Source organism: Streptacidiphilus jiangxiensis (assembly GCF_900109465.1).
Classification (GTDB): Bacteria; Actinomycetota; Actinomycetes; order Streptomycetales; family Streptomycetaceae; genus Streptacidiphilus; species Streptacidiphilus jiangxiensis.
Genome location: NZ_FOAZ01000033.1, coordinates 1 through 57003, shown reverse-complemented (window position 1 = coordinate 57003; position 57003 = coordinate 1). Strand labels below are relative to the sequence as shown.

The 57003-nt window shown below is 72.0% G+C and carries 51 protein-coding genes and 2 pseudogenes (1 of these 53 only partly in view); 16 read left to right on the top strand and 37 right to left on the bottom strand.

What is annotated here, in order from left to right; all coding sequences use genetic code 11:
• The 15 genes from BMY61_RS38840 to arc all read right to left on the bottom strand — a co-directional run.
• Positions 1–2001 carry the 5' portion of a DEAD/DEAH box helicase gene (locus BMY61_RS38840; protein WP_042449986.1) on the bottom strand. The gene continues 891 nt to the left of window position 1, outside the view, so 2001 of the gene's 2892 nt are visible here — the first part of the coding sequence; it begins with the start codon at positions 1999–2001; the stop codon falls past the left edge of the window.
• A 72-nt stretch (positions 2002–2073) separates the two neighbouring features.
• Entirely contained in the window at positions 2074–2982 is a 909-nt protein-coding gene (gene tatC, locus BMY61_RS38835) for a twin-arginine translocase subunit TatC (RefSeq protein WP_042449987.1), read from the bottom strand.
• Between the two features lie 104 nt (positions 2983–3086).
• Complete coding sequence (tatA, locus tag BMY61_RS38830; protein ID WP_042449988.1) at positions 3087–3380, bottom strand: Sec-independent protein translocase subunit TatA; 294 nt, start codon at positions 3378–3380, stop codon at positions 3087–3089.
• Positions 3381–3495: 115 nt separating this feature from the next.
• Positions 3496–3723 carry a hypothetical protein gene (locus tag BMY61_RS38825; protein ID WP_052438846.1) on the bottom strand — a complete coding sequence of 76 codons (228 nt, stop codon included), beginning with the start codon at positions 3721–3723 and terminating at the stop codon, positions 3496–3498.
• A 187-nt stretch (positions 3724–3910) separates the two neighbouring features.
• Positions 3911–4150 carry a hypothetical protein gene (locus tag BMY61_RS38820; RefSeq protein WP_042449990.1) on the bottom strand — a complete coding sequence of 80 codons (240 nt, stop codon included), beginning with the start codon at positions 4148–4150 and terminating at the stop codon, positions 3911–3913.
• A complete protein-coding gene (locus tag BMY61_RS38815; protein ID WP_042449991.1) occupies positions 4147–5094 on the bottom strand; it encodes a helix-turn-helix transcriptional regulator in 948 nt (315 codons plus the stop codon). Before BMY61_RS38815 ends, BMY61_RS38820 begins: the two co-directional genes overlap by 4 nt.
• Before the next feature lie 130 nt (positions 5095–5224).
• On the bottom strand, positions 5225–6232 hold the full coding sequence (locus tag BMY61_RS38810; protein WP_042449992.1) for a helix-turn-helix transcriptional regulator: 1008 nt from the start codon (positions 6230–6232) through the stop codon (positions 5225–5227).
• Between the two features lie 180 nt (positions 6233–6412).
• A complete protein-coding gene (locus BMY61_RS38805) occupies positions 6413–6784 on the bottom strand; it encodes an FKBP-type peptidyl-prolyl cis-trans isomerase (protein ID WP_042449993.1) in 372 nt (123 codons plus the stop codon).
• 64 nt (positions 6785–6848) lie between these two features.
• On the bottom strand, positions 6849–7853 hold the full coding sequence (locus BMY61_RS38800) for an FKBP-type peptidyl-prolyl cis-trans isomerase (protein WP_042449994.1): 1005 nt from the start codon (positions 7851–7853) through the stop codon (positions 6849–6851).
• A 149-nt stretch (positions 7854–8002) separates the two neighbouring features.
• Positions 8003–9364: a Pup--protein ligase gene (gene pafA, locus BMY61_RS38795; protein WP_042449996.1), complete on the bottom strand. Its 1362-nt coding sequence runs from the start codon at positions 9362–9364 to the stop codon at positions 8003–8005.
• A gap of 87 nt (positions 9365–9451) precedes the next feature.
• On the bottom strand, positions 9452–10219 hold the full coding sequence (gene prcA / locus BMY61_RS38790; protein ID WP_042449997.1) for a proteasome subunit alpha: 768 nt from the start codon (positions 10217–10219) through the stop codon (positions 9452–9454).
• Between the two features lie 49 nt (positions 10220–10268).
• The gene (prcB, locus tag BMY61_RS38785; RefSeq protein ID WP_042449999.1) at positions 10269–11114 is read right to left on the bottom strand and encodes a proteasome subunit beta; all 846 of its coding nucleotides are present in this window, start codon (positions 11112–11114) and stop codon (positions 10269–10271) included.
• Between the two features lie 39 nt (positions 11115–11153).
• On the bottom strand, positions 11154–11372 hold the full coding sequence (locus BMY61_RS38780; RefSeq protein ID WP_042450000.1) for a ubiquitin-like protein Pup: 219 nt from the start codon (positions 11370–11372) through the stop codon (positions 11154–11156).
• A gap of 184 nt (positions 11373–11556) precedes the next feature.
• Positions 11557–13068 (bottom strand): depupylase/deamidase Dop, encoded by a 1512-nt coding sequence (dop, locus tag BMY61_RS38775; protein WP_042450001.1) that lies wholly within the window; start codon positions 13066–13068, stop codon positions 11557–11559.
• Positions 13069–13232: 164 nt separating this feature from the next.
• The gene (arc, locus tag BMY61_RS38770) at positions 13233–14999 is read right to left on the bottom strand and encodes a proteasome ATPase (protein ID WP_042450002.1); all 1767 of its coding nucleotides are present in this window, start codon (positions 14997–14999) and stop codon (positions 13233–13235) included.
• 219 nt (positions 15000–15218) lie between these two features.
• On the opposite strand from arc, the gene BMY61_RS38765 reads away from it, so the two are divergent.
• On the top strand, positions 15219–15521 hold the full coding sequence (locus BMY61_RS38765) for a ferredoxin (protein ID WP_042450003.1): 303 nt from the start codon (positions 15219–15221) through the stop codon (positions 15519–15521).
• Positions 15522–15605: 84 nt separating this feature from the next.
• Here the strand turns inward: BMY61_RS38765 and BMY61_RS38760 are convergent, their stop codons facing one another.
• The 3 genes from BMY61_RS38760 to BMY61_RS38750 form a co-directional block, all read right to left on the bottom strand.
• Complete coding sequence (locus tag BMY61_RS38760; protein WP_052438847.1) at positions 15606–16226, bottom strand: hypothetical protein; 621 nt, start codon at positions 16224–16226, stop codon at positions 15606–15608.
• A gap of 154 nt (positions 16227–16380) precedes the next feature.
• Positions 16381–17358: a tRNA (adenine-N1)-methyltransferase gene (locus BMY61_RS38755; RefSeq protein ID WP_143094737.1), complete on the bottom strand. Its 978-nt coding sequence runs from the start codon at positions 17356–17358 to the stop codon at positions 16381–16383.
• A gap of 60 nt (positions 17359–17418) precedes the next feature.
• A complete protein-coding gene (locus BMY61_RS38750; RefSeq protein WP_236656077.1) occupies positions 17419–18648 on the bottom strand; it encodes a site-2 protease family protein in 1230 nt (409 codons plus the stop codon).
• A gap of 176 nt (positions 18649–18824) precedes the next feature.
• On the opposite strand from BMY61_RS38750, the gene BMY61_RS38745 reads away from it, so the two are divergent.
• Entirely contained in the window at positions 18825–19790 is a 966-nt protein-coding gene (locus BMY61_RS38745) for a RecB family exonuclease (protein ID WP_082015129.1), read from the top strand.
• Positions 19791–19865: 75 nt separating this feature from the next.
• The gene (locus BMY61_RS38740) at positions 19866–20537 is read left to right on the top strand and encodes a response regulator (RefSeq protein WP_042450100.1); all 672 of its coding nucleotides are present in this window, start codon (positions 19866–19868) and stop codon (positions 20535–20537) included.
• 92 nt (positions 20538–20629) lie between these two features.
• Here the strand turns inward: BMY61_RS38740 and BMY61_RS38735 are convergent, their stop codons facing one another.
• From BMY61_RS38735 to metH, 3 genes are all read right to left on the bottom strand, one after another.
• Positions 20630–22258, bottom strand: coding sequence for an ABC transporter substrate-binding protein (locus BMY61_RS38735; RefSeq protein ID WP_042450005.1), 1629 nt, complete (start codon positions 22256–22258; stop codon positions 20630–20632).
• A 251-nt stretch (positions 22259–22509) separates the two neighbouring features.
• A complete protein-coding gene (locus tag BMY61_RS38730; protein WP_342342553.1) occupies positions 22510–23187 on the bottom strand; it encodes an HAD family hydrolase in 678 nt (225 codons plus the stop codon).
• Positions 23188–23285: 98 nt separating this feature from the next.
• Positions 23286–26777, bottom strand: a complete 3492-nt coding sequence (gene metH / locus BMY61_RS38725) for a methionine synthase (RefSeq protein WP_042450006.1) — start codon at positions 26775–26777, stop codon at positions 23286–23288.
• 234 nt (positions 26778–27011) lie between these two features.
• On the opposite strand from metH, the pseudogene BMY61_RS38720 reads away from it, so the two are divergent.
• From BMY61_RS38720 to BMY61_RS38705, 4 genes and pseudogenes are all read left to right on the top strand, one after another.
• Positions 27012–27860: pseudogene (locus BMY61_RS38720) on the top strand (PAC2 family protein); the annotation flags it as partial.
• A gap of 260 nt (positions 27861–28120) precedes the next feature.
• Positions 28121–28600: a DUF6643 family protein gene (locus BMY61_RS38715; RefSeq protein ID WP_042450008.1), complete on the top strand. Its 480-nt coding sequence runs from the start codon at positions 28121–28123 to the stop codon at positions 28598–28600.
• Positions 28601–28767: 167 nt separating this feature from the next.
• Positions 28768–29607 (top strand): MOSC domain-containing protein, encoded by an 840-nt coding sequence (locus BMY61_RS38710; RefSeq protein WP_042450009.1) that lies wholly within the window; start codon positions 28768–28770, stop codon positions 29605–29607.
• Between the two features lie 154 nt (positions 29608–29761).
• Positions 29762–32185, top strand: coding sequence for a right-handed parallel beta-helix repeat-containing protein (locus BMY61_RS38705; protein ID WP_042450010.1), 2424 nt, complete (start codon positions 29762–29764; stop codon positions 32183–32185).
• On the opposite strand, the gene BMY61_RS38700 is transcribed toward BMY61_RS38705, so the two are convergent.
• Together BMY61_RS38700 and BMY61_RS38695 are read right to left on the bottom strand one after the other, a co-directional pair.
• Positions 32182–33075: a DUF3592 domain-containing protein gene (locus tag BMY61_RS38700; protein WP_042450011.1), complete on the bottom strand. Its 894-nt coding sequence runs from the start codon at positions 33073–33075 to the stop codon at positions 32182–32184. The genes BMY61_RS38705 and BMY61_RS38700 overlap by 4 nt on opposite strands.
• A gap of 47 nt (positions 33076–33122) precedes the next feature.
• Positions 33123–35531 carry a hypothetical protein gene (locus BMY61_RS38695; RefSeq protein ID WP_082015130.1) on the bottom strand — a complete coding sequence of 803 codons (2409 nt, stop codon included), beginning with the start codon at positions 35529–35531 and terminating at the stop codon, positions 33123–33125.
• A gap of 166 nt (positions 35532–35697) precedes the next feature.
• On the opposite strand from BMY61_RS38695, the gene BMY61_RS38690 reads away from it, so the two are divergent.
• The 4 genes and pseudogenes from BMY61_RS38690 (at position 35698) to BMY61_RS38675 (ending at position 38235) form a co-directional block, all read left to right on the top strand.
• Positions 35698–36504 carry a DeoR/GlpR family DNA-binding transcription regulator gene (locus BMY61_RS38690; RefSeq protein WP_042450012.1) on the top strand — a complete coding sequence of 269 codons (807 nt, stop codon included), beginning with the start codon at positions 35698–35700 and terminating at the stop codon, positions 36502–36504.
• A 101-nt stretch (positions 36505–36605) separates the two neighbouring features.
• On the top strand, positions 36606–37100 hold the full coding sequence (locus tag BMY61_RS47245) for an SRPBCC family protein (protein WP_042450013.1): 495 nt from the start codon (positions 36606–36608) through the stop codon (positions 37098–37100).
• Positions 37100–37471: pseudogene (locus BMY61_RS38680) on the top strand (GNAT family N-acetyltransferase); the annotation flags it as partial. The gene BMY61_RS47245 and the pseudogene BMY61_RS38680, both read left to right, overlap by 1 nt.
• Positions 37472–37572: 101 nt before the next feature.
• Positions 37573–38235: an NADPH-dependent F420 reductase gene (locus BMY61_RS38675; protein ID WP_042450014.1), complete on the top strand. Its 663-nt coding sequence runs from the start codon at positions 37573–37575 to the stop codon at positions 38233–38235.
• Between the two features lie 11 nt (positions 38236–38246).
• On the opposite strand, the gene BMY61_RS38670 is transcribed toward BMY61_RS38675, so the two are convergent.
• The gene (locus tag BMY61_RS38670) at positions 38247–39347 is read right to left on the bottom strand and encodes a PLP-dependent cysteine synthase family protein (RefSeq protein WP_042450015.1); all 1101 of its coding nucleotides are present in this window, start codon (positions 39345–39347) and stop codon (positions 38247–38249) included.
• Positions 39348–39633: 286 nt separating this feature from the next.
• Here BMY61_RS38670 and BMY61_RS38665 point away from each other — a divergent pair, with 286 nt between their 5' ends.
• Positions 39634–40107, top strand: coding sequence for an ATP-binding protein (locus tag BMY61_RS38665; RefSeq protein WP_063773276.1), 474 nt, complete (start codon positions 39634–39636; stop codon positions 40105–40107).
• Between the two features lie 193 nt (positions 40108–40300).
• Here BMY61_RS38665 and BMY61_RS38660 read toward each other — a convergent pair whose 3' ends face one another.
• Together BMY61_RS38660 and BMY61_RS38655 are read right to left on the bottom strand one after the other, a co-directional pair.
• Positions 40301–40609, bottom strand: coding sequence for an SHOCT domain-containing protein (locus tag BMY61_RS38660; RefSeq protein ID WP_042450017.1), 309 nt, complete (start codon positions 40607–40609; stop codon positions 40301–40303).
• 108 nt (positions 40610–40717) lie between these two features.
• On the bottom strand, positions 40718–41932 hold the full coding sequence (locus BMY61_RS38655; RefSeq protein WP_143094734.1) for an ROK family protein: 1215 nt from the start codon (positions 41930–41932) through the stop codon (positions 40718–40720).
• Between the two features lie 35 nt (positions 41933–41967).
• Here BMY61_RS38655 and BMY61_RS38650 point away from each other — a divergent pair, with 35 nt between their 5' ends.
• Complete coding sequence (locus tag BMY61_RS38650) at positions 41968–43152, top strand: MFS transporter (RefSeq protein ID WP_063773277.1); 1185 nt, start codon at positions 41968–41970, stop codon at positions 43150–43152.
• 27 nt (positions 43153–43179) lie between these two features.
• Here the strand turns inward: BMY61_RS38650 and BMY61_RS38645 are convergent, their stop codons facing one another.
• The 5 genes from BMY61_RS38645 to BMY61_RS38625 form a co-directional block, all read right to left on the bottom strand.
• Positions 43180–43908: a hypothetical protein gene (locus tag BMY61_RS38645; protein WP_143094733.1), complete on the bottom strand. Its 729-nt coding sequence runs from the start codon at positions 43906–43908 to the stop codon at positions 43180–43182.
• Positions 43909–44003: 95 nt separating this feature from the next.
• Positions 44004–44789 (bottom strand): acyltransferase, encoded by a 786-nt coding sequence (locus BMY61_RS38640; RefSeq protein ID WP_042450022.1) that lies wholly within the window; start codon positions 44787–44789, stop codon positions 44004–44006.
• Between the two features lie 69 nt (positions 44790–44858).
• The gene (locus tag BMY61_RS38635) at positions 44859–45629 is read right to left on the bottom strand and encodes an enoyl-CoA hydratase family protein (RefSeq protein WP_042450024.1); all 771 of its coding nucleotides are present in this window, start codon (positions 45627–45629) and stop codon (positions 44859–44861) included.
• A 259-nt stretch (positions 45630–45888) separates the two neighbouring features.
• Positions 45889–47499 carry an ABC transporter permease gene (locus BMY61_RS38630; protein ID WP_075004229.1) on the bottom strand — a complete coding sequence of 537 codons (1611 nt, stop codon included), beginning with the start codon at positions 47497–47499 and terminating at the stop codon, positions 45889–45891.
• Positions 47496–48410, bottom strand: coding sequence for an ABC transporter ATP-binding protein (locus BMY61_RS38625; protein WP_042450027.1), 915 nt, complete (start codon positions 48408–48410; stop codon positions 47496–47498). Before BMY61_RS38625 ends, BMY61_RS38630 begins: the two co-directional genes overlap by 4 nt.
• 78 nt (positions 48411–48488) lie before the next feature.
• On the opposite strand from BMY61_RS38625, the gene BMY61_RS38620 reads away from it, so the two are divergent.
• Positions 48489–49025, top strand: coding sequence for a GbsR/MarR family transcriptional regulator (locus BMY61_RS38620; RefSeq protein ID WP_042450028.1), 537 nt, complete (start codon positions 48489–48491; stop codon positions 49023–49025).
• On the opposite strand, the gene BMY61_RS38615 is transcribed toward BMY61_RS38620, so the two are convergent.
• Together BMY61_RS38615 and BMY61_RS38610 are read right to left on the bottom strand one after the other, a co-directional pair.
• Complete coding sequence (locus BMY61_RS38615; protein ID WP_042450029.1) at positions 48986–49651, bottom strand: response regulator transcription factor; 666 nt, start codon at positions 49649–49651, stop codon at positions 48986–48988. The genes BMY61_RS38620 and BMY61_RS38615 overlap by 40 nt on opposite strands.
• Positions 49652–49662: 11 nt before the next feature.
• Positions 49663–50850: a sensor histidine kinase gene (locus tag BMY61_RS38610; protein WP_042450030.1), complete on the bottom strand. Its 1188-nt coding sequence runs from the start codon at positions 50848–50850 to the stop codon at positions 49663–49665.
• 170 nt (positions 50851–51020) lie between these two features.
• Here BMY61_RS38610 and BMY61_RS38605 point away from each other — a divergent pair, with 170 nt between their 5' ends.
• Entirely contained in the window at positions 51021–51794 is a 774-nt protein-coding gene (locus BMY61_RS38605; protein WP_042450032.1) for an SDR family oxidoreductase, read from the top strand.
• A gap of 203 nt (positions 51795–51997) precedes the next feature.
• Here BMY61_RS38605 and BMY61_RS38600 read toward each other — a convergent pair whose 3' ends face one another.
• Both BMY61_RS38600 and BMY61_RS38595 read right to left on the bottom strand, forming a co-directional pair.
• A complete protein-coding gene (locus tag BMY61_RS38600) occupies positions 51998–53203 on the bottom strand; it encodes a geranylgeranyl reductase family protein (protein WP_042450107.1) in 1206 nt (401 codons plus the stop codon).
• Positions 53204–53228: 25 nt separating this feature from the next.
• Positions 53229–54062: a DUF4184 family protein gene (locus BMY61_RS38595; protein WP_042450109.1), complete on the bottom strand. Its 834-nt coding sequence runs from the start codon at positions 54060–54062 to the stop codon at positions 53229–53231.
• 110 nt (positions 54063–54172) lie between these two features.
• Here BMY61_RS38595 and pip point away from each other — a divergent pair, with 110 nt between their 5' ends.
• Positions 54173–55132, top strand: a complete 960-nt coding sequence (pip, locus tag BMY61_RS38590) for a prolyl aminopeptidase (protein ID WP_042450033.1) — start codon at positions 54173–54175, stop codon at positions 55130–55132.
• A 77-nt stretch (positions 55133–55209) separates the two neighbouring features.
• Here the strand turns inward: pip and BMY61_RS38585 are convergent, their stop codons facing one another.
• A complete protein-coding gene (locus tag BMY61_RS38585) occupies positions 55210–56232 on the bottom strand; it encodes an NUDIX hydrolase (RefSeq protein WP_042450034.1) in 1023 nt (340 codons plus the stop codon).
• A gap of 103 nt (positions 56233–56335) precedes the next feature.
• The coding region (locus tag BMY61_RS38580; protein ID WP_075004109.1) for an electron transfer flavoprotein subunit alpha/FixB family protein at positions 56336–57003 on the bottom strand (668 nt) is incomplete at its 5' end.

Genomic DNA, 57003 nt, shown 5'->3' with positions numbered 1-57003 from the left:
CTCGACCGGCACCGGGAAGTCGATCATCGCCAGGCGCTTGACCTGCCGCTCGGCGGTGAGCACGACCGGGCGCGGGCCGTCCTGGTACTCCTGGCCGCGGCCGTTGCCGTAGCCGCGGGTGCCGTGCCGGGAGACCGGCGGCAGGCCCGGGTCCAGCACCAGCGCGAGCCCGGCGAACCGGCCGCTCGGCACGTGGATGACGTCGCCCGGGCGCAGCCGCTCCAGCGAGTCGGCGGCACTGGCGCGGCGCTGCGCCTGCCCCTCGCGGGCCAGCAGCGTCTCGCGGTCCTTCAGGGCCCGGCGCAGGCCCATGTACTCCTCGAAGTCCCCGAGGTGGCAGTTGACGGCCTCGCGGTAGCCGGCCAAACCCTCCTCGTTGCGCTGCACCTGCCGGGCGATGCCGACGACGGAGCGGTCCGCCTGGAACTGTGCGAAGGAGGTCTCCAGCAGCTCACGGGCGGTGTGCCGGCCGAACTGGGAGACGAGGTTGACGGCCATGTTGTACGAGGGCTTGAACGAGGAGCGCAGCGGGTACGTACGCGTGCCCGCGAGGCCCGCGAGCGCGGACGGGTCCAGGTTCGGCTGCCACAGCACGACGGCGTGGCCCTCGATGTCGATGCCGCGCCGCCCGGCGCGGCCGGTCAGCTGGGTGTACTCGCCCGGCGTGACGTCGGCGTGGGTCTCGCCGTTCCACTTGACCAGCTTCTCCATGACGACGGAGCGGGCCGGCATGTTGATACCCAGGGCGAGGGTCTCGGTCGCGAAGACCGCCTTGCACAGGCCGCGCTGGAACAGCTCCTCGACGACCTCCTTGAAGGTCGGCAGCATGCCGGCGTGGTGGGCGGCGATGCCGCGCTCCAGCGCGTCGAGCCACTCGAAGTAGCCGAGCACGTGCAGGTCCTCGGCGGGGATATTCTCCGTCCGCGCCTCGACCAGGGCGCGGACCTCGGCCCGCTCGGCGTCGTTGTTGAGCCGCAGGCCCGCGTGCAGGCACTGCTGGACCGCGGCCTCGCAGCCGGCCCGGCTGAAGATGAAGGTGATCGCGGGCAGCAGACCCTCGGCGTCCAGGCGGTCGATGACCTCGACCCGACTCGGCGTCCAGGCCCGGCCCGGCCGCCCGTTCGGCATCGAGCGGCCCCGGCCGCGGTTGTCGAACCGGCCGCGCCCGGCGCCGCGCCGGTCCTGCTCGGCGCGCGCCAGCCGCACCAGCTCCGGGTTGACGTCCGCCTCTCCACCACGCCCGGCGCCGCCCTCGCGCTTGCGCCCCGAGGCGCGCTCCTCGGCGACGCGGGAGGTGAACAGGTCGTACATCCGGGGCCCGGCCAGCACGTGCTGCCACAGCGGCACCGGACGGTGCTCGGAGACGATGACCTTGGTCCCGCCGCGCACGGTGTCCAGCCAGTCGCCGAACTCCTCGGCGTTGGAGACCGTCGCGGAGAGCGAGACCAGGGTGACCGACTCGGGCAGGTGGATGATGACCTCCTCCCACACCGCGCCGCGGAAGCGGTCGGCGAGGTAGTGCACCTCGTCCATGACCACGTAGCCGAGGCCGCCCAGCGTGGAGGAGCTCGCGTAGAGCATGTTGCGCAGCACCTCCGTCGTCATGACGACGACGGGGGCATCGCTGTTGATGGTGTTGTCACCGGTCAGCAGGCCGACACGGTCGGGGCCGTAGCGCTTGACCAGGTCCTGGAACTTCTGGTTCGACAGCGCCTTGATGGGTGTCGTGTAGAAGCACTTGCGGCCCTGGTTCAGCGCCAGGTGCACGGCGAACTCGCCGACGATGGTCTTGCCGGAGCCGGTCGGTGCGGCCACCAGCACACCCTCGCCGCCCTCCAGGGCCTGACAGGCCTCCACCTGGAACTGGTCCAGGGGGAAGTCGTACAGCTGCCGGAAGGCGTGCAGCGCGCTTGCCTCCTCCTTGGCGCGGAGCCGCGCGGCGGCGTAGCGCTCGGAGGGGCTGAGGTTCTCGTCAGCGGAGGACAGGTTCTGGTCAGTCATCTCGCCTAGGAGCGTACCCGTCCGGGGTGACACTCCACCTCAAGATTCTTTACCGAACCCTCGGCTGCCCGGTCAGGTGACGTCGTCCGGGTGGTAGCTCATCGGCTCACCGGCGGCCAGCTCGGTCGCGTTGACCGGCTCCGGGATCGGCAGGTCCTGCGCGCCGAGCGCGGAGGGCCGCAGGTCCAGCTGGGAGGCCTCGTCGTCGTCGAGCTGGTGGTCCGGGTTCTCGGCGTCGCGCCGGGCCCTGGCCTTGTCGTGCAGGGTGGCCACGCCGCAGGCGGCGAAGTAGAGCAGGCAGATCGGCACGGCGAGCACGGTCATGGTGACCGGGTCGCCGGTCGGCACGGCGATCGCGGAGAAGACGAAGATCCCGAAGACCGCTCCGCGCCACCAGCCGCGCAGCCGGGCGGCGCTCACCACGCCGATGAAGTTCAGCATCACCAGCAGCAGCGGGATCTCGAAGGAGAGCCCGAAGACCAGCACCATCCGGATGAAGAAGTCCAGGAACTCGGCGCCGGAGAAGGCCAGCGAGAAGTTGGCGGGGTTGAAGCTCGCCAGGATGCTCAGGGCCTTGGGGAAGATCGTGTAGGCGAGGAAGGCGCCGCCCGCGAAGAGGGGAACGGCGGCGGCCACGAAGCCCAGGCCGTACTTCTTCTCCTTCTTGTACAGACCCGGCGCGACGAACGCCCACAGCTGGTACGACCACACCGGCGCGGCCAGGATGAAGCCGATCATCATCGAGATCTTGAAGGTGAAGGTCAGCGGCGAGAGCACGCCGTTGTTCACCAGCAGACCGTTGGGACAGGCCTTGGTCTTCTGCCCGTAGCCGTTGACACCGGTGATGTGACAGGCCGGCGAGACCAGCTGGTTGATCGCCCAGTCGTGCACGAGCCAGCCGACGACCGTGGTCACCAGCACGGCGAGTACGCAGACGATCAGCCGGTAGCGCAGCTCGCGGAGGTGCTCCGCGAGAGGCATCCGGCCTTCGTCGTTCTTCGGAGGCCTCTGCCTCGACGTGGTGTCGCTCACCGTGCGGCTGTGTCCTAAGCGGATAAGGAGAAGGTGTCGGAGGAGGGTGCGGCTCAGACCTGCGTCGTGGGCTGCTTGTCCTCGACCGGGCGAGCGGAGGCGACGTCGCCGGGAGCGGACTGGATCGTCTTCGGAGCGGCGGCCTCGGCCTGCTGCTCGGAGGAGGTCTGCACGTTGGAGACGGCGGCGTCCTTCTTGCCGTCGTCCTTCATGGCGCCGACCTCGGACTTGAGGATGCGCAGCGACTTGCCGAGGGCACGCGCGGAGTCCGGGAGCCGCTTGGCCCCGAAGAGCAGCAGCACGATGACCGCAATGATGATGATTTCCAGTGCGCGGTTTTCGAGCATCGGGGTTCCCTCTTCGTCGTCGTGTCTGCGCCGATGATACGCACCGCGGTGTCACGGGCGTCCAGAGCGTCGCAGCAGATCTTGCCGCTTCGACGCATCTTCGATACTACGCGGATCAGTTTGTGCCTTGAACAGACGGTGAGACGGCAGTGAACGCGAACTCCCCACCGTGTCGCGCGAGTGCGTCGGCGGCGCGTTCGACTTCCGCACCCGCCCTCGCCACGCGCTCCGCGCTGCGGGTCAGTGCCCTCCCGAGCAGAACCACCTCACGGTAGGCGAGCACGGCGAAGAAGCCCAGTACCAGGAGGCCCGCAGTGGTCAGGCCGACGATCATCCAGATCACCGCGCCAGTCTAGTGAGCCCCCGGGGCAGCTCACGCAGAAGTGCGACGCGATGTCGCCTCGTGGCATGGTCGCGCTGCCGGAGTGGGTCTTCGCCGCGGCCCGGGAGGTGCTCCGGTGCTGTGGGCGTGGCGGTCCGGGCTGCTGGTGCCGAGGCACAGCCACGACCCGGACGCGCGCACACTGCTGCTAACGGGCCCCGACGTGGAGCCGCATCGTCGGGACGCCCGCGCCGGTCAGGGCGTCGATGATGCGCTCGCCGGCGGGCTTGCGGACCGCCACGCCGCACGCCGGGCAGGTGAAGGAGTAGAAGGTGCGTTCCTTCGTGCGCCCCAGCGCCAGGCGGAAGGCGCGAGCCTCCAGCTCAGCCGTGGCCCGGCAGTCCGGGCAGGATGCCCGGAAGCGGGTCGGGGAGGCGAGCGCGCTCATCCGTCGTACCGGGCCAGCGCCGCGACCGCGGCCTCGCGGGCCTGGGCGGCGAGGGAGGACGGCTCCAGGACGCGGCCGTCGGGGCCGAGCCGGAGGACCAGGCGCAGCAGGGAGGAGGGGTCCGGAGTGCGCAGCACGATCCGCAGGCCGCCGTCGGGGAGCTCCTCGGCCGACTCGTGCGGGTAGTACTCGGCGACCCAGCGACCGCCCGGGGCGACCTCCAGGACCACCTGCGGGTCCTCGCCGGAGGGGTGGACCAGGCCCTCGGAGAGGTCCCGCAGCTCCAGCGGCGGCGGGTCGGAGGGGGTGTCCAGCACCTTGATCTCGGCGATCCGGTCCAGCCGGAACATCCGGCGGTCCTCGGAGAGACGGCACCACGCCTCGAGGTAGGTGTGGCCCTCGCTGATCAGGCGGATCGGGTCGACCTCGCGCTCGGTGAGCTCGCCACGCCCGGACGACCAGTAGTTCAGCCACAGGCGCTTGCGCTCCGCGAAGGCCCGGTCGATCTCGGCGAAGACGTCGCCCTCGGCCTCGAAGGTCACGCCGACGCGGGTGCTTCCCTCGGCGACGTCACCCGCCGCAGCCTCCAGCTTGGCGACGGCGCGGGTCAGCGCCTGGCGGTCGCGCTCGCGCAGGCCGGGCAGACCCGCCACGGCGCGGGCGGCGACCAGCAGGGAGGTCGCCTCGTCGGCGGCGAGCCGCAGCGGCTGGGCCACGTCGTCAGGATTGTGCCACCAGATCTGCTCGCCGTCGGTGTCGATGTCGAGCAGGTCGCCGCCGCGGAAGCTGGTGCCGCACATCGGCAGCACGCTGAGGTCGCGGATCAGCTCGCGCTCGGTGACGCCGAACGCGCGAGCGACCTCGCTGACCCGGGCGCCGGGGCGCTCACGCAGGTAGGTGACGAGCGAGAGCATCCGACGGGTCTGGTCGATGGCGCTGCTCATACCGACTCCTGTCGCACGTCGTCCCGGCTCCGCTCCGGCCGGGTCCCCACTCCGCTCACGCCGCGGAGCCGCATGGTGTCCCGTCCTCGCTCCGTGGGCCCCCACCCTGCGCTGCACCTCGACTGCGTGCTCATGCGCCCACCTCACTCTCGTTCGAAGCGTCACTCGAAGAACCGGCCACCGCGCGCAGGCGCGCGATGATGTCCGCGCGCAACTCGGCGGGCTCCAGAACGACCACGTTCGGGCCGTACTCCACCAGGTCCGAGGCGAGCCCCAGGCCGTAGGGGAGCTCCAGCTCGTCCCACTCGGCGTCGACCGGCTCCACGGAGGTCGCCTTGGCGCGCAGCGGGAAGCCCGCCTTGCGGCGGACCTGGACCCGGGCCCGCTCGGTCGCGCCCTCGCCGGCGAAGCGGGCGACGGCCTGGCGGACGTCGACGTGGTCGGGGACCTCGGCGACGAAACGGGCACCCTTGCTGCGCACCTTGCCGACGATCCGGCTGAGCCGGAAGACGCGCACGTCCTCCCGGTCGCGGTCCCAGCCCGCCAGGTACCAGTGGCCGTGCCAGAACTCCAGCGCCCACGGCTCGACGGTCCGGGCCTCGGCCACGGCGGAGCCGCTCTTGCGGTAGTCGAAGCCGACCGGACGGCGGTCGCGGGCGGCGACCAGCAGCGGCTCGAACGCGGCCTCGCGGGCGGGGATGCGCGGCTGGAGCGCGGTACGGCCCTCGGCGTCGTCCTCGGCGAGCGAGCCGGCCGCGCGCAGCTTCTGCAGGGCGCCGCTGGCGGCGCCGGCCAGGCGGGCCTGCTCCCAGACTCCGGCCGCGAGGCTGAGCGCGGCGGCCTCCTCGGCGTCCAGGTGGACCTCCGGCAGCCGGTTGACGTCACGTCGGGCCAGGTAGCCGAGCTCGCCGTCGAGGGGGTTCTCCACGACGTCGATGAGCAGGCCGAGTTCGCGCAGATCGTCCTTGTCCCGCTCGAACATGCGGTTGAAGGCGTCCTCGCTGGCCTGTTCCCCCGCCGTCCCCGCCTCGCGGTAGGCCTCGATGGACTCCCGCAACTCCCGCTTGCTCAGCGGGCGCTTGGTGTTCATCAGGCACAGCGCGAGGTTCATCAGGCGCTCGGACTTGGCGATGGGCATCGCTCACCCTTCTCTGGACACGGCACCGGCCGCGGCGGGCCGCTCGGACCACGCATCAACTGACCGTACCGGTAGGGCTCGGCGCCACAAAGCGCACCCCCGCCCGAACGCCGCCTGTGGTAGCGCGGCGCCTCGGACGGGGGTGCGAGGGTCGAACCTCAGTCAGCGGTTCCGGGGGTGTCAGACACCCATCAGGTCGCAGACGAAGATCAGCGTCTCGCCCGGGGCGATCGCGCTGCCGGCGCCGCGGTCACCGTAGGCGAGGTGGGCCGGGATGATCAGCTCGCGACGGCCGCCGACCTTCATGCCCTTGACGCCCTGGTCCCAGCCGGCGATGACCTGGCCGACGCCCAGCTTGAACTGGAGCGGGGTGCCACGGTTCCAGCTGGCGTCGAACTCCTCGCCCGAGCTGAAGGCCACGCCCACGTAGTGGACCTTGACCATGTCGCCGGCCTTCGCCTCGGCGCCGTCGCCCACCCAGATGTCGCGGATCTGCAGCGTGGTGGGGGCCTCGCCACCCGGGAAGTCGATCTCCGGCTTCTCGATGTTCAAGGTAGTGCTCTCCTCGGATACGGACGTAACGACGCAGCCCTGGTCGGACTGGTCAGGCCCTACGTTACGCGGCTCCGAGGATGTCCACGACGAAGACCAGGTTGGCGTTGGGCGGAATGCCCTGGTTGCCCTGGGCGCCGTAGGCCTCGGCGGACGGGATGGAGAGGATCACCCGCGAGCCGACGGTCTGGCCGACCAGGCCCTTGTCCCAGCCGGGGATGACCTGGCCGGCACCGATGACGAAGCTGCTGGCGCCGCCGTACTTCCAGGAGAAGTCGAAGACCTTGCCGTCCTTGAGCGTCGCGCCGGTGTACTGGGCGATGAGGTTCTGGCCGGGCTTGACCACCGGACCCTTGCCCTTGATCAGCACGCCCACGCCGAGGTTCTTCGGGTCGCGCTGCGCGTCGGTGATGGTGAACGTCGCCGGGCCGCCGGCCTTGACGTCGACCTTGGGCAGATCGGCCGAGACGGGCAGGGTCGCGCCCTGCGCCATGGCGTCGGACGGCACGGCCTCGGTGATGTCGAAGACCAGGGCCAGGGTGTCGTGGCAGCTGATGCCGAGCTTGGGGTAGCCCGCGTTGCCGAAGCCCGCTCCCGGAGGAGCCACCACCTCCACCCGGCTGCCGACCTTGTGGCCGACCATGGCCTGCGTGAACATCGGCACCATCGGGGTGGTGTGCAGGTTGTCGACGGTGGCCCCGCCGCCCTGCTCGTAGCTGTTGATGAAGGACTTGCCCGCCCAGTTCTGCCCGGCGAAGGAGAAGGCGACGACGTCGTCCTTGGTGACCGTCGCGCCGGTGCCCTCGGAGAGGGTCTTCACCACGAACTTGCCGTCCGGGGTGCCCTTGGCCGGGGTGATCTTGATGCTCTGGCCGAAGGTGCCGGAGACGGCGGGGAGCGCCGCGTCGTCGTTGACCACGGCGGGCGTGGGCATGGGCGCGGCCGCGGCGCTGCCGGACGGGCAGGGCGTGGCTGCCGCGTCGGCCGAGGACTGCTGCTTGGTGCTGCTGCCACAGCCGGTGAGCAGCAGCGCGGGCGCGAGAAGCAGCGCGGCGGCGAGTCGGCGCACGGTGATCCTTAGGGTGGTCGCGAATCCGATGGTCCGCGCCACTCTATGGCCTTGCGCCGACTCCGCGCTGAGACCGAGAGCACAACTTCGGTCACATTTCCGGCACGTACATGCCCACCTCCGGGCCCACCGAAAGGCGGGCCCGGGGCTCACATCCCGGCGATGAGCTTCTCGACCCGTTCGTCCACGGACCGGAACGGGTCCTTGCACAGCACGGTGCGCTGCGCCTGGTCGTTGAGCTTCAGGTGCACCCAGTCGACGGTGAAGTCGCGGCGCTGCTCCTGGGCCCGCCGGATGAAGTCCCCGCGCAGACGCGCCCGGGTGGTCTGCGGGGGCACCGACTTGGCCTCGAAGATCTTGAGGTCGTCGCTGACCCGCTCGGCCTGGCCGCGGTTCTGCAGCAGGTAGTACAGGCCGCGGCGGCGGTGGATGTCGTGGTACGCGAGGTCGATCTGGGCGACCCGCGGGTGCGACATCGAGATGCCGTTCTTGGCCCGGTAGCGCTCGATCAGCTGGTACTTCATGACCCAGTCGATCTCGCGGTCCACCTTGGAGTAGTCCTCGGTGCGCACCGCCTCCAGGGTGCGGCCCCACAGGTCCAGCACCCGGGCGATGGTGCCGGTGCGGATGCCGCGGTTGTCGGCGAAGTCGGAGGCCTTGTTGAAGTACTCCTGCTGGATCTCCAGCGCGCTGGCCTCGCGGCCGTTGGCGAGCCGGACCAGGCGGGAGCCGGTCAGGTCGTGGGAGACCTCGCGGATGGCCCGGATCGGGTTCTCCAGGGTGAGGTCCCGCAGCACCGTGCCGGCCTCGATCATCCGCAGCACCAGATCGGTCGCGCCGACCTTGAGCAGCGTGGTGGTCTCCGACATGTTGGAGTCGCCCACGATGACGTGCAGGCGCCGGTAGCGCTCGGCGTCGGCGTGCGGCTCGTCGCGGGTGTTGATGATCGGGCGGGAGCGGGTGGTGGCGGAGCTGACGCCCTCCCAGATGTGCTCCGCGCGCTGGCTGACGCAGTAGACCGCGCCGCGCGGGGTCTGCAGCACCTTGCCCGCGCCGCAGATCAGCTGGCGGGTGACCAGGAACGGGATCAGTATGTCGGCGAGGCGCGAGAACTCGCCGTGGCGGGCGACCAGGTAGTTCTCGTGGCAGCCGTAGGAGTTGCCGGCGGAGTCGGTGTTGTTCTTGAACAGGTAGACGTCCCCGGCGATGCCCTCCTCGTGCAGGCGCCGCTCGGCGTCCACGAGCAGGCCCTCCAGGATCCGCTCCCCCGCCTTGTCGTGCGTCACCAGCTCGGCGACGTCGTCGCACTCGGGGGTGGCGTACTCGGGGTGGGAGCCCACGTCCAGGTAGAGGCGGGCGCCGTTGCGCAGGAAGACGTTGCTGCTGCGGCCCCATGACACGACACGGCGGAAGAGGTAGCGGGCCACCTCGTCCGGTGACAGTCGTCGCTGCCCCCGGAACGTGCAGGTGACGCCGTATTCGTTCTCGAGCCCGAAGATTCGGCGGTCCATGCCTAGTTGTTCACCTTCCCGCCCAGTGCGAAACCGTGGGAAAAGCAGGCCCTGCCACGCCGCTGGACGGGCAGGGCCTCGAAGGGGCTACTCCCCCTCGGGGGCGCCGTCCGCCGCAGGCGGGGTGGCGTCGTCGTCCGTGGCGGCGCTGGCGTCGCCCTCCAGGAGCCGGGCCAGCTGGGTGCCGAGCAGACGCTTGAACTTGCGCTGCTGCCAACGGCCGCGGTCCAGCACCGCGACCTCCAGCTGATCGGGCGTCATCGTGCGGGCGGTGCCGCCGTTCGGGTCCCGCGCCAGGCTGTCGACGGCCAGCTTGAGCGCCTCCGGCAGGGTCAGGCCCTCCTCGTGGCGCTGGTCGAGGTAGTTGGCGATCGACTCGGCGTTGCCGCCGACGGCGACGCTGCCGTGCTCGTCGACCACCGAGCCGTCCGGGGTGAGCCGGTAGATCTGGTCGTCGCCGGGGTTCTTGCCGACCTCGGCCACGATCAGCTCGACCTCGTAGGGCTTCTCGCCGGTGGACGAGAAGATCGTGCCGAGGGTCTGGGCGTAGACGTTGGCCAGACCGCGCGCGTTGACGTCGGCCCGGTCGTAGGAGTACCCGCGCAGGTCGGCGTAGCGGACGCCGCCGATGCGCAGGTTCTCGAACTCGTTGTAGCGGCCGACGGCGGCGAAGGCGATCCGGTCGTAGATCTCCGAGACCTTGTGCAGCGCGCGGGAGGTGTTCTCCGCGACGAAGACGATGCCGTCGGCGTAGGTGAGCACGACCACCGACCGGCCCCGCGCGATGCCCTTGCGGGCGTACTCGGCGCGGTCGGCCATGGCCTGCTGGGGTGAGACGTAGAACGGCGTCGACACCGGTCGCCCCTTCTTGTCGAACGGTCAGGTGAGGTGGGGTCAGCGATCCCTAGAGCATCGGTGCCTGCGGGCCGTCCGGCTGCTCCAGACGGTGCCCCAGCACGGCCTCGGCGAGCTCGCCGACCTCGGCGTCGCCCAGGCGGCGGAAGCCCTCCTCGGTGATGACCGAGACGATCGGGAAGATGCGGCGGGTGAGGTCGGGGCCGCCGGTGGCGGAGTCGTCGTCGGCGGCGTCGTACAGCGCCTGGATGACGACGGTGGCCGCGCTCTCGGCGGTCAGGTCGGAGCGGTAGAGCTTCTTGAGCGAGCCCTTGGCGAAGAGCGAGCCGGAGCCCGTCGCCGCGAAGCCCGTCTCCTCGGAGCGGCCACCGGTGACGTCGTAGGTGAAGATCCGGCCCCGGCCGAGCTCCAGGTCGTAACCGGCGAACATGGGGACCACGGCCAGGCCCTGCATGGCCATGCCGAGGTTGCCGCGGATCATCGTGGTGAGCCGGTTGGCCTTGCCCTCGAGGGAGAGCGAGGTGCCCTCGATCTTCTCGTAGTGCTCCAGCTCCAGCTGGAACAGGCGGACCATCTCGACCGCGAGACCGGCGGTGCCGGCGATGCCGACCGCGGAGTACTCGTCGGCCGGGAAGACCTTCTCGATGTCGCGCTGCGCGATGATGTTGCCCATGGTGGCCCGGCGGTCACCGGCGAGCAGCACGCCGCCGTCGAAGGTGGCGGCGACGATCGTGGTGCCGTGCGGCGCCTCGAGCGGCTGCACCCCGGCCGGCAGGTTACGCCGACCGGGCAGCAGCTCGGGCTGGTGAGCGGCCAGGAAGTCCAGGAACGAGGACGAGCCCGGCGTCAGGAAGGCAGCCGGCAGACGCCCGGTGCCTGAGAATGAGGCTTCCACAGCTTTCCTTCCAGTGAGTGAGTCGATCAAGGAGAGAATCTACTCTCCGCCCTTCTGGACGAAGCCGCGAACGAAATCCTCGGCGTTCGACTCGAGCACCTCGTCGATCTCGTCCAGGACCGCGTCGACGTCGTCGTCGAGCTTCTCCTTGCGCTCCTTGAGGTCCGAGGCCTCGTTGGCCTCGGCCTGGGTCTCCTCGACCTCCTCGGAGGAACGGTTCGCATGCTGCTGACCGCCGCCGGTGTCCTTGGTCGCCATTGCCCTCACCCCGCTCTTGAGTGCACTTGAGTGCTCTGAGTGGATCAGCTGATCTCTGACCCTAAGGCTTGTAGTCGATGAACGTCGATCGTTGCCCGGATGATGCCCATCGGCGTGCAGTTCACCCATGGTGAACGCCCGCCCCCGCACGGTTACGCTCTGCGCGTACAGGTGTTCAATCCGCTCACCCGCCGCTCAGGACGCGCACCAGTTCCTCCGCCGTCCGGCACCGGTCCAGCAGCGCCTTGACGTGGTTCCTGGTGCCGCGCAGCGGCTCCAGGGTGGGCACGCGCTGGAGCGAGTCGCGGCCCGGGATGTCGAAGATCACCGAATCCCAGGAGGCCGCGGCGACGTGGTCGGCGTACTGCTCCAGGCAGCGGCCGCGGAAGTAGGCCCGAGTGTCCTCGGGGGGCTGGTGGGCGGCCCGCAGCACCTCCGCCTCGTCCAGCAGGCGGTCGATCCGGCCGCGGGCGACCAGGCGGTTGTAGAGGCCCTTCTCGGCCCGTACGTCCGCGTACTGCAGGTCGACCAGGTGCAGCCGGGCGTCGTCCCACTCGAGGTTGTCGCGGCGGCGGTAGCCCTCCAGGATCTCCTTCTTGGCCACCCAGTCCAGCTGGCGCGAGAGCGACATCGGATCGCGCTCCAGCTTGCCGAGCACGTCCTCCCAGCGGTCCAGCACGTCGCGGGTCTGCTCGTCGGCGTCCTGGCCGTAGCGGTCCTCGACGTACTTGCGGGCCAGCTCGCAGTACTCCATCTGGAGCTGCACGGCAGTGAGCTTGCGGCCGCTGCGCAGCTGGATCAGGTATTCCAGCGAAGGGTCGTGGGAGACCCGGTGCAGGGTGCGGACGGGCTGGTCCACGGCGAGGTCGACGGTGATGAAGCCGTCCTCGATCATGGACAGGACCAGGGCCGTGGTACCGAGCTTGAGGTAGGTGGAGATCTCGGACAGGTTGGCGTCACCGATGATCACGTGGAGCCGGCGGTACTTCTCGGCGTCGGCGTGCGGCTCGTCGCGGGTGTTGATGATGGGCCGCTTGAGCGTCGTCTCCAGGCCCACCTCGACCTCGAAGTAGTCCGCGCGCTGGCTCAGCTGGAAGCCGTTGGCCGAGCCGTCCTGGTGCAGGCCGACGCGGCCGGCCCCGGTGACCACCTGGCGGGAGACGAAGAACGGGGTGAGGTGCTTGACGATGTCGGCGAACGGCGTGGCCCGCTTCATCAGGTAGTTCTCGTGGGTGCCGTAGGAGGCACCCTTGTTGTCGGTGTTGTTCTTGTACAGGTGGATCGGCTGCGCGCCGGGCAGCTGCAGGGCGCGGCTGGCCGCCTCCTCCATGATCCGCTCGCCGGCCTTGTCCCAGAGCACCGCGTCGCGCGGGTTGGTGACCTCGGGCGAGGAGTACTCGGGGTGGGCGTGGTCGACGTAGAACCGCGCTCCGTTGGTCAGGATGATGTTGGCGAGACCGATGTCCTCGTCGGTCAGCTGGCTGGAGTCGGCCGCGTCGCGGGCCAGGTCGAAGCCGCGCGCGTCGCGCAGCGGGTTCTCCTCCTCGAAGTCCCAGCGGGCCCGGCGGGCCCGGTGCATCGCCGCCGCGTAGGCGTTGACGATCTGGGACGAGGTGAGCATGGCATTGGCGTTGGGGTGACCGGGAACGGAGATCCCGTACTCCGTCTCGATACCCATGACGCGCCGTACAGACATGCGGCCCTCCTTCGCGCTACCGCGGACGATCGCGAGCGGTAACCCGAGACTAGATCTGCCGACTGACAACCGGGAGCTCAAGTGACGACGAACGTCCGACTGCGAGGGCCCACGGGCTCCCGCAGCCGGACGTCTGTGGTGGTGCTCGGGTGGTGCGTGCGGTGTTACAGGTACTGACCCGTGTTGGCCACGGTGTCGATGGAGCGGCCGGACTCGGCGCCCTGCTTGCCGGTGACGAGCGTGCGGATGAAGACGATCCGCTCGCCCTTCTTGCCGGAGATGCGGGCCCAGTCGTCCGGGTTGGTGGTGTTGGGCAGGTCCTCGTTCTCCTTGAACTCGTCCACACAGGCGGCGAGCAGGTGGGAGACGCGCAGACCGCGCTGGCCGTGGTCGAGGAAGTCCTTGATGGCCATCTTCTTGGACCGGTCCACGATGTTCTGGATCATGGCGCCGGAGTTGAAGTCCTTGAAGTACAGGACCTCCTTGTCACCGTTGGCGTAGGTGACCTCCAGGAAGCGGTTCTCCTCGGACTCGGTGTACATCCGCTCCACGACCGCCTGGATCATGGCGCCGACGGCCGCGTCGACCGAGTCGCCGTGTTCCTTGACGTCGTCCGGGTGCAGCGGCAGCGAGGCCTTGAGGTACTTGGAGAAGATGTCCTTCGCGCCCTCGGCGTCCGGCCGCTCGATCTTGATCTTGACGTCCAGGCGGCCGGGCCGCAGGATCGCCGGGTCGATCATGTCCTCGCGGTTGGAGGCGCCGATGACGATGACGTTCTCCAGGCCCTCCACGCCGTCGATCTCGGCCAGCAGCTGCGGGACGATGGTGTTCTCCACGTCCGAGCTGACACCCGAGCCGCGGGTGCGGAAGAGCGACTCCATCTCGTCGAAGAAGACGATGACGGGCGTGCCCTCGCTCGCCTTCTCCCTGGCCCGCTGGAAGACCAGGCGGATCTGCCGCTCGGTCTCGCCGACGTACTTGTTGAGCAGCTCCGGGCCCTTGATGTTGAGGAAGTAGCTCTTCCCCTGGGGCTGTCCGGTGACCTCGGCGACCTTCTTGGCCAGCGAGTTCGCGACCGCCTTGGCGATCATCGTCTTGCCGCAGCCGGGCGGGCCGTAGAGCAGGACGCCCTTGGGCGGCCGCAGCTCGAACTCGCGGAACAGGTCCGCGTGCAGGTACGGCAGCTCGACCGCGTCGCGGATCTGCTCGATCTGCTGGCCCAGGCCACCGATCTTGGAGTAGTCCGTGTCCGGGACCTCCTCCAGGACCAGCTCCTCGACCTCGCTCTTCGGCACGACCTCGTAGACGTAGCCGGAGCGCGGCTCCATGAGCAGCGCGTCACCGGGCCGCAGCACGATGTCGCGCAGCGGCTCGGCGAGCCGGACCACCTTCTCCTCGTCGGTGTGGCCGGTGACGAGCGCACGCTCGCCGTCCTCCAGCACCTCCTTGAGGGTGACGATGTCACCGATGCTCTCGAACTCGAGCGCCAGGACGATGTTCAGCGCCTCGTTGAGCATGACCTCCTGACCACGGCGCATCTCCTCGAGCGGCACGCTCGGGCTGACGTTCACCCGGAGCTTTCTGCCGCCGGTGAAGATGTCCGCGGTGCCGTCCTCGTTGGCGCTGAGGAAGGTGCCGAAGCCGGCGGGCGGCTGGGCCAGCCGGTCGACCTCCTCCTTCAGGGCCACGATCTGGTCCCGCGCCTCGCGCAGGGTAGAGGCGAGCCGCTCGTTCTGGGCGGTGACCCCGTTCAGGTTGGTCTGCAGCTCGACGATCCGCTCTTCCAGGATCCTCGTGTGCCGCGTGGGCTCGGCGATCTTACGGCGCAGGACTGCGATCTCCTGCTCGAGCATCGAGATCTGTGCCTGTGCATCTTCAGAACCCCGTGCGGGCCTGCCGCCTCGGGCGTAGTCGTCATCGTGGGCTGCCACGGTCCTCACCTCCTCCGGGGGGAGCTGACGCTTCCAGACCCTACCTGCGCCTGGGAGTGTTGAAACCCCTTGATCGAAAGTCCGAAGGGGTGTGTCCGATCTTCACCCTTGCGCACGTCCCCTCTGGTAAGGCACATACCCACCTCTGCATTGGTCGAAAGCGGGCGGGGGTAGGCTGACGAGGTCAGGCACCATCGAGAAGCGGAACGGGCGGCACGGATGTCCACCAGCACCGAGACAGCGGTCGACGAGGCCCTGGAAGTCTGGATCGACCAGGACCTGTGCACCGGGGACGGCATCTGCGTCCAGTACGCCCCCGAGGTGTTCGAGCTCGACATCGACGGCCTCGCCTACGTGAAGGGCGAGGACGAGGAGCTGCGGACCGAGCCGGGCGCCTGTGTGCCGGTCCCCTTGACGCTGCTTCAGGACGTGGTGGATTCGGCCAAGGACTGCCCTGGCGACTGCATCCACGTGCGCCGGGTGCGGGACGCGGTCGAGGTCCACGGACCTGACGCGGAGTAATCCCGCGGAGAGGCAAACACCCCCCGTCGGTGACGAAGATCACATGACGGGGGGTGAGCTGTCTCCGGGTCAGGCCGGACGGGGTCAGACCTGCGCGGCGTTGCCCGTGACCACCGGGGCGGCCCAGGCGCCGTCGGCGCCGAGCGACCAGTCCAGCGTCTCGGTCAGGTCCGGGCAGCAGTCCGGGACGCTGGTCGAGGAGTAGCCGATGACGGTCGCGTGGATCGAGCCGTCGCCGCGCATCGCCATGGTGCGCACGGTGAAGCGCTTGGCCGGGTCCAGCAGCTGGATCGGGGCGGTGCGGCCCGCCTCCAGCGCGTAGAGCCCGTCCGGCGGGGAGCCGGCGCCGGCGTCGCAGCGGGCGGCGACGACGGTGACCGGGGTGCCGGCGCCCGGCAGCGCGGCCGAGAACTGCTGGTCGATGTGGACCGGCAGCGGGCCGCAGTCGATCGGCAGCTTGGCCTTGGCCGCGTCCGGCGCGGCGCTCCGGGCCAGCGGGCCGGCGGTCGGCTCCGCGCCCGTCTGCACGGCGCCGGCGGGTCCGACGGCCAGCACCAGGCCGACGACGGCTCCCACGCCGGCCGCGGTGGCGATCCAGTGCAGGGGTTTGCTGCGCGCGTGGGCCGGGAGCCGCGTCGCGGTCGTCGCCTCCGGAGCCTCACTCGTCACGTCCGCGTCGCCCGACCCCGCCACCACCTGGACCACCAGGGCACACCCCATTTCCCGCTTTGCACGCGCGATTTGTGGGCAGCATCGTCCCACAGTGCGAAGAGCGAAAGAACCACGGGGAAGCGACCGTTCCGTCGCTTCCCCGTGGTGGTGGTGTGAAGGCGTCAGCCCTCGTCCGTCGGCCCCGTCGTCAGCCCTCGTCGCCCTCGCGGTCGAAGTCCTCGACGTAGTCCTCGCCGGAGGCGTCCGAGCGGGACTCGGCCAGCCGCAGGAAGCGACCCCCCTTGGTCTTCTCCGGCACGATCGACTCGCCGTAGGCGCCCTTGGACGGGCGGCGGCGGCGCAGCGGCGGCTCGACGCCGTCCGCGAGACGACGGGAGGTGAGCAGGAAGCCGGTGTGCCCGATCATCCGGTGGTCCGGGCGCACGGCCAGGCCCTCCAGGTGCCAGTTGCGCACCATGGACTCCCAGGCCTGCGGCTCGGTGTAGCTGCCGTGGTCGCGCAGGGCCTCGACGGTCTTGGACATCTGCGTGGTGGTGGCCACGTAGCAGATGAGCACACCGCCCGGCACGAGCGCCTTGGCGACGGCGTCCAGGCACTCCCACGGCGCGAGCATGTCGAGGACGACGCGGTCGACGTCGGTCTCGACCAGGTTGTCCTGCAGGTCGCCGAGCGTCAGCTTCCACGCCGGGTGCGGACCGCCGAAGTACCGCTCCACGTTGTTGCGGGCGATCTCCGCGAAGTCCTCGCGGCGCTCGTAGGAGGAGAGCAGACCGCTGTCGCCGACGGCACGCAGCAGGCTCATGCTGAGGGCACCCGAGCCGACGCCCGCCTCCACGACGCGGGCGCCGGGGAAGATGTCGGCCATGGTGACGATCTGCCCCGCGTCCTTCGGGTAGACCACCGCGGCGCCGCGCGGCATGGAGAGGACGTAGTCGGGGAGCAGGGGACGCAGCGCGAGGTACTGGGTGTTCCCGGTGGTGCGCACGACGGACCCCTCGGGGGCCCCGATCAGCTCGTCATGGGAGAACGCACCCTTGTGGGTGTGGAACATCTTCCCGGCTTCGAGCGTGATGGTGTGGTGGCGGCCCTTGGGATCGGTGAGCTGGACCTGGTCCCCGACCTGGAAGGGCCCGCGTCGGCGGGCGGCGCCGGTCGGTTGAGTCATGCGGGACATTTTACTGTCTGATCACAGGGCTATTTGCACCCTCCGTGCTCCCCGCGCCCCTCAGGAGGTCGCAACCGACTCCGGGATCGGGTCCTCCCCCGCCATCGCGCGGGCGAAGGCGCGCTCCACGTCCACGGCCGCCAGGACGCCCAGCGGGTTGCCCTGCGGGTCCTCGACCAGGTACTCCGCCGCCGGGGCGGCGCGCAGCGCGTCGAGGAGGTCCTCGCCGGCCAGCGCAGAAGCGATCCTGCTGCCGGGGCCGAGGGGTGCGGAGACCTCCGCGACCTGCATCCAGGGGCGGCGGTGGTCGGGGATCGCGCGGACCGCGCGCTCGCGGACGAGGGCGACGGGGGTGCCCGCGGAGTCGGTGACGATGATGCCGAGGGCCTCCGCCTCCTCCAGCCGGCGCAGTGCCTCCGCCAGGGGCGTGTCGCCGGTGACGCTGACCGCGCGGCGGGTCAGCGCGGTCGCGCTCAGCTCCGGGAGGCGCTCCCGCAGCCGCGCGTTCCGCAGGCTGCCGCCCGCGCCGTTCCAGATGATCGCGGCGAGAACCGCGCCGAGGACGGCGTCGGTGAGCATGGAGAAGGTGCCCAGGCCGGGGGCCGCGGCCGCGGAGTACGCGGGCAGCAGGATCAGCACGGCCACCGCGAGCACCCGGCCGGCCCAGGCCGCGGCCACGGTGCCGGCCATCGGTCGGCCCGTGGCCTTCCAGACCACGGCCCGCAGCATCCGGCCGCCGTCCAGCGGCAGGCCGGGCAGCAGGTTGAACGCGGCGACGACGAAGTTGCTGAGCATCAGCGAGGTCAGCAGCACGCCGGGCACCGTGGCCGGGGTGACGAACTGCATGGCGAGCAGGAACACCCCGCCGAGCACCAGCGAGAGCAGCGGTCCGGCGAAGGCGAGCCAGAACTCGCGCCCCGCGCTCTGCGCCTCCTTGGTGATCTCCGACACGCCGCCGAAGAACTGGAGCTGGATGCGGAGCACCGGCAGCTCGAAGCGGAGCGCGAGGACCGTGTGCGCGAGCTCGTGGACCAGGACCGAGCCGTAGAAGGCGAGCGCGAAGAAGAGCGAGACGAGGTACCGGGCACCGCCCAGGCCCGGAAGCACGACGTCGATCTGGCCGCCGAAGAGCCAGGTGATCAGCGCGGCGACGAGGAACCAGCTCGGCGTGACGTACACCGGGACGCCGAAGGGACGGCCCATGCGCAGCGCTCCCGCGGGCCGGTCGGTGGTGTCCGGGGCGTCGGGCTGGTGCGGTGTTCTGCCGGCTCCGCCGTGCTCTTCGCTCAATGTCCGCCCCTTCGCCTGGCCGGGCCTGCCCCACGCCGTGCCCGCCCGCCACACGCTACGCGATCAGTGACACGGCCACGCACGCGGCGGGCCGAAGGCCCGTCCTTTCCCTTCTTACCCGCGGGATGTCGGTGCCAGCCCGCGGGATGTCGGTGCCAGGCCGTAGGGTCGGACCCATGCAAGCCGCCGACCCGCCGACGACCCAGCCTCCAGTGGCCCAGACCCACGCGCCACCCGCGCCCCGCTCCGCGGACGAGGTCGTGCCGCTGGAGACCCCTGCGCACCCGGAGGCGCAGCCGGAGGCCGAGCCGAAGGCGTTCAAGCACCCGGTCTCGCTCTCCCCCTCGCGCGCGTCGGATTTCATGACCTGCCCGCTGCTCTACCGGCTGCGGGTGATCGACAAGCTGCCCGAGCCGCCGAGCCCGGCCGCCACCCGGGGCACGCTGATCCACTCGGTCCTCGAGCGGCTCTTCGACGCGCCGCAGGGGTCGCGGACGCCGGACGCCGCCAAGGCGCTGCTGCGTCCGCAGTGGGAGCGGCTGCTGGAGGAGCGGCCGGAGGTCGCGGAGCTGTTCCCGGCCGAGGCCGGCGGCACGGACGCCGAGGAGCTGGCGTCCTGGCTCGCGGGCGCGGAGCAGCTGCTCGCGTCCTACTTCCGCATCGAGGACCCGAACCGCCTGCAGCCCGCCGAGCGGGAGCTGCTGGTCACCACGGAGCTGGAGTCCGGCCTGACGCTGCGCGGCTACGTCGACCGGATCGACGTGGCGCCCACCGGCGAGGTCCGGGTGGTGGACTACAAGACCGGCCGCGCGCCCTCGCGGGATTTCGAGGGCAAGGCCATGTTCCAGATGAAGTTCTACGCGCTGGTGATCTGGCGCGAGCGCGGCGTGCTGCCCAAGCGCCTGCAGCTGATGTACCTGGGCGGTGGCGGCCAGGTCGTCACGTACGACCCGGACGAGGGCGACCTGCTGGCCACGGAGCGCAAGCTCCAGGCCCTGTGGCAGGCGATCCAGCGGGCGCTGGAGACGGGCGAGTGGCCGGCCAACCCGAACCGGCTCTGCGACTGGTGCGCGCACAAGTCGCTGTGCCCTGCGTGGGGCGGCACGCCGCCTGCGTACCCTTTGGCTGACACCCTCAACTGACTCGACCGACTCAACTGATCAAGACTGATCAAGCACCTCGAACCTGATCGAGCTCGACGAATGATGGAGCGTTCCGTGACGATCCGCGTGCTGCTGGTCGACGACCAGCCGCTGCTGCGTACCGGCTTCCGGATGATCCTGGAGGCCGAATCCGACATCGCCGTGGTCGGCGAGGCCGGGGACGGGCAGCAGGCGCTCGACCAGGTCCGGGCGCTCCAGCCGGACGTGGTCCTGATGGACATCCGGATGCCCCGGATGGACGGGGTGGAGGCCACCCGCCGCATCGCCGGCCCCGGCCGGGACGGCCCGGCCAAGGTCCTGGTGCTGACCACCTTCGACCTGGACGAGTACGTGGTGGAGGCGCTGCGCGCGGGGGCCAGCGGCTTTCTGCTCAAGGACGTCCCGGCCGAGGAGCTGGTGCAGGCGATCCGGGTGATCGCCGAGGGCGCGGCGATGCTCGCGCCGAGCGTCACCCGGCGCCTGCTGGACATGTACGCCGGCCGGCTGCCCTCGGGCGACGAGGCGCCGCCGCCGTCGCTGGCCACGCCGACGGACCGTGAGGTCGAGGTGCTCAAGCTGGTCGCGAAGGGCCTGTCCAACGCGGAGGTGGCGGGCGAGCTGTTCGTCAGCGAGACGACGGTGAAGACGCACGTGGGCCACGTGCTGACCAAGCTCGGCCTGCGCGACCGCGTACAGGCGGCGGTCTTCGCGTACGAGAGCGGCCTGGTCCGCCCCGGCGGCAGCTGACCTCCGCGGCACGACAAGGCACGACGTTCCACGACGCAACGGAAGGAGCCGGGCGACAGCCACTGTCGCCCGGCTCTCCCGCTGTCACTCGACTACGAGTTCTTGCCGATCATCCACCAGCGGTTGTTGCCGGAGCTGTCCAGCGTCAGCGGCACGCCGGTGACGTTCGACTGCGCGGCGGCGTACTGCGAGTTGGTCCAGATCGGCAGCACCGGCACGGCGTTGGCGATGTCCTCCTGGACCTGCTTGTACACGTTGAACGCCGCGGTGCGGGTCGGGTAGTTCAGGCCCTGGGCGATGAGGGTGTTCACCGCGGTGCTGTGCCAGCTGTTGTACAGCGGGCCGGGGCCCTGGCCACCGACCATCGGGGAGATGTAGTCGTCCGCGTCGAGGTAGTCGGCGGACCAGGCGACCATGAAGGCGTCGAACTTGCCGTTGCCGAGGACTGCCTTCTGCATCTCGCCGAAGCCGCCCTTGAAGCCCTTGAGGGTGACGTCGAAGATGCCGGACTGGTCCAGCTGCTGCTGGATCATCTGGACCTCGGCGGCCTTGGCCGCGTCACCCTGACCGTAGTCGAGCGTGAACTTGACCGGGAGCTGGATGCCGGCCTTCTCCAGGTTCGACTTCACCGTCGCCGCGGACACCTTGCGGCTGGTGTACGCCGAGAAGGACTCGGACTCGTTGGCGATACCCGCCGGCATGATCGAGTACGCCGGGGTGACGGTGTGCTTGTAGGCGTTCTCGGCGATGGTGTCGCGGTTGATCAGCTCGGCGACGGCCTGGCGCACCTTGACGTTCTTGAAGACGCCCTTGAGGGTGTTGAAGGACATCAGTCGGACGGTGCCGCCGGGGCCCTGGAAGACCTGCAGCCCGGTGCCGAGCTGCTGGTCGTTCTGCATGGAGACGATGTCGGACGCGTTCAGGTCCTGGATGACGACGTCGACGTCCTTGCTGTCCAGCGCCGCCTTGGTGCCGGCCTGGTCGGCGTAGTACTTGATGTCGACGGCGGAGTTCTGCGGGGCCGAGGCCGCACCCTGGTAGTTCGGGTTCAGCGAGAGCTTGATCTCGGTGGGCTGCTTGGTGCCGCCGAGGTCGCCGAAGGTCACGCTGTCGACCTTGTAGCGGCCGGAGCCGACCACGTCGGTGAAGTTGTTGGGCTCGGCCTTGGTGCCGGAGAACACCTTGGGGTCGACGATCGAGGCGACACCCGAGGCGAGACGGTCCTCGAGGGTGGCGTCGGGCGTGGTCAGGTGGATCTTGACCTCGGTCGGGCTCGCGACGTCCACGGACTTGATCGTGGAGAACAGGGCGTTGACGCCCGTGCCCGACTTGATCCGCGCCACACGGTCGAGGGAGAACTTGACGGCGGTGGCGTCCAGCGGGTCGCCGTTGGAGAACTTCACGCCGGAGCGGATGTCGCAGGTGGCGGTGAGCTGGTCGCTGCTCAGGGCGCACTTGCCCGTCGCGAGGTCGGGGCTCGGGGTGTTGCCGCCGGGCGCGTAGGTGAACAGGCCCTGGTAGATGTTGTAGTACACCTCCCAGGAGCCCTGGTCGTACGCGTTCGCCGGGTCGAGCGTGGTGAAGGCGTTGGCCGAACCGACCTTGATGGTCACGCTCGGAGCGCCGCCGACCGGTGAGGCCGACTTGGAGGAGCCGCACGCAGTGGTGGTGGCGATGAGGCCTATGCAGCTGAGCGCAGCAGCCCGCTTGAGAGCTGACATCAGTTCTAATCTCCTTGCCGGCGCTGAGGGGTGTCGCCGCCGTGCCGCGACGCCGCAACACCACGGTCAGGGGTGCGCTCTGGCTCGCGAAAGGTCGAGTGGTCGGTAGCCTGCCACACGATCGCATGAATCAGGCAGTCGATCCTCACCCAGGGTTGGCCCAAAGAGCGCCACGGGCAGGAGATTTGAGGGATCGTGCCCCAATAAGTCCGATTTAACGTTAGCAGGTAGTTACTTTTCTGTGTGCATGATCAGTCGCGCTGCAGGGTAAGGAGCCCACGCAGCAGATCGGTGTCCACACCCTCGAGGGTGGCGCGCACCGTGGTCCGCGGACCTGGCTCGATGGCGGCCACGGACGGCACCGCGAGCACGTGGCAGCCCGCCGCCAGACCGGAGCGGACACCGGTGGGCGCGTCCTCGATCACCACGCAGCGTGACGGATCGGCGCCGAGGCGCTCGGCGGCCAGCAGATACGGGTCCGGGTGCGGCTTGGTGCGCTCCAGCTCGTCGCCCGCGACCGTGAAGGCGAAGAAGTGGCCGCCGAGAGTCTTCAGCACCTGGTCGATGATCCGCCGGTGCGAGGCGGAGACCAGGGCGGTCGGGACGCCCTGCGCGGCCAGGTCCACGAGCAGCGCCTTCGCGCCCGCCCGCACCGGCACGCCCTGCCCGATCAGCTCCACGAACCGCTCGTTGATCGCGTCGCCCAACGCCGCCGGGGTCAGCGGCGCGCCCGAGACCGTCAGCAGATGGTCGACCACCCGGCTCATCGGCCCGCCGACGACGATCTCCCGCTCCTCGACGCCGATCGGGTGACCGAGCTCGGCCAGCAGGGAGCTCTCGGCCTCCCACCAGAAGTCCTCGGTGTCGACCAGCGTGCCGTCCATGTCGATCAGGACGGCCTCGAGCGTGCGGGTAGCGGGAATGGTCACGGGCGGGCGCGTCCTTCGGTCGTTCGGAGACGGCTCGGGCCGACCACCATCCCCGGTGATCGGCCCGAATCGGGTCCTACAGCTTACGCCTCACATGATTAACGCGCGTTGAAGTACTTCGCCTCGGGGTGGTGGATGACGATCGCGTCGGTGGACTGCTCGGGGTGGAGCTGGAACTCCTCCGAGAGCTCGACGCCGATCCGCTCCGGGCGCAGCAGCTCGGCGATCTTGGCGCGGTCCTCCAGGTCGGGGCAGGCGCCGTAGCCGAGGGAGAAGCGCGCTCCCCGGTACTTCAGGGCGAACATGTCCCGCATGTCCTGGGGGTCCTCGGAGGAGAAGCCCAGCTCGGCGCGGACCCGCGCGTGCCAGTACTCGGCCAGCGCCTCCGCGAGCTGGACGGAGAGGCCGTGCAGCTCCATGTAGTCGCGGTAGGAGTTGGCCGCGAAGAGCTTGTTGGCCGCCTCGGAGATCCTGCTGCCCATGGTGACCACCTGCAGCGCCACCACGTCCTTCTCACCGCTCTCCTCCGGGCGGAAGAAGTCCGCCAGGCACAGCCGGCGCCCGCGACGCTGGCGCGGGAACTCGAACGCGGTGCGCTCCCGGCCGTCCTCGCCCAGCACGACCAGGCTGTTGCCGCGGGAGACCGCGGGGAAGTAGCCGTAGACCACGGCGGCCTCCAGCAGCCCTTCGGTCTGCAGGCGGTCCAGCCACATCCGCAGCCGCGGCCGGCCCTCGGTCTCCACGAGCTCCTCGAAGCTCGGCCCGCCTGCGCGGCCCGCCTTCAGGCCCCACTGGCCCTTGAACAGCGCGTCCTCGTCCAGCCAGGCGGTGTAGTCGGCGAGCGGGATGCCCTTGACGATCCGGTCGCCCCAGAACGGCGGGGTCGGCACCGCGTTGTCGGCGGCCACGTCGGAGCGCTCGGTGGAGTCCTCCGGCTCCGCGATCTCGACCTTCGCGTGGCGGCGCTGCTTCAGCTCCGGCAGCACCGCGCCGGGCACGCCGCGCTTGACGGCGATGAGCGCGTCCATCAGGCGCAGACCCTCGAAGGCGTCGCGGGCGTAGCGGACCTCGCCCTCGTAGATCTCGTGCAGGTCCTGCTCGACGTAGGCCCGGGTGAGCGCGGCGCCGCCGAGGATCACCGGGAACTGGGCGGACAGACCGCGCTGGTTCAGCTCCTCCAGGTTCTCCTTCATGATCACCGTGGACTTCACCAGCAGACCGGACATGCCGATCACGTCGGCGTTGTGCTCCTGGGCTGCGTCCAGGATCGCCGCGACCGGCTGCTTGATGCCGATGTTGACGACGTTGTAGCCGTTGTTGGACAGGATGATGTCGACGAGGTTCTTGCCGATGTCGTGGACGTCGCCCTTGACGGTGGCCAGCACGATCGTGCCCTTGCCCTCGGCGTCGGACTTCTCCATGTGCGGTTCGAGGTGCGCCACGGCCTTCTTCATCACCTCGGCCGACTGGAGCACGAACGGCAACTGCATCTGGCCGGAGCCGAACAGCTCGCCGACCGTCTTCATCCCCTCCAGCAGCACCTCGTTGACGATCTCCAGCGCCGGACGGACCGTCAGCGCCTCTTCCAGGTCCGCCTCCAGGCCGTTCAGCTCGCCGTCGACGATGCGCGCCTGCAGCCGCTCCTCCAGCGGCAGCGCGGCCAGCTCCTCGGCCTTACCCGCCCTCACCGAGGCGGCGGACACACCCTCGAACAGCTCCAGGAACCGCTGCAGCGGGTCGTAGCCCTCGCGGCGACGGTCGTGGACGAGGTCGAGGGCGACCTCGCGCTGCTCCTCCGGGATGCGCGCCATCGGCAGGATCTTCGCGGCGTGCACGATCGCGGAGTCCAGCCCGGCCTCGACGCACTCGTGCAGGAAGACCGAGTTCAGCACCATGCGGGCGGCGGGCGAGAGGCCGAAGGAGATGTTCGACAGGCCCAGCGTGGTCTGCACGTCCGGGTGCAGGCGCTTGAGCTCGCGGATCGCGTCGATGGTCTCGACGCCGTCGCGGCGGGACTCCTCCTGGCCGGTGCCGAGGGTGAAGGCGAGGCAGTCGACCAGGATCGAGTCCTCGGGGATGCCGTAGTCGCGGCCCAGCTGCTCGATCAGCCGCTCGGCGATCTCGACCTTCTTGGCGGCGGTGCGGGCCTGGCCCTCCTCGTCGATGGTCAGCGCGATCAGGCCGGCGCCGTGCTCGCGGGCCAGCGAGGCGATCCGGTCGAAGCGGCTGCCCGGCTCGTCGCCGTCCTCGAAGTTCACCGAGTTCAGCACCGCGCGGCCACCCAGCAGCTCCAGGCCGGCCTCGATGACCTGCGGCTCGGTGGAGTCCAGCACGATCGGCAGGGTCGAGGCGGTGGCCAGGCGTCCGGCCAGCTCGCGCATGTCGGCGACGCCGTCACGGCCGACGTAGTCGACGCAGAGGTCGAGCAGGTGCGCGCCTTCGCGGATCTGCTCGCGGGCGATGTCGACGCAGGCCTGCCAGTCCCCGGCGATCATGGACTCGCGGAACTTCTTGGAGCCGTTGGCGTTGGTCCGCTCACCGATGGCCAGGTAGGAGGTGTCCTGGCGGAACGGCACGGACTGGTAGAGCGAGGAGGCGGCGGCCTCGTGCACGGGAGTGCGCGGCGTGACGGGACGGCCCTGCACCCGCTCGACGACCTGCCGCAGGTGCTCGGGGGTGGTGCCGCAGCAACCGCCGACCAGGCTCAGCCCGTACTCGCGGGTGAACACGTCGTGCGCGTCGGCGAGCTCCTTCGGCGACAACGGGTAGTGCGCGCCGTCGGAGGTGAGCACCGGCAGGCCGGCGTTCGGCATGCAGGACAGGCCCACCTTGGCGTGACGGGCCAGGTAGCGCAGGTGCTCGCTCATCTCGGCGGGGCCGGTGGCGCAGTTCATGCCGATGTAGTCGACGTCGAGCGGCTCCAGCGCGGTCAGCGCGGCGCCGATCTCGGTCCCGACGAGCATGGTGCCGGTCGTCTCCACCGTCACGTGGACGAGGACCGGGAGCGACAGGCCCGCCTCGGCCAGCGCGGCCTTGGACCCGAGGACGGCGGCCTTGGCCTGCAGCGGGTCCTGGCTGGTCTCGATCAGCAGCGCGTCGGCGCCGCCCGCGATCAGGCCGGCGGCGTTCTGGCGGAAGCCCTCGCGCAGCGCCTCGAAGCCGATGTGGCCGAGGGTGGGGAGCTTGGTGCCGGGGCCGATCGAGCCGAGCACCCAGCGCTGGCGACCGTCCTCGGCGGTGAACTCGTCCGCGACCTCGCGGGCCAGCCGGGCGCCGGCCTCGGCGAGCTCGACGATCCGGTCGGCGATGTCGTACTCGGCGAAGGCGGAGAGGTTGGAGCCGAAGGTGTTGGTCTCGACGCAGTCGACGCCCACGGCGAAGTACGCCTCGTGGACGGAGCGCACGATGTCGGGCCTGGAGACGTTCAGGACCTCGTTGCAGCCCTCGTGGCCCTGGAAGTCGTCCAGGGTGGGGTTCTGGGCCTGCAGCATGGTCCCCATGGCCCCGTCCGCCACGACGACGCGGGTGGCGAGCGCCTCGCGGAGCGCGTCGGCACGCTCCTGGGCAGCGGTAGGGACGATAACGGCCATGGTGGGCTCCCTGTGTGCGACGGCTGTCGGCTTTGCGTCGACTCGGTCGCCGACGCACGAGACCCAGCGTATTCCAGCCCGCACCGAGGGTTCGTTCTGATTCCGCCAGGTGGGACGCCCGCGCCCTGGCAAGCCCACCCGGAAAAGGAATGGTTGCCCGTACGCTGGGCACTTACAGTCCGTGGGACGGCTCAGCTGAGTCGGAGCCTGGCAAGTGTGGAGGGAGGCACCGGGGTGGTCGAGCTTGAGGACGTGCCCGAGCTCATCGACCCGGTCATGGTGGCCGCGTTCGAGGGCTGGAACGACGCGGGGGACGCCGCCTCCACCGCCGTCGCTCATATGGACGACACCTGGGGTGGCAAGGTCTTCGCGGAACTGGACGCGGAGGACTACTACGACTTCCAGGTGAACCGCCCCACCGTCTGGATGGACGGCGGGGTCCGCCGGATCACCTGGCCGACGACCCGCCTTTCCGTCATCCGGGTGACCGAGCCGAAGACCCGGGACCTGGTGCTGGTCCGCGGCATCGAGCCGAGCATGCGCTGGCGCAGCTTCTGTCAGGAGCTGCTGCATCTCGCGCACGAGCTGGGCGTGGAGATGGTCGTGATCCTGGGCGCGCTGCTCGGGGACACCCCGCACACCCGGCCGGTGCCGGTCAGCGGCGTCACCTCCGACCCGGACGTGGCCCGCTCGCTGGAGCTGGAGGAGAGCCGCTACGAGGGCCCGACGGGCATCGTCGGTGTGCTGCAGGAGGCCTGCGCGCAGGCGGGCATCCCGGTCGCCACGTTCTGGGCCGCGGTCCCCCACTACGTGGCCCAGCCGCCGAACCCGAAGGCGACGCTGGCGCTGCTGAACAAGCTGGAGGACCTGCTGGACATCCGCGTCCCGCTCGGCGACCTGCCGGAGGACGCGCGGGCGTGGCAGCTGGGCGTGGACCAGCTGGCGGCCGAGGACAGCGAGGTGGCCGAGTACGTGCAGCAGCTGGAGGAGGCCAAGGACACGGTCGACCTGCCGGAGGCCTCGGGCGAGGCGATCGCGCGCGAGTTCGAGCGCTACCTGCGCCGGCGGGACAACCAGCCACCCAAGACGGGTGACTGACCCGTCGCACGGACGACCGAAAACTCTCTTCCGCCCTCCCGAGGTCAGCGACTCGGGAGGGCGGAATTCGTCGCTCCGGTAAACATTGCATCAACAAAGCGACCGCTTTCGACCGGCTACCCCTGCCGATCTGACCGTTTTTCACACATTCGCGTCGTCGCTTCGTCCAAAAGCTCGGCAAACCCCGCAACTCCCTGTGGTGACACTCTCCTCAGCAGGCACGTTGTGGGCTTACCGTATGCGTCATGACCTCCCGCTCCTACGACGGAGTCGGTTACTACGCTCCGTCCTTTGCCTCGGACACCCCCATCTACGACAGCCTCGTGGCTGAGCGGGGCGTCCCCCAGATCGCGCCGATCAACGTGCCTGCGGCCCTGCCGCCGGCCGGCTACGACAGCTTTGGCTCGTCGGCCTACGGATCGTCGTACGGCTCCCAGTACGGCACGGGCTACGGCTCGTCCTACGGGACGGGCAGCAACCTGCCCGCGATGCCGGCGCCGCGCCTGGCCCTGGGCCCCGGACCGAGCAGCCCCAGCTACGCCCAGCCGCAGCCGGTTCCGGCGCAGTACCCTGCGCCGCAGCCGTACATCCCCCAGCAGCCCGGCTACGGCGGCGCACCCTCCCAGTACAGCGCCCCTGTGGCCCCGGTCGCCCCCCTGCGCCCGGCCCCGCCGCAGCAGTACGGCTACAGCCAGCCGCAGTACCCGCAGCAGCGGGGTTACTGAGGCACCTCACTCCCGGTCGCACCACCCAGGGGCGCGGGGAACTGCGCGAACAGCCACCGACCTGCGGATGGCCCTGCACGTTCGGGGCTCCACCTCACCGGGTGGCTCGTCGCTCGGTTCCTCGCGCCTCTGGGGGCTGCGCCTCCTTGGTGGTGCACCATGGAGGCATGGCACCTCGGCTCACCTCGCTGCGAATACACCCGGTCAAGTCGTTCCACGCGCAGGCGCTGGAGAGCGGGACCGTCGAGCCCTGGGGGCTCGCCGGGGACCGGCGGTGGATGCTGGTGCAGGCGGACGGCGAGGTGCTGACCCAGCGCCAGGACCCTCGGCTGGCCCTGTTCCAGGCGGAGATCGACGCCGACGGCGCGCTCGTCGTGACGCACGCCGACGCCGCTCCGCTGCGTGTGCCCGCGTCGGACGCCACCGCTCCCGCCGCTGTGTCGATCTTCGGTGACCCCTTCACCGCGCCCGCCGTCGACGACCCCGCCGTCACCGCCTGGTTCCGCAAGCTGCTCGACGCCGACCTGCGGCTGGTCCATCTCGACGACCCGCACCGGCGCCCGCGCCCGGCGACCACGAGCCTCGCCGACCAGTACCCCTTCCTGCTCACCACCACCGCCTCCCTCGACGCCCTCAACGCGCTCGTCGCCGCCGACCACCCCGAGGTCGCCGCCGCCCAGGGCCCCGTGCCGATGGAACGGTTCCGGCCGAACCTCGTCGTCGACGGGCCCACCCCGTGGGCGGAGACCGGCTGGCGCCGGATCCGCGTCGGCGAGGTGGAGTTCGAGGTCGTGCAGCAGTGCGGCCGGTGCGTGATGACCACCGTGGACCAGGAGGCCGGGGTCTTCACCGGCCAGCAGCCGCTGCGCACCCTGCGCAAGCGCCGCCGCTTCGGCAAGGAGGCCGCGTTCGGCGTCCACCTCGTACCGCTCGCCCCGTACGGCACCGTGCGGGTGGGCGACGAGCTGACCGTGCTGGCGGCCGGTCCGCTCCCGCGACCCGACTGACCAGGATCGATCGCCACACGTCATCCGGGCGGACGGCTACCGATCGTCGTCGCGCTCGTTGTCACCTGTCGGAGGAAGTGGGTCGGGCGGCGTGCCGGACGCAGTACCTTGGGCGGACGCAAGTGAACGAGAGAGCTGGGGGCACCGGATCGTCATGGGAGCAGGCGTGGTGCGGGTGACCCTGGACGGCGCCTCGCGCTGGCGTCGGCGTTCCGGCGAGTACGCCACCGTCGCCGAGGCGTTGGCGGCAGCGGAGCCGGGGGACACCGTCGCTCTGGGCGCGGGCGTCTACCGGGAGACGGTGGTGCTGGACAAGGCGCTGACGCTGCGCAGCGCCGAGGGCCCCGGCACGGTGCGGATCGAGCCGCCCGCCGGCAGCGCGCTGATCGTCCTGGCCTCGGCCGCCGTGCACGGCCTGGTGCTGGAGGGCCAGGACGTCTCCGCTCCCGCCGTGCTGATCGCCGCCGGTGCACCGGAACTGACGGAGTGCCGGGTCACCACCCGCTCCTCCGTCGGCGTGGAGATGCGCGGCGAGGCCCGGCCGACCGTGCGAGCCACCAAGGTGGAGAACCTCGGCGGGCTCGGCCTGCGCGTCTCGGAGGCCGCGCAGGCGCTGGTCGAGGACTGCGACATCGACGGGACCGCCCAGTCCGGCGTGGTGGTCCGCGCCGGCGGGACGCTCCGGCTGGTCCGCTGCCGGGTGCGGCGCAGCTCGGGTGCGGGGCTGGTGCTGACCGGCGACGGCAGCCGGATCGAGGCGGAGGGCTGCGAGTTCACCGAGGTCGACGGCAACGGCGTCCAGGTCGACGACCACGCCGACGGCGTGCTGACCGACTGCGCCGTCTCCCGCGTCACCGACAACGGCCTGACCCTGGACGGCGCGGCCACCCTGCGGCTGGACCGCTGCCGCCTGCACGACATCCCGGAGAACGCCGCCGACCTGCGCGGGCGCGCCCGGCTCACGCTCACCGACACCCGGCTGCGCTCCTTCGGCCGCAACGGCCTGTCGGTCTGGGACACGGACACCGCCGTCGAGGCGGTCGGCTGCGAGCTGGTCGACTCGACCGGCGACTACCCGGCGGTCTGGGTCATCTCCGGCGCCACGGCGCAGCTGACGGACTGCAGGGTCCAGGACGTGCCGGACGGTCTGTTCGTGCTCGACCGCGGCTCGACCGCCGAGGCGTCGGGCTGCTCGTTCACGCAGGTGCGCGGCACGGCCGTCTCGGTCAGCTCCGGCGGCTCGGTGCGGTTGGACCGGGTGACCGCGCAGGACGCGACGACGGGCGTCTGGTTCCGCGACCACGGCAGCGGCGGCCTGCTGACGGACTGCGAGATCGCCGACACCGCCACCGGCGTCATCGTCACCCGCGGCGCCGATCCGGTGCTGCGCGGCTGCGTGCTGCGCGGCAACGGGGAGGCCGGCGTCTACGTCTCCGCCGGCGGACGCGGCACCTTCGAGGAGTGCCGGGCCACGCACGGCAAGGGCTTCGGCTTCCACGTCATCGACGGCTGCCCGACGGTGCTGACGCGCTGCCGCGCCGAGCAGAACGCCCGCGGCGGCTTCGAGTTCTCCGAGCCGGGGCCGGTGGTGGAGGGCTGCACCTCCGACGACGCCAAGCCCGCACCCGCCCTCGCCCCGCTGTCGACCGCCGTCGCCGTGGACGAACCGCCGCTCGCCTCGGCCGTGCCCGGCACGGCGCTGGTGCGCGCCCGCGCGCTCGTCCCGGCGCAGCCGCTGGCGTCCGGTCTGCCGCAGATCGCGCCGATCCCGGACTGCCGTCCGGCGGATGAGGCGCTGGCCGACCTCGACGCCCTGGTCGGGCTCGGCACGGTCAAGCAGGAGGTCCGCACGCTGATCGACCTGATCTCGGTCGGCCGGCGCCGACGCCAGGCGGGGCTGAAGGCCCCCTCGCTCCGCCGCCATCTGGTCTTCACCGGCTCCCCCGGCACCGGCAAGACGACGGTGGCCCGCCTCTACGGCGAGATCCTCGCCTCGCTCGGCGTGCTGCAGCGCGGCCACCTGGTGGAGGTCTCCCGGATGGACCTGGTCGGCGAGCACATCGGCTCGACCGCGCTGCGCACGGCCGAGGCGTTCGACCGCTCCCGCGGCGGCGTGCTGTTCATCGACGAGGCCTACGCACTGGCCCCCGAGGACGCCGGCCGCGACTTCGGCCGCGAGGCGATCGACACCCTGGTGAAGCTGATGGAGGACCACCGCGACGAGGTGGTCGTGATCGTCGCCGGCTACACCGGCGAGATGGAGCGCTTCCTCTCCGCGAACCCCGGCGTCGCCTCCCGCTTCTCACGCACGATCACCTTCCCGGACTACACGGCCGAGGAGTTGCTGGAGATCGCGCAGTCGCAGGCGGAGGAGCACGAGTACGCCATAGCGGAACCGACCGCCGAGGCGCTGCTGGCCCACTTCGCCGCCCTGCCCAAGGGCCCGGCCTTCGGCAACGGCCGCACGGCCCGCCAGGTCTTCGAGACGATGATCGAACGCCACGCGGTCCGCATCGCCCACCTCCCGGACGCGACCACGGAGCAGCTCCAGCTGCTGCTGCCGGAGGACCTGCCCTAGGTTCGGCTCTTGCGCCGTGCGAAGACGCCGAGACCGACGAAGGCCGCACCGAACGGGATCAGCACGAGCGGGGCCGCCCAGAGGGAGCGCTCCAGCGACGCGAGACTGCGAATGTCTCCCGGGTTGCCGGGGGCGTAGACGACGGTGACCGTCTCGCCCGTCGACGTGCCGTGCGGGAGGCCGACGTCCTCGGCCTGCACGACGCCGCCGCGGTCCGTGAACGAGACCCAGGCGTCGTCGTCGTTCTTGCGCTCCTCGACCAGCTGGACCGTGGCCGTGGTCCGGACGCCGTGCGCGTGCAGGTTCCACGCACGCACCTCGATGACGGCGCACGCCGTCCACGCCGCCAGGCCGCACAGGACGAAGAAGGCCACGACGGCCCGGGCGGCGGCGCGGGACGGCGGACCGCTCTTCGTGACGGGCAGCGCCGCGTGCGGGGAGCGTGCGCGCCAGGCCGCGATCATCTCGTCGGCGGTGCGGTCGAACCCCGCGTCGGAGATGCCCGGCGTCGAGTAGGGCACGGCCAGGCTGTGCTCCCGGCCGCGAACCGTGCGCAGGACCACCCGGTCCACCGGGAGGCCACGGCCACCGGAGGTGTTCTGCACACGGACCGAGGCGATCTCGTCCCAGGTCCAGGCCTGACGGCGCAGCGGTCGCCAGGAGCCGATGCCGCTCTCGGAGACGACGGTCCGGCCGAAGGCCAGGCTGAGGTAGAACAGGCCGATCAGCAGCGCGACGACCCCGAGCCACGCCGCCGTGATCCCGTCACCGCCGCGTCCTCGGGCGAGGGTGACCACGGCGATCGTGGTCGGCAGCGCCGCCACGACGAGCCCCCAGAGCAGGCAGGCCCAGCGCTGGCGCGCGGGAAAGCGGTAGGTCGTGGTCGTCACGCCGCGATCGTAGGACCACGACCGGAACGCTCCGTTCCGGGGGTGCCCTACGGAGCCTGCTGCTCCGCGATCGCGCTCAGCAGGTCGTCGCGGGCCACGAGGAACCGGGGGTCGAGGCGGTAGTCGAAGTGGCCGTTGACGGGGACCAGGATCGGGTACTGGTCGGTGCGGCCGAAGGCCAGGGGGTCCGGCAGGGCGGGCTGGTCCACGGCGGGGGAACCCGCCATCGCGGGGATGCGGACCGGGCCGCCGATCGGGTCGGTGAGGCGGAAGAGGTTGTCCCAACGGGGCATGTCGCGCTGCAGGCGCATCAGCTCGTCGGGGCCCATGTAGGCGGGGAAGTAACGACCGTACAGGCGACGCAACGGGGAGCCGTAGGTCAACAGGGCCACACGGCCGCGCGTCACCGGGTCCAGCTGCCACAGCGCCGCCGCGGCCAGGACCGTGCCCTGGGAGTGGGCGGACAGGACCAACCGACGCGTCGGGTCGGTGCCGAGCCAGGCACGGATGCGGGCCTCGATGTCCGGGACGGCGCGCTCCGCGTAGCAGGGCGGGGCGAGCGGGTGGGCGGCGCGCGGCCAGAAGGTGCCGATGTCCCACAGCACGCCCACGGTCCGCCGGCGCGCGGCCGAGCTGTAGGCGCTGCGCCCGAGGGTGACCAGGCCCAGCACGATGGCCGTGGTCAGCCAGCCGCCGAGGTTCTGCAGCAGCTCCCCCAGGCGCGAGCCGACCATGCCCTGGTCGGCCGTGGCGGCCGCCAGCGACTCGCCACTGACCAGCGCGCCGAGCAGGGCGACGAGCAGTTGCGCCGCCGCGACCACGGCGAGGCCCCCGATCACGCCCGCGCCGGCGTCGGTCAGACCGGCGCCGGACAGCGCGGTGGTGATCTGGCCGGTGCGCGGCGAGTCGGTGTCGGCCGGCTCGCCGTAGGCGGCCAGCACCGGACCGCGCAGGGAGCGCCGGCCGCGGACCAGCGGGACCGCCAGCCGGACGACGACCGTCAGCAGCACCGGGAGCAGCAGCGTCGTGCCGCTCGCGTGCCACACCAGCAGTGGCACGGCCTGCGGGACGGCACCGCCGCCGGCCAGGCGCTGTGCGGTGAACAGGGCGGCGCCGGAGGTGAACAGGGCGCCGAGGCCGAGGGCGAGCAGAGCGGTGGCGGGCCCGGCGAGGCCGCGCAGGGCGGTGGCGCTCGATCCGCCGAACCCGGTGTCCTGCGGATCCGGGGCGTCGGGGTCGGGGCTCGGGATGGTCAGCTTCCGGTCCACGGCCGTCGCCGCGTCACCGCGCCCGCGCCGCGCGAGCGTCAGCGCGACGCCCGTCAGCGCCGCGACCAGCACCAGCTGTCCCGCGACGAGGGCGGCGAAGCCGCGCTCCTCGCCCGGCAGGGTGCCCGTGGCCAACCACTCGGGCCGGTTCCAGGCCGCGTCGGCCAGGACGAACACCGTCAGGGCGCCAGCGACGGCCAGCACCACCCGGGGCGGCAGCACGTCCGCGCCGGTGCCGAGGCCCGCCAGCAGCAGCGCACCGAGGACGACGAGCAGCACCAGCAGCGCGATGCCCGGCCAGGAGCGCTGCGGATCGGCCTGCCGGTCGTGGGCGATGACCGGCACGAGCACCGTCCAGGCGACGGTGAGCAGTCCGGCGGCCAGGTGCAGCGGCCGGAGCCGGCCTACCGAGGTGACGCCGTACCAGAAGCCGTCCCGCTCCATCTCGATGGGCGCGTCGCCGGTGCGCGGCGCCGACATCGGGCGGACCCGCTCGTAGCTGCTCCAGGTCATCCGGGCCAGGCGGCCGAGCCCGGCCAGCAGGGCCAGCGGCAGCAGTGCGGCGACGGCCAGGCGACGACCCGGCTGCCCCCACCAGCCGCCGTGGCCGCCGAGTGCGAACACCGCCCACGAGTGGTGTGCGACGCAGGCGGAGTCCGCGGCGCACTGCCAGGCCGCCAGGTCCATCGCGATCTCGCACGCGGCGGCGGTCAGCAGCACCGTGAGGGAGACGGCCAGCAGGCGGGCCAGGGCCGAGTAGGCGCGGTAGAGGCGGAGGTTGCCGGCCCGGGCGCCGGCGGCGCCGGGCGGGCGCATCCAGTGCACCAGGTTGGCGAACATGAACGGCAGCAGCAGGAGCCACAGCGCCCGGCTGGCAGCGCCCGAGGTGAGCTTGGCCCAGGAGTAGGCCTCCAGCACCGCGTCTCCCGCGTAGTCCTGCGGCCGCTGCTCGGCGTCCTGGTCGGGCCAGCGGCGGTAGGTGCCGGACATGGAGTCGCCGGTGATCTGCTTCAGGTGCGGGCTCTCCAGCATCGCCTCCGGCGTCGTCCCGCCCACGCCGTGGACGAGCAGTTCCAGCCGCAGTGGGGCCGTGCCTGCCGTGCCCGCCTCGCCCGGTGCGCGCTGTGCCGGGAGCACGGCGTCCCCCCCGGTCTCCACCGCTGCCGCGCTGCTCACTGCTCCGTCCATCCCCGCCCGCCCTCGTCCATCCGTCCGCCCCGCGAAGGTCCTGCCGATATGCTGCCGCTTCCCGCGCATCCGTACAGCACTTTCGCGCCACGGATCCCGCGGTCATGACAGGATGGCGCGAACACGGACGGCTCGCGCCGTCGCGAGCGGAGAGGACGGGGGCCGGGTGGCCGAGAACAGCGGTCTGCTGGCGGAGCAGCGACGAGCCCTGATCCTGGACGAGGTGCGGCGCCGGGGCGGCGTCCGCGTCAACGAGCTGACCCGCAAGCTCAACGTGTCCGACATGACGATCCGTCGGGATCTGGACGCGCTGGCCCGGCAGGGGATGCTGGAGAAGGTCCACGGCGGCGCGGTGCCGGTGCTGGAGGCCAGCACCCACGAGCCCGGCTTCGAGGCCAAGTCGGCGCTGGAGCCCAGTGCCAAGGAGGAGATCGCCGCGGCCGCCGCCCGGCTGGTCGCCCCCGGCAGCGCGGTGGCCCTCTCCGGCGGCACCACCACCTACGCCCTCGCCCACCACCTGGTCCGCATCGAGGCGCTGACCGTGGTGACCAACTCGGTGCGGGTGGCCGACGTGTTCGAGCACGCGGCCCGCCAGGGCACCGCGGCGGCCCAGCCCGCCACCGTCGTGCTGACCGGCGGTGTCCGCACGCCCTCCGACGCCCTGGTCGGCCCGATCGCGGACCGGGCGATCCGTTCGCTCCACTTCGACCTGCTCTTCCTCGGCTGCCACGGCATCTCGCTGGAGGCCGGACTGTCCACACCGAACCTGGCCGAGGCGGAGACCAACCGCAGCTTCGTCGCGGCGGCCCGTCGGGTCGTGGCGGTCGCGGACCACACCAAGTGGGGCACGATCGGCCTGTCGACCTTCGCCTCGCTGGCCGAGATCGACACCCTGGTGACCGACGCGGGCCTGCCGGTGGAGATCCGCAGCGCGGTCGCGGAACAGGTCCGCGAGGTCGTCATCGCCGGCTGAGCCGGTGTGACGCAGACCGCCTTCAACATGTGACGGGGCGTCATCTATGCTGCCCCCAGCCTGACCAGTGCCAGCCTGACCCAGTGAAAGAGAGGTGCCCGGTGGGCGTACGTCTCTCCCCGGTGACGACGGATTTCCTCCAGTCGGCTCCGCTGCGAATCGTCGTCACCCAGCGCCTCGGCGCGTCCCGCGAGGCGCTCTTCCGCGAGCTGACGCAGGACGCGTCGACGTGGCCGCAGTGGTGGCACGAGGTCTCCCGGGCCGCCTACACCGGTCCTGGGCCCTACGGCGTGGGGGCGGGCCGCGCGGTGTCGCTGCGCGGTGGGGTGCGCTTCGTGGAGAGCGTGCTGGTCTGGGACGAGCCCGAGCGCTTCGTCTACCGCATCGAGGAGACCAACGTCCCCGGCGCGCACGCCTGGATGGAGGAGTGGCTGCTCACCCCCGGCCAGGGCGAGGGCACCACGCTGCGGTTCACCATGGCGATCGAGGGCCACGCGGCGCTCGAACTGCCGCTGCAGGCCGTCCGCCCCATGGTGATGCGCTCCATCCGGCGCGCGATGCGCCGCCTCGAGGCCCGCGCCCAGCAGGCGGGGTAGGTTTCCGCGCGGCCCTGGAGAAGCACATCCGCCGCGCAACCGCCCTCGTCGCGACAGCCTCCGACTCCGTCGGTCCTCTCCTCGGCGGACTGCTCTTCGGCGCCAAGGGTCCTGTCCACCACCTGCACTGGCTGGTCGTCAGCGCGGAGGCCCGCGGCACGGGCGTCGGGCGGGCGCTGGTCGACGAGGCGGTGCGAAGGTTCGGACGGGCGCCGGGTGGCATCGAGGTGGTCACCTTCGGCGCGGACCATCCGGGCGCGGTGACCAGCGGCGCGCGCGTCTTCTACGAGCGGCTGGGCTTCACGCCCGGCGAGGCCGCCGAGAACGGCCCCGAGGACGGTTCGCGCCAGGTGTACCGACGCTCCGTGTGAATTCACCCTCCGTGCACGGAATGCACGGCCCGGCGACCCGGTTGTGGCAGACACGCGACCGCCGTCGCGTGCACCACACGATCGACCCGGAAGGCTGTTCCATGAAGATCGGCATCATCGGCGCGGGCAACATCGGCGGCAACCTGACCCGGCGGCTGACCGCCGTGGGCCACCAGGTCTCGGTGGCCAACTCCCGCGGCCCCGAGACACTCTCGGAGCTCGCCCGGGAGACCGGCGCCACGCCCGTCACCGTCGCCGACGCGGCACGCGGCGCGGAGCTGGTGATCGTGACGATCCCGCTGAAGAACCTCCCGGACCTGCCGAAGGACCTCCTGGCCGCCGCCGCGCCCGGCTTCGTGGTGATCGACACCAACAACTACTACCCGCAGCAGCGCGACGGCCGGATCGACGGGATCGAGGACGGCGGCCTGACCGAGAGCGCCTGGGTGGCCCAGCAGCTCGGCCACACCGTGGTGAAGGCCTTCAACGGCACCTTCGCCGCCGACCTGCTGGAGCGCCCGCTCCCCGCCGGTGCCCCCGACCGCCAGGCGCTGCCCGTCGCGGGCGACGACGAGGCGGCGAAGAAGCTGGTCCGCACGGTGATCGACCAGATCGGCTTCGACACCGTCGACGCGGGCACCCTCGACGAGTCCTGGCGCCAGCAGCCGGGCACCCCCGTCTACGGGCTCCGCGCCGGCGTCGACGCCGTGACCAAGGCCCTCGCCGAGGCCTCCCCGCAGCGCACCCCGGACTTCCAGGGTTAGGCCCTGTCAGCTCACTCGCCGGTCCACTCGCCCGTCTCCAGGACCTTGTCCAGGACGCCGAGATAGGGGGCGATGTCCAGACCCTGCTCGGCGAGCCAGGCGTCGGAGTAGTACTTGTCGAGGTAACGGTCGCCCGGGTCGCAGATCAGCGTGACGACGCTGCCGCGCTGCCCGGCGGCCTTCATCTCGGCGACGATGCGCAGTGCGCTCCACAGGCCCGTGCCGGTGGAGCCGCCGGGCTTGCGGCCCATCGCACGCTCGAGCATCCGCACGGCGGCGACGGTCGCCGCGTCCGGGACCTTCATCATCCGGTCGATCGCGCCCGGCACGAAGCTCGGCTCGACACGGGGGCGGCCGATGCCCTCGATGCGGGAGCCGCAGTCGCAGGTGACGCTGCAGTCGCCGCTGACCCAGCCGTCGAAGAAGGCGGAGTTCTCCGGGTCGGCGACGCAGACGCGGGTGTCGGCGCCGATGTAGTGCACGTAGCGGGCGAGCGTCGCCGAGGTGCCGCCGGTGCCGGCGGTCGCCACGATCCAGGTCGGCTCGGGGAAGCGCTCCTGGGCCATCTGGTGGTAGATCGACTCGGCGATGTTGTTGTTGCCGCGCCAGTCGGTGGCCCGCTCGGCGTAGGTGAACTGGTCCATGTAGTGCCCGCCGGACTCGGCCGCGAGTCTGGTGGAGACCTCGTAGATCGTGCGGGTGTCGTCGACCAGGTGACAACTGCCACCCTGGGCCTCGATCAGCGCGATCTTCTCGGCGCTGGTGCTGCGCGGCATCACCGCGATGAACGGCACCCCGATCAGCGCGGAGAAGTACGCCTCGGAGACGGCCGTCGACCCGCTGGACGCCTCCACGACCGGCCGGCCCGGCCGGATCCAGCCGTTGCACAGGGCGTGCAGGAACAGCGAGCGGGCCAGGCGGTGCTTGAGCGAGCCTGTCGGGTGGGTGGACTCGTCCTTGAGGTACAGGTCGACTCCCCACTCCTCCGGGAGCGGGAAACGCAGCAGGTGCGTGTCGGCCGAGCGGTTGGCGTCCGCCTTGACCTTCCGGACCGCCTCCTTCAGCCAGGTGCGGTAGTCGGCGTCAGTGCGGTCCACGTCCAGGGTCTTCACGGCGTGCTGCTTTCGTCGTTTTTCGTCGTGCGAGTCGTCCTGCTTCGCATCGTAACGTGGCCTACATCACAACAAATGCTTGGATGATCCCGAAGTCCGCCGCATGATCCGCGACCCGCTGCGTCCGAATGCTTACCCTGGGCTCACATTCGGGGCAGGATGTCAGAAGTTGCGCTCCCGGGCGAACCGGGAAACGCTGGTCGTATCACGGAATGCTTCTCATTGCTCACTCTTCGAAGTCGACCGACCGCCGCTCGCGGAAGGGACGGAAGGAGTCGGAAGCGCGATGGAGGACATGGACCGGCGCTACGAACTGCGCCTCACCGCCGAACCGAGCAGGTTCGCGGTGGTCCGCAGAATCGTGCAGGCGCACCTGCGGCACTGGCATCTCGCCGCCGTCACGGACCAGACACTTCTGGGCATCACCGAACTGCTGGCCAACGTGTACCAGCACGTGGGCCCGACCGCCCCGTGCACGTTGCGCCTGCGCGCCGACACGGACACCCTGACCGTCGAGGTCTGCGACAACTCCCCCGACCTGCCGCAGGCCCGCAGCCCCGAACCCCTGGACTCGGGCGGACGCGGGCTGTCGATCGTGGCGGCGCTGTGCAAGGAGTGGGGCGCGCAGCTGGCCGACACGGGCAAGACGGTCTGGTTCACCGTGGCCACGTCCCCGGTCCCGGCCCCGGCGCTGCTGGCAGCGGTCCCCCTGGCGGTGGACGTCCCCGCGGGAGCGCTCGAACCGGTTTTGGCGGACTGAGTTCGCTCCCGCCTCGGGCTGCAGCACGCCAGGGGCGCGGGGAACTGCGCGACAAGCCACCCTGTGCGGCTGGTCCCCCAAGTTCAGGGCCGTCCGCACAGGGTGGTTGCTCGCGCCCACGCTGGGGGCACCTCCCGGCCGAAGGCTGAGGGAGGAGCCGCACAAGCAGAGCCCCGCGCCCCTGGAGGCGCGACTACGCCGTCGTCGTATCCGTCCCGTTGAGGACGTCGAGGCGCTGGCGGTACTCGAACTCGTCGATCTCGCCGTTCGCGTAGCGCCGGTTGAGGGTCTCCAGCGGGGAGGGCGCCGGGCCCTGCTGCGGGGGGCCTCCCCACGGCGAGCCCGCGCGCGGGCCGAAGGGGACGTCCCGGCGCGGCCCCCGCACGCCCCTGCGCCACAGGACGCGGCGGACGACGGTGAACGCGCCGATCCAGAACAGGGGCACCAGCAGGATCCACGGGCCGGGTCCGCCGTGCCAGCCGTCGGCCAGGAAGGTGTTCATCTCGCGCTCCTCAGTGGTCAGTACTCGGTACTGAAGAGACTCCTCCGCGGCCGACGGCAAAACGTCGCCTCCCGGGGGACACCTGCGCTGCTCCCCCGGGAGTACGGCTCAGCCCGTCGCGGCGAGTTGGGGGTCCGCGAGGACCGGCGCCCAGGCCAGCTCCGCCGCGCCGGCCAGCTCCGGGGCGGCCAGCTCCGCCGCGCGCAGCGGCACGCAGCCGAAGCGGCCCCAGTGCGCGCGGCCCGCGACCGTCTCGGGCAGCAGCTCGGGCGCCCCCGCCAGCAGCGCGCTGTGGAAGGGGCCCAGGACGACCCGGTCGGGGTTGAGGATGTCGACGACGGCGGCGATGCCGTGGCCGAGCCGGACCGCGACGTGGTCCACCGCGGCCCGCGCCGCGCGATCGCCCGCGCGGGCCGCGGCCAGGATCGCGTCGACCTCGGCGAGGGGGGCGTTCGCGGGGAGCCCGTACGCCGTCAGGAGTGCGGGCGGGCCGGCCTCGACGTCGAGGCAGCCGCGGCGGCCGCAGCGGCACTGGAGGCCGTCCGGATCGACCGTCAGCTGGCCGATCTCCAGGGCGAGCCCGGTGCTGCCGGTGTGCAGGCGGCCGTCGACGACGAGCGCGCCGCCGACGCCCTCGTGGCCGGCGGTCACGTACAGCAGGTTGCGGGCGCCGCGGCCCGCGCCGTGGCGGTGTTCGGCGAGCGCGGCGAGATTGGCGTCGTTGGCGACGGCCGGGGCGACGCCGGGCGGGAGGAGCAGACCGGCGTCGCGCAGGGCCTCCTCCCACAGCTCGCCGATGGGGGTACCGGTGGGCCAGCCCAGGCAGGCGGAGATGACGGCCAGGCGCTCCGGCTCGGTGACGGGCGTGGGCGCGGCCAAGCCCGCGCCGACACAGCGGCGCGGGCTCGCGGCGAGCAGCCGCATCGCCTCGTCGGCGATGGTGCGCAGGACCACGCGCGGGTCGGTGTCGCGCGGCAGGCGCGCGAGGGGGAGGTCGAGGGGCTGTCCGAGGCGGCCGCCGAGGCCGGCCAGGGCAAGGGTGAAGCCGTCCGTGTGCAGCTGGGCGGCGAGGACCACGGGGCCCTGCGGGTCGATCTCCAGGCGGTGCGAGGGGCGTCCGCGCCCGGCGCCGACGGGGCGGGCGTCGACGGTGATCAGCCGCAGTGCCTCCAGCTCTGCGGTGATCGCACCGACCGTGGTGCGGGTGACGCCGAGTGCGCCGGTCAGCGCGGAACGGGTGGGTGCGGCGCCGGTGTGGATCAGCTCGAGTGCGGGCCCGAGCGCGGCGCGGCCCCGATCGGGGCTTGTCTGGGTCTGCGTCACGCTTCTATTATGAATTTGTGCCGCAGATAGACAAAATGGAGTCGACTTCTTCCGTCACCTCCACCCCCGAACCCACCACCCGCTGGCCTGCCGCCCGCATCGCGCTGACCGGGTTCTTCGCGCTCGACGGCTTCCTGTTCGCCGGGTGGGTCGTCCGCATCCCCGAGATCAAGGCGCAGGTGCACGCCTCGCCCGCGCTGCTCGGCCTCGCCCTGCTCTGCGTCTCCGCCGGCGCGGTCGCCGCGATGGGGCCGGTCGGCCGGCTCTGCGTCCGCCACGGCAACCACGCGGTGACCGTCGCCGCCTCCCTGCTGCTCTGCGCCTCCGTCGCGCTGCCACCGCTGACGCACTCGGTGCTGGCCCTCGGGCTGGTCCTGCTGCTCTTCGGCGCGGGGTACGGGGCGATGAACGTCGGCATCAACAGCGCCGCGGTGGACTTCGTCCGCGCGGCGGAGCGGCCGGTCATGCCCTCCTTCCACGCCGCGTACAGCCTCGGCGGCCTCCTCGGGGCGACCCTCGGCGGGCTACTGGCACCGGTGCTGACGCCCACCCAGCATCTGGGCCTGCTGGCGGTCGGCGGGCTCGCCGTCACCGCCTGGGCGGGCCGGGTGCTGCTGCGCCACGAGGTCCCCCACGCCGCCGCGCCCGCCGGCGCGGCGTCCGCGCCCGGGTCCGCGCCGGGCGTCGCACTGCTGGTCGTCCTGCTGGGCGTGGTCGCCCTGTGCGACGCCTACGGCGAGGGCGCGATGGCCGACTGGGGGGCCCTGCACCTGCGGCAGGACCTGCACGCCTCCTCGGCGATCGCCGCGACGGGCTTCGCCGTCTACTCGCTGACGATGACGATCGGCCGTCTCAGCGGCACCCGCCTCGTCGAACGCTTCGGCCCGACCAAGCTCCTGGTCGCGGGCGCGGCCGTCGCCTCCGTCGGCATGGTCGCGGCCGCCGTGAGCCCCTCCCTCCCGCTCGCCCTCGCGGGCTTCCTGCTGGTGGGGCTGGGGCTGGCCAACATCTTCCCGCTCGCCATCGACCGCGCGGGCTCCCTGCGCGGCCCCCGCGGCGTCGCCACCGCCTCCACCCTCGGCTTCGGCGGCATGGTCGCCGGCCCCCCGATCATCGGCTTCCTCGCCCAGGGGCTCGGCCTGCCCCTCGCGTTGCTCTCCGTCGCCCTCCTGATCGCCCTCGCGGGCGTCTCGGCCCTGGTCGTCCGCGCGAAGGCGTGAGCCACTCTCCCGGGCGACAACCCGGCGTCACACGCTCGCGGCCGACGCGCTGCCCGTGAGGACCGAGTTGGCCTTCGTGACGGCCTGGTCGAAGTAGGACTTGGCGGTCTGCGGGGAGTCGCCCGCGACCTCGAGGTAGAGGTAGACCATGGCGACGGTGGGACCGAGGCGGTCGACCGCGAGGTAGCCGTTGACCGGGACGCCCTCGACCGTGCCGGACATGTGCTTGGCCGTGGTGCCCGTCGAGCCCATGTCGAAGTCGGTGAGCTGGAAGGGCACTTGGGTGGTGCCCGTGGGGAAGTTCAGCTGCTTGCAGCCGCGGAGGGCGTCGACCACCGCCGGGTAGTTGCGGTCCAGCACCGACTGCGGGCGGGCGGAGAGGAACTCGCCGACGAACGGGCCGGCCTGGCCGCCCTGGAGGATCACCTGGGCGTCCGGCCCCTGGGCCGCGCCCGGGGACTTGGAGGGGATGGCGTTCATCAGGTCGGTCAGGGTGCTGCAGCCCGAGGGCGCCGAGGTGTCCGTCGGCGAGGACGTGTCATTGGGCTGCGCCGTGTAGTCGGGGCCCAGGTCCGAGGCCACCAGCAGGGCGCTCTGGAGCTGGTCCGCGCTCGGCACCGAGGACGAGGACGAGGCGGAGGAAGCCGCCGCGCCGACCGCGTTGCTGGTCGCGCTGGAGCTGCACCCGCTGAGGGCGGTCGCGAGGGAGAGGGAGGCGGCTACCGCCGCGAGCTGGACACGCATCTGGATACGCATGGAGCCCTCCTCGAAGCGAAGGTCCGGCGTGCAGGCGAATCCATCCCACTGTGCCATCCGCGTGCCCGGCGCGCCCGTCGAGCGGACGCCACCGGTCACGGCACCGGGTCGGGGTCCTCACGCGCTGCCTCGACCGCCTCGACCGCCTCGGGCGGGAGCTGGAGGTCCCAGCCGATCAGGGCGAGCAGTTCCTCGTGGGTGACGCCCTCGGGGATCGCGCGCGGCGCGGCGGTGCGGATGGGCGGCTGCCAGCCCTCCGCCTCGGTCCAGCGGCGGACGGGCTTGGCGGGGGCGCCCGCGACGACCGTGTTGTCCGGGACGTGGCCGCGCACGACCGCGTTGGCCGCGACGACGACGTTGCGGCCGATGTCCGCACCGGGCAGGATCACCGCGCCCGTGCCGATCCAGCTGCCCGCGCCGATCCGCACCGGCTCGTTGCGGGGCCACTGCTTGCCGATGGGCGTGTGCGGGTCGTCGTAGGAGTGGTTCTGGTCGGAGATGTAGACGCTCGGCCCCGTCCAGACGTTGTCCTCGATGACGATCGACTGGTGCGCGACGATGTTGCTGTCACGGCCGATGACGCAGCCGTCGCCGATGCGCAGGATCGGCTCGTCGCCGAGCCGCAGGCCCGGGGCGAAGCCGGCCGACAGGGACACCCGCTCGCCGATGATGCAGTAGCAGCCGATCGCGATCGCGTGCTCGTTGAAGATCGTCCCCTGCGGGAAGGCCAGCTTCGTGCAGGGGCCGAGCTCGGCGAAGCGCAGCGGACCGGGCTGCTCGGCACTGATCGCGCCGGCCTCCCGGACCCAGGCCCAGCCCCGGTGGACCACGCGGGAGGCCAGGCCACGGCCCCGGCGGCGTATCTTGTCGGCGAACGGCATGCGCCTACGTTAACCGGTCGGTAACCACGTGCGAGGCGAGGGCTGCGTCACAGCCGCGCGCCCACGGGGCTATTCGGTGGCCCAGCGCGGCGGGCGGCGCTCCAGGAAGGAGAGCATCCCCTCGCGGGCCTCCTCGGAGCCGAACAGCAGCGCGGACTGCGCCACCATGGACTCGCCGTCGCGCTCGAAGACGCGCAGCACCTCGGCGGTGACCAACCGCTTGCTCTCGGCCAGGCCCTGCGGGCTGGCCTTGCGGAACGCGTCCAGGATGCTCGCCAGCGGCTCCTGCGGGTCCGCGCACGCCTCGCTGACCAGGCCGATCCGCTGGGCCTCGGCGGCGTCGAAGACGGAGCCGGTCAGGTACCAGCGGGAGGCTCCGCGCGGGTCGAGGCGCGGCAACAGCGGCAGCGAGATGACGGCGGGCGCGAGGCCGAGCCGCACCTCGGTGAAGGCGAAGGTCGACTTCGGACCGGCCAGCACGATGTCGCAGGCGCCGAGCAGGCCGAGGCCGCCCGCGCGCACGTGGCCGTCGACGGCGGCGACGACCGGCTTCGGGGACTCCAGCACGCTGCGCATCGCGGTGACCAGGCGGCGCGGGTTGGCAGTCGGGTCACCGCCGGTGGCCTCGGAGAGGTCCGCGCCGGAGCAGAAGGTGCCGCCGGTGTGGGTGAGCACGACGGCGCGGACGGCGGCGTCCTTGGCGGCCTCGGCCAGGCCCTGCTCCAGCTCCGCGACCAGCCGCGAGGAGAGGGCGTTGCGGTTGGCTGGCGAGTCGAGCGTCAGCGTCACGATGCCGCGGTCGACGGCGTATCGGACCAGCGGCTCTGCGTCGGAGGTCATCGGTGCGAGTCCTTCCCGGTTACAGCGCCTGCCACGACCCTGTGGCGGCGCAGGGCCAGCCTATGCAGCGGGGGTGCCTCGCGACACTGCTCTTCGATCGTGACGCGCCTCACCGCCGCGGCCCCGCGCCGCTCCAGGCGCGCGAGTTCGCGTCGGCGCACCCGCGACCGGAGCAGGCGCTGCGTGAGCAGCGTCGCCGTTCCGGCGACGACGCTGCAGAGGCGTCTCCCTGGTGAGGGGAGGCGGATGCGCGGACGGATCAGCCGATGTCGCGCCGCCGCAGGCCCGCGAGTCCCGCACCGGCCAGCAGCGCGGACAGCAGCGTCAGCCACAGCAGCGGCTCGGCGTGGAAGACGGCGCCGGGCAGCTTGGGGATGTGCGTGAACGGCGTCAGGTCCAGCAGCCACTGACCGGCGTTCAGCGCCGGGCCGAGGTAGGCGATGAAGAGCAGCACGCCCAGCACGCCCCACGCGGCCGAGGTCCACTGCGGCAGCAGCCCGAACAGCGCGACGGTCACGGCGGCGAACACCCACACCGCCGGCAGTTGCACCAGCCCCGCGACCAGCAGCCTGCCCGTCCAGCCCGGCACGTCCCCGAACACGACGCCCGCGCCCAGCCCCGCGGTCAGGCCGCCCACGAGCAGCAGCACGGCGGAGCCGAGCAGCGGGTGGAGCAGGTGGCCGCCCGCCCAGGCCAGGCGGCGGACGCCGCTCGCGAGCACGGGCTCGGCCCGGCCGGAGGTCTCCTCGCCGCGCAGCCGCAGGGCCGACTGGACGGCGTAGACGGCGGCGACCATCGCCAGCAGGTTCATCGAGGTGGCCAGGTAGGCGTTGGTGACCTGGCTGCTGCCGCCCATCCGCTGCACGATCTGCTCGACGTTGGCGCTGCTGGAGACGAGCTGGTCGACGCCCTTGCTGATGCCGCCGAGCAGCGCGCCGCCGATCGCGAAGCCGACGCTCCAGCCGATCAGGCTGCCGCGCTGGAGCCGCCAGGCCAGGCCCAGGGCGCTGCGCAGCGTGGACCCGGCGGCGGGCGGGCCGGGGCGCTGCGGCAGCAGACCGCCGCCGAGATCGCGCCGCCCGGCGAGCCAGTAGCCGATCCCGGTCTGCACGGCGCCCGCGAGGAGCAGCAGCGCCACGAGCCACCAGGCGTTTTCGTCGTAGGGGCGGACCCGCTCGGCCCAACCGAGCGGGGAGAGCCACACCAGCCAGCCCGGGCCGCCGTTGCCGGCCGCGTCTCCGGCGGCGCGCAGCAGGAAGGCGAGACCGAGGACGGCGCCGCCGATCCCGTTGGCCGCACGTCCGGTCTCGGTCAGCTGCGCGGCGACGGCGGCGACGCCCGCGAAGCAGGCGCCGCAGCCGAACAGCGCCGCGCCGAAGGCGAGCGAGCCGTTCAGTTGCTCGCCGCTCCCGGCCAGGAACGCGGCTGTGATCGCGCCGACGACGGCGGAGGCGGTCAGCGCGGCGCCGATCCCGGCAGCGAGCGGCGCGCCGCGTCCGACGGCTCCGGCGCCCAGCAGCTCCAGCCGTCCGGACTCCTCCTCGGCCCGGGTGTGGCGGGTGACCAACAGGACGCAGAGCAGCCCGAGCATCAGCCCGCCGATGCCGAGGATGCGCCAGGCCGTCAGGGCGCCGATGCTGCCGGTGTCGTAGACCGCCCCGTACAGGGCGCGCAGGGAGCCGTTGTCGTTGATGCTCGCGGCGAGTTGCTCGCGCGAGGCCGCGTCCGGGTAGAGCTTGCGGAAGGAGACGGCGGTACCGATGACGGAGGCCAGCAGCCCGTAGATCCAGCAGGCCAGCATGGTCCGGTCGCGGCGCAGCGCGAAGCGGAGCAGCGGGCCGCAACCGATGAGCGAGCCGGCGAGGTTCACGAGCCCACCTCCGCGCTGTCCGAGGACTCCGGCTCGTAGTGACGCAGGAACAGCTCCTCCAGCGTCGGCGGACGGCTGGTCAGCGAGCGCACGCCGGCGTCCGTGAGGGCGCGCAGCAGCGCGTCGAGGTGGTCGGTGTCGACCTGGCAGTGCAGCGTGGTGCCGCGCAGTTCGACGTCGTGCAGACCCGGCAGCGCGTCCAGGCCGGCGGGCGGCGCGGCCAGTTCGGCGGAGACGGAGGTACGGGTGAGGTGGCGCAGCCCGGCCAGCGTGCCGGTCTCGACGGTGCGACCGGCGCGGATGATGCTGACGCGGTCGCAGAGCGCCTCGACCTCGGAGAGGATGTGGCTGCTGAGCAGGACCGTCCGGCCCCGGTCGCGCTCCTCGGCGACGCAGGCGCGGAAGACCTCCTCCATCAGCGGGTCGAGCCCGGAGGTGGGCTCGTCCAGGATCAACAGCTCCGCGTCCGAGCAGAAGGCGGCGACGAGGGCGACCTTCTGACGGTTGCCCTTGGAGTACGTCTGGCCCTTCTTGGTCGGGTCCAGCTCGAACCGTTCCAGCAGCGACTTTCGGCGCGCGCGGTCGTCGCCGTTGCCGCGCAGGCGGCCCAGCAGGTCGATCACCTCGCCGCCGGTGAGCCCGCGCCACAGCGTCACGTCGCCCGGGACATAGGCGAGGCGCCGGTGCAGCGCGACCGAGTCGCGCCAGGGATCGCCGCCGAGCAGCGACACCTGCCCCGCGTCCGCCCGGATCAGCCCGAGCAGGACGCGGATGGTGGTGGACTTGCCCGCGCCGTTCGGGCCGAGGAACCCGTGCACCTCGCCCTCGGCAACGCTGAGGTCCAGTCCGTCCAGGGCGCGGGTGCGACCGAAGGTCTTCACCAGGCCGGACACGTCGATGGCCGTCGTCATGCCTCCGACGCTACACTGGTTTCAGGAATTCGTGAATATTAAGAATGTTCTGACGAGCCGCGACGATAGGGTGATCGCATGACGGCGGACCCGGACGAACTGCACGCGTACATCGAACGGTTCACGGGCGTGCTGACCGACAGCGGCTTCCCGCGCATGCCCGCCCGCGTCTTCGTCGCCCTGATGACCTCGGAGAGCGGCCGCCTGACCGCCGCCGAGCTCGCCGACACGCTGCAGATCAGCCCGGCGGCGGTCTCCGGCGCGGTGCGCTACCTGACCCAGTTCCAGCTGGTCGGGCGCGAGCGGGAGCCCGGCTCGCGGCGCGACCGGTACCGGGTCTTCGACCAGGTCTGGCGCGAGGCGATGCTCAACCGCGACTTCGTGCTGGGCCGTTGGCAGAACGCACTGGCCGAGGGCGTCCACCTGCTCGGCGAGGGCTCCGCCGCGTCCGCCCGGCTCGGCGAGTCGCTGCACTTCTTCACCTTCCTGCGCCGCGAGCTGCCCGCCCTGCTGGAGCGCTACCACCGCGAGCGGGAGGCCGCCCTCGACGACGGCGCGGCTCAGCTCGGCGCCGTTCAGCCCAGCCAGCCCGGCCGGACCAACCCCGACTCGTAGGCGAGCACCACCAACTGCGCCCGATCGCGGGCGCCGAGCTTCACCATCGTGCGGCTCACGTGCGTCTTCGCCGTCAGCGGGCTGACCACCAGCCGGCCGGCGATCTCCTCGTTGGTCAGCCCCAGGCCGACCAACGCCAGCACCTCGCGCTCCCGGTCCGTCAGCCGGGACAGCGCGGCCGGCTGCTCCGGCTCCTTCGACCGCGCGGCGAACTCCGCGATCAGGCGCCGGGTCACGCCCGGCGACAGCAGCCCGTCCCCCGCGTGCGCCGCCCGCACCGCGCGGACCAGCTCCGCCGGTTCGGTGTCCTTGACCAGGAACCCGGCCGCGCCCGAGCGCAGCGCCTCGAAGACGTACTCGTCGAGCTCGAAGGTGGTCAGCACGACGACCTTCACCTCCGCCAGCGCCGGGTCCGAGCAGATCTGCCGGGTGGCGGCAAGACCGTCCAGCTCGGGCATGCGGATGTCCATCAGCACCACGTCCGGCGCCAGCTCGCGGGCGCGGGCCACGGCCTGGACACCGTCGTCGGCCTCGGCCACGACGGTGATGTCCGACTGGGCGTCCAGCAGCGCCCGGAAGCCGGCGCGCACCAGCTGCTGGTCGTCGGCGAGCAGTACCCGGATCATCCTCGTCCCTCTCAGCCTTCGTCTTCGGCCCGTACCGGCAAGGGTAGTTCGGCGTGCACCCGGAACCCGCCCGAGGCCGTCGGCGCGGCCTCGAGCGAGCCGCCGAGCGCGCTCGCGCGCTCGCGCATGCCCACCAACCCGCTGCCGCTCCCGCCCGCGCGGGCACCGCCCGCCGTCGAGGCCGGCCCCGGGTCCTCCAGCGTCAGCAGCAGCCGGTCGGCCCGGCGGTGGTCGAGCGTCACCTCGGCCACCCGGGCCGAGGAGTGCCGCAGCACGTTGGTCAGGCCCTCCTGCACGATCCGGAATGCGGCCAGGCCGACGCCGGACGGCAGCACTCGCTTGGTCCCCTCGCGGTGGACGGTGACCGTCAGCCCTGCGGCGGCGGCCTGCCGCACGAGCTCGTCCAACCGCTCCAGGTCCGGCGCGGGGCTGCGCGGCGCGGCGGGCGTCACGGTCGCAGCAGCGCCCGTCGTCGCGGTGGGCGTGCGCAGCGAACCGAGGACCTGGCGCACCTCCCCCAGGGCTTCCTTGCTCGTCTCCTTGATGGTCCGCAGCGCGGTCCGCGCCTGTTCCGGATCATCGTCGATCAGCTCCAGGGCCACCCCGGCCTGCACGTTGATCAGCGAGATGCTGTGGGCGAGCACGTCGTGCAGCTCCCGGGCGATGGCGAGCCGCTGCTCGTCCGCGATCCGCGCCTCCCGCTCCGCCCGGGCCTGGCGCCACTGCTGCCGCCGCTCGATCCGGGTCCGCATCAGCTCGGCGAAGACCACGACCACCAGCAGCCAGGCCAGCAACCCCAGCTCGAACGGCCAGCTCAGCGCGTGGGTGAACGAGTTCGCCACAACATGCGCGACGTAGAGCGCCCCCAGGCTGATCCACGCCGCGCGCCGCCGGTCGGCGAGGACCGCCGACACGTAGGCGATCACCACACTGAGCACGATCGGCCCGTACGGGTAGCGCAGCAGCAGGTACGCCCCCGCGACCGCCGCCGTCCCCGCGCACACCGGCACCGGCCACCGCCGCCGGAACAGCAGCATCGCCGGCCCGGCCAGCAGCAGCACCGTCGCGAGCGCGTCGAGCGGCCGCGTGCTGCCGCCCGTGTGGTGCCGCGCGACCGCGTGCGTCCCCACGACCTGGACGAACCCGACCACGATCGGCAGCACGAGGAGCGGCCGCTGGCGGCTCCGACGGAATCTCATGAGGGAACCGTATGCCCGGTGATCGTCCCGGGGCGTCCCCTCGACGCGGTGCGGCCGGGTACTCCCCCGGGAGTAGCGGTCAGCGGCCGGTCAGTGCGCGGTCAGCCTCCTCCACGAACGTGAAGGTCATCGCCGGACGGCAAGCGGCCGGCGGAACGGAGGAGACCGAGATGAGCACCCTGCGGAACCTGCAGAACAAGACGGCCCTGGTCACCGGCGGCTCGCGCGGCATCGGCCGCGGCATCGCGCTGCGCCTGGCGGCGGACGGCGCCCGGGTCGTCGTCCACTACGGCTCCGACGCGGCTGCGGCGAAGGAGACCGTCGCCCGGATCGAGGCCGCCGGGGGCGAGGCCTTCGCGGTGCAGGCGTCCTTCGGGACCGAGGGCGCGGTCGACTCCCTCTTCGCGCAGCTGGGCGAGGACGTGGAGCTCGACATCCTGGTCAACAACGCCGGGATCGGTTCGGCGCGGGGCATCGCCGAGGTCACCGAGGTCGAGATCAACCGCCTGCTCGCGGTGAACGTCACCACCCCGCTGCTGGTCGTCCAGCGCGCGATCCCGCTGCTGCGGGACGGCGGACGGATCATCAACATCGGCTCGGTGGCGAGCCGGATGGCGGTCCCGCTCCAGATCGGTTACACGGCGTCCAAGGCCGCGCTCGAGTCCCTCGCCCCCAGCCTCGCGATCGACCTCGGCCCGCGCGGCATCACCGTCAACACGGTCGCCCCCGGGGTCGTCCGCACGGACATGACCGCGCACTTCCTCGCCGTCCCGGAGCTGGCCGCGGGCGTCGAGTCCGTCGCCTGCCTCGGCCGCATCGGCGAGGTCGAGGACGTCGCCGACATCGTCGCCTTCCTCGCGGGCCCCCAGTCCCGCTGGATCACCGGCCAGACCCTCGACGCCTCCGGCGGCACCTGGCTCGGCCCGATGCAGCCTGCCGCATAGGCGGACGGGACGTCGCAGCACACCAGGGACGCGAGGAACTGCGCGAGCAACCACCCTGTGCGGATGGCCCTGCGCGTCGAGGACCATCCGCACGTCGGTGGCTTGTCGCGCCCACGCAGGGGGCACCTCCCGGCCGAAGGCTGGGGGAGGAGCCGCATATCGGCAGAGCCCCGCGCCCCTGGCGGCTGCGCCGCCTCAGGCGGCTACCGGCTGCCGCCGCGGGTCAGGAACGCAATCGTCTCGCGGGTCAGTCCGTACTCGTGGGTGAGCCGGGCGAACGTCGTGTGGCCCTGGGTGACGCGGGCGAAAGCCCGCCACGCCGGGCGGAAGGTGAGGACGGCGGCATGGAACGCGGCGGGGCGGCGTTCGAACGCGGAAAGCATCCTCCGGCCGACGACCATCTCCTCGCCCAGGCCCGCGCGGATGTCGAACGTGTACCCGAGTGCCTCCCGGCGGACCCCCGCCGCGCCGGCCGCCGAGGCCATCCGCGCGGCCCACCGGCCCGCCAGCCGGCCCGACCGCAACGCGTACGAGATCCCCTCGCGGGTCCACGGCTCCAGCAGACCCGCCGCGTCGCCCGCGACCAGCACGCGGCCACGCGACAGGGGCGACTCCTCCGCGCGGCAGCGCGTGAGGTGCCCGGACTCGACGCTCGGCTCGAAGCCCGCCAGGCCCAGGCGCTCGATGAAGTCCTTCAGATACGCGCGCGTCTCCGCGCCCTTGCCGCGGGCCGCGATCACGCCCACGGTCAGACTGTCGCCCTTGGGGAAGACCCACCCGTACGAACCCGGCAGCGGGCCCCAGTCCAGCAGCACCCGGCCGCGCCAGGTCTCGGCGACGGCGGGCGGGACCGGGATCTCCGCCTCCAGGCCGAGGTCCACCTGGTCGAAGACCACCCCGACGTGCGCGCCGACCCGCCCCGCGCTCCCGTCCGCGCCGACCACGGCGCGGGCCTTGACGACGCGTCCGTCCTGCAGCGCGACCAGCGCGAGGCCGCCGTCGGCCTCGTCGGGCTGGGAGACGCCGGTGACGGTGACGCCGGTGACCAGGGAGGCGCCCGCCTTCTCCGCGGCCTGGACCAGGCCGTGGTCGAACTCGTCGCGGTTGACCAGGCCGAACAGCATCCGCTTGGAGCGCCGGGTGCGCTCGTACCGCCCGCCGAGGGTGAAGGTGATCGCGTGGACGCGGTCCTTCAGCGGGAGCGCGAAACCGGGCGGGAGCGTGTCCCGGGAGGGGCCGATGATGCCTCCGCCGCAGGTCTTGTAGCGGGGCGGGGCCGCCTTGTCGAGGATCAGCACGCGCGTCGCCCCGGCGTCGGCCGCCGCGTAGGCGGCCGAAGCACCGGCCGGGCCCGCGCCCACGACGACGACGTCCCAGACGCCACCGAGCTCGTCGTCGAGCGCGTCCAGCGGCGCATCCGGCAGGATTTCGATCTCATCTGCGCCGCGGCGCTGGTTCTCGCTCACGATCGGTCATATTACTGGCGTGTCCCCGCCGCAGCGCGGACAGAGCCCACCCGGCCGCGCCCAGCGCGGCGCCCGCTCCACCGCCGAAGCTGACGGCGCCGACGAGATCGTTCCCGCTCATCCGCCTCCCGGCGTGGCGGGACCGGTCGCGCCACAGCCGATGGCCGGCGCCGAGCAGGGTCGAGGCGGCAACGACGACCCGGCCGGCCACCGCTGCGTCGTCGACCGGCGCGCCGGCCGCCGGGGTCTCCGCGAGCGGTCGTCGGGCCGCGACGGCGAGGGCCGCCAGACCGGCCGCCGAAGTGGTCCACTGCAGCGCCTGGTAGACGGGCATCCGGCCGGCGATCCGGTGTCCGAGAGCGGGCCAGTGGCGCTCACCCCAACGGCCGTGGTGCGTGAACGCGTCCCACGCCACATGGGTGAAGGCCCCGATCGCGGCGGAGGCCGCGAACCATGCGGCGTCGGCGGGCCGCAGGTCGGCGGGCTTGCGCGCCGGGCCGGTCAGCGCGTCGACCCGTCCGGCCAGCGGCTGCGGCAACAGGGCGACGACGGGTTCGCGCAGCAGCCCGTACCAGGCGCCGGCGAGCCCGGCGGCGAGGGCGACGTCGAGGGTCGGGACGGCCCAGGCCCGGTGCGTGGACCGGCCCAGGCCGTAGCTGCCGGGCAGCGGGCTGTCGAGAAAGAACGGCAGATCCGGCGCGAGTGACCCGGCGACCAGACCGGTCGCGATCAGCGGGCCGCGCCCGCGCCCTTCACGCAGCAGCGGCAGCACGGCGGCGGGGTGGCTGAAGGTGAACGGCACGCGGTCCATCCTGACACGGCGCGGACGGCCGGTTCCGCGCGTCGGGTGGGCGGCGCGATGTCCGAAAATCGAGGGACCCGACCCCTGATCGCTCCGTAGGGTCGAGCGTCATGGTGGCTTTCTATCCTCCGACCCATCCCTACGACAGCGGGTACCTCGACACCGGGGACGGCAATCGCATCTACTACGAGCAGTACGGCAGTCCGCAGGGCAAGCCCGCGCTCAACGTCCACGGCGGCCCGGGTTCCGGCGCGACCAGGAGGCCGACGAGGGCCTGGGACCCCGAGCGCTACCGGGTCATCCGGTTCGACCAGCGCAACTGCGGTCGCAGCACTCCGCACGCCAGCGACCCGGCGGCGGACATGAGCCTGAACACCACCCAGCACCTGATCGACGACATGGAGCGGCTGCGCGAGCACCTCGGCATCGAGAAGTGGCTGCTGAACGGTGCCTCCTGGGGCTCCACACTCGTCCTGGCCTACGCCCAGCAGCACCCGGAACGGGTCAGCGAGATGGTCATCCCCGCCGTCACCACGACCCGCCGCGCCGAGATCGACTGGCTCTACCGCGGTGCGGGCCGCTTCTACCCCGAGGCCTGGGACCGGTTCCGCGACGCGGTCCCCGAGCAGGAGCGGGACGGCGACCTGCTGGCGGCCTACGCGCGGCTGATGGAGAACCCGGACCGGGCCGTCCGGGAGAAGGCCGCCCGCGAGTGGCTCGCCTGGGAGGACGCGGTCATCTCGAACGAGCCCAACGGCACGCCGGGCATGTACAGCGACCGCGAGGTCGACGACCAGATCGCGTTCGTGCGGATCTGCGCCCACTACTTCGGCAACGGCGCGTGGCTGGAGGAGGACCAGTTGCTGCGCAACGCCCACAAGCTGGCCGGGATCCCGGGGGTGCTGGTGCACGGCCGTCACGACATGGGCAGCCCGGTGCAGACGGCGTGGGAGCTCGCGAAGGCCTGGCCCGGCGCGCGGCTCCACATCATCGAGGACTCCGGGCACGCCGGAAGCGACGCGCTGCAGGAGACGGTCCGAGCGGCCATCGAGGAGTTCAAGAACCGGTGAAACGGTGATTCGGTGAACCGGCGACCGGGGATCCGCCGAACGGGTGAACCGCCGGCCGACGCCTCCCCGGTCGCCGGTCAGCAGCGCCGCCCGGCCTCCAGGTAGGCGACCGTCCCCGCCGCCCGCGCGGCCAGCGCCGCGCGGAGGCGGGCGGCCTTGTTCGGGGCGAGATGGGTGTCGAAGTCCGCCGGCGCGACGAAGCGCCAGGCACGGAGTTCCGCGGTGGGCAGGGTGAGCCCGGCCTGTTCGGTGGCGGCGAGGACGCCGGCGTCGAAGACGAGGCGCAGGCCGCCCGAGCGCGGGCCGCGCCGGGGTTCCCAGTCGGTGACCAGGAGGCGGAGGTCCTCGGCACGGAGGGTGAGGCCCAGCTCCTCCGCCGCCTCCCGCACCGCCGCCGCCGAAGGCGACTCGCCGGTCTCGACGACGCCGCCGGGGAACTCCCAGCCGGGCTTGTAGACGGGGTCCACCAGCAGCACGCGGTCGGCCTCGTCGAAGAGCAGGACGGCGGCGGCGACGGTGTCGCCGGTGGCCACCGGGTCCTGGACGATCGGGACGCGCGCGGTACCCGCGCGGACCACCGCGAGGACCCGCTCGGCAGCCTGGCGCGGCGTCAGCTCGGCGGTGTCGACGAGGGCCGCGTCCCGGCGCAGCCACGGCAGGGCGGTGGTGTAGGCGTCGAGGTGGCGCAGGCGCCAGGCGCGGGCGTCGGCTTCGGTCGCGTCGGCGTCGATCCGCTCGCGCAGAACCGTTTCGTCAAGGTGCAGGACCACATGGTGCACGTCGATCCGTCTGGAGGCGAGGGTGCCGAAGATCTCGTCGCGGTAGTCCTGGCGGTGCAGCGCCATGGGGACCAGCAGCGGGGCGTCCTCGCCGACCTGCGCGCGCAGCGCGGTGAGCGCGTCCGGGACGAGCCGGCGCCAGGAGACGAGGTCCTGATAGTCGGTCAGGCCGACGAGCGGCTCCGGCGGGAGCAGGCGGTCGCGCAGCAGCGAGCCGATCTGCTCGGGGTCGAAGACGTGGGAGCCGGGAATCAGCTGCTGGAGCTCGCGCACGGTCGTGGTCTTGCCGGCGCCGAAGGCGCCGTTGAGCCAGACGATCACTTGTCCCCCACCGGGATTCGCAGCTGGACGGCCGGCTTGATCGTACGACGGACCCCGCGTCCCGGGGTGGGGGCGCGGGGTCCGGTGGCTCGGTGTGGCGGGGTCAGGCCTTGCGGGCGTTGATCTCGTCGGTGAGCTGGGGCAGGACGGCGAACAGGTCGCCGACGACGCCGTAGTCGGCGAGCTCGAAGATCGGGGCCTCGGGGTCCTTGTTGACCGCGACGATCGTCTTGGAGGTCTGCATGCCCGCGCGGTGCTGGATCGCGCCGGAGATGCCGTTGGCGATGTACAGCTGCGGGGAGACCTGCTTGCCGGTCTGGCCGACCTGGTTGGAGTGCGGGTACCAGCCCGCGTCGACCGCGGCGCGGGAGGCGCCCACGGCCGCACCCAGGGAGTCCGCGAGGGCCTCGACGACGGAGAAGCCCTCCGCCGCGCCCACGCCACGACCGCCGGAGACCACGATCGCGGCCTCGGTCAGCTCCGGACGCCCGGTCGAGACCCGCGGGGTGCGCGAGGTGACCTTCGTGCCCGACGCCAGCGGCGAGAACTCCACGGTGACCGACTCCACCGCGCCGGCGGCCGGGGCGGCCTCCGGCGACGTCGCGTTCGGCTTGACCGTGATCACCGGGGTGCCGTGCGAGACCCGCGAGGTCACCGTGAAGGAGGCGGCGAACACCGACTGCGTCGCCACCGGGCCCTGCTCGCCCGCGGCCAGGTCGACGGCGTCGGTGATCACACCCGAGCCCAGCCGCAGCGCCAGACGCGCCGCGA

What these genes read in the sequence shown, in the direction of transcription:
- BMY61_RS38615 (WP_042450029.1), bottom strand. Translation starts at nt 49,651, where the DNA reads ATGATCCGGGTACTGCTCGCCGACGACCAGCAGCTGGTGCGCGCCGGC.
- BMY61_RS38695 (WP_082015130.1), bottom strand. Translation starts at nt 35,531, where the DNA reads ATGGACGGAGCAGTGAGCAGCGCGGCAGCGGTGGAGACCGGGGGGGAC.
- BMY61_RS38640 (WP_042450022.1), bottom strand. Translation starts at nt 44,789, where the DNA reads ATGCCGTTCGCCGACAAGATACGCCGCCGGGGCCGTGGCCTGGCCTCC.
- pip (WP_042450033.1), top strand. Translation starts at nt 54,173, where the DNA reads ATGGTGGCTTTCTATCCTCCGACCCATCCCTACGACAGCGGGTACCTC.
- BMY61_RS38660 (WP_042450017.1), bottom strand. Translation starts at nt 40,609, where the DNA reads ATGAACACCTTCCTGGCCGACGGCTGGCACGGCGGACCCGGCCCGTGG.
- BMY61_RS38820 (WP_042449990.1), bottom strand. Translation starts at nt 4,150, where the DNA reads ATGAGCGCGCTCGCCTCCCCGACCCGCTTCCGGGCATCCTGCCCGGAC.
- BMY61_RS38745 (WP_082015129.1), top strand. Translation starts at nt 18,825, where the DNA reads ATGCAAGCCGCCGACCCGCCGACGACCCAGCCTCCAGTGGCCCAGACC.
- BMY61_RS38810 (WP_042449992.1), bottom strand. Translation starts at nt 6,232, where the DNA reads ATGCCCATCGCCAAGTCCGAGCGCCTGATGAACCTCGCGCTGTGCCTG.
- BMY61_RS38605 (WP_042450032.1), top strand. Translation starts at nt 51,021, where the DNA reads ATGAGCACCCTGCGGAACCTGCAGAACAAGACGGCCCTGGTCACCGGC.
- BMY61_RS38815 (WP_042449991.1), bottom strand. Translation starts at nt 5,094, where the DNA reads ATGAGCAGCGCCATCGACCAGACCCGTCGGATGCTCTCGCTCGTCACC.
- BMY61_RS38710 (WP_042450009.1), top strand. Translation starts at nt 28,768, where the DNA reads ATGGCACCTCGGCTCACCTCGCTGCGAATACACCCGGTCAAGTCGTTC.
- BMY61_RS38755 (WP_143094737.1), bottom strand. Translation starts at nt 17,358, where the DNA reads ATGACTCAACCGACCGGCGCCGCCCGCCGACGCGGGCCCTTCCAGGTC.
- dop (WP_042450001.1), bottom strand. Translation starts at nt 13,068, where the DNA reads ATGTCTGTACGGCGCGTCATGGGTATCGAGACGGAGTACGGGATCTCC.
- BMY61_RS38765 (WP_042450003.1), top strand. Translation starts at nt 15,219, where the DNA reads ATGTCCACCAGCACCGAGACAGCGGTCGACGAGGCCCTGGAAGTCTGG.
- tatA (WP_042449988.1), bottom strand. Translation starts at nt 3,380, where the DNA reads ATGCTCGAAAACCGCGCACTGGAAATCATCATCATTGCGGTCATCGTG.
- BMY61_RS38625 (WP_042450027.1), bottom strand. Translation starts at nt 48,410, where the DNA reads ATGACGACGGCCATCGACGTGTCCGGCCTGGTGAAGACCTTCGGTCGC.
- BMY61_RS38705 (WP_042450010.1), top strand. Translation starts at nt 29,762, where the DNA reads ATGGGAGCAGGCGTGGTGCGGGTGACCCTGGACGGCGCCTCGCGCTGG.
- BMY61_RS38650 (WP_063773277.1), top strand. Translation starts at nt 41,968, where the DNA reads ATGGAGTCGACTTCTTCCGTCACCTCCACCCCCGAACCCACCACCCGC.
- BMY61_RS38620 (WP_042450028.1), top strand. Translation starts at nt 48,489, where the DNA reads ATGACGGCGGACCCGGACGAACTGCACGCGTACATCGAACGGTTCACG.
- metH (WP_042450006.1), bottom strand. Translation starts at nt 26,777, where the DNA reads ATGGCCGTTATCGTCCCTACCGCTGCCCAGGAGCGTGCCGACGCGCTC.
- BMY61_RS38715 (WP_042450008.1), top strand. Translation starts at nt 28,121, where the DNA reads ATGACCTCCCGCTCCTACGACGGAGTCGGTTACTACGCTCCGTCCTTT.
- tatC (WP_042449987.1), bottom strand. Translation starts at nt 2,982, where the DNA reads ATGCCTCTCGCGGAGCACCTCCGCGAGCTGCGCTACCGGCTGATCGTC.
- BMY61_RS38635 (WP_042450024.1), bottom strand. Translation starts at nt 45,629, where the DNA reads ATGACCTCCGACGCAGAGCCGCTGGTCCGATACGCCGTCGACCGCGGC.
- BMY61_RS38645 (WP_143094733.1), bottom strand. Translation starts at nt 43,908, where the DNA reads ATGCGTATCCAGATGCGTGTCCAGCTCGCGGCGGTAGCCGCCTCCCTC.
- BMY61_RS38665 (WP_063773276.1), top strand. Translation starts at nt 39,634, where the DNA reads ATGGAGGACATGGACCGGCGCTACGAACTGCGCCTCACCGCCGAACCG.
- BMY61_RS38735 (WP_042450005.1), bottom strand. Translation starts at nt 22,258, where the DNA reads ATGTCAGCTCTCAAGCGGGCTGCTGCGCTCAGCTGCATAGGCCTCATC.
- BMY61_RS38780 (WP_042450000.1), bottom strand. Translation starts at nt 11,372, where the DNA reads ATGGCGACCAAGGACACCGGCGGCGGTCAGCAGCATGCGAACCGTTCC.
- BMY61_RS38675 (WP_042450014.1), top strand. Translation starts at nt 37,573, where the DNA reads ATGAAGATCGGCATCATCGGCGCGGGCAACATCGGCGGCAACCTGACC.
- pafA (WP_042449996.1), bottom strand. Translation starts at nt 9,364, where the DNA reads ATGGACCGCCGAATCTTCGGGCTCGAGAACGAATACGGCGTCACCTGC.
- BMY61_RS38610 (WP_042450030.1), bottom strand. Translation starts at nt 50,850, where the DNA reads ATGAGATTCCGTCGGAGCCGCCAGCGGCCGCTCCTCGTGCTGCCGATC.